Source organism: Streptomyces sp. NPDC052721 (genome assembly GCF_040678315.1).
GTDB lineage: Bacteria > Actinomycetota > Actinomycetes > Streptomycetales > Streptomycetaceae > Streptomyces.
The window spans coordinates 1-57,186 of record NZ_JBFATL010000027.1; the positions used below are offsets into that span (position 1 = coordinate 1).

Sequence of the window (57,186 nt, forward strand, 5' to 3'; positions counted from 1 at the left end):
TCGTACTGGATGTACTTGGGTCGGGGCCCGGTGCGGCGAGAGTGCGTGCATGGCGTCGCGCGGCAGACGGGAGTTTGACGACAGGGCCTAGGCCGGGTCAACGGGTTTCCCGGGGAGCTGGACCCCCACTGGCACCCGGCGGCCGGGCTCGTCGTCGGCCATGACGTGCTCGGCGGTGTCTTCTGCCTCAACGGCCACGACCCGGCGGGCAGCGGCCGGCCCGGGGCTCCGGGGCAGATGACCTACTTCGCGCCCGACACCCTGGAGTGGGAGGCGCTGGACATGGGCCACTCGGCGTGGATCGGCTGACTGCTGTCCGGTGGGCCGGAGCGGTTCTACGCGGGGCTGCGCTGGCCGGGCTGGCGGGAGGAGTCGGCGGCCCTGGAGCTGTCCCAGGGCATCAGTGTCGTCCCGTTCCTGTGGTCCGAGGAGGCGCACGAGGACCTCGCCGCCACCAGCAGACGGGCCGTGGCGCTGCGCGAAGTCGTGGGCGTGTCCGCCGACTTCGCCCGGCAACTGGGCCCCGCGGACCCGGGGTTCCTGGGCGAGCTGTGACCCACCGCAAGCCCTCGGGCCCGTAGGCAGGGCCAGGTCCACGCTGCCCGGGACGGCGGCCCCCGGGGCGATGCGGACATCCAGCGGGTGAGCCGTAGCGCGTTCAGCGTGTGGAGTCGTGTCGGTCCCGGCGGGCGCGGCGGGCCTCCGGCAGCAGCGGAAGCAGCGACAGGACGACGACCACGGCGACCAGCGGCAGCAGATAGTCGTCGATGTGCGGGACGGAGGCGCCCAGGGTGTACCCGGCGAGCACCAGGGTCTGCGACCACAGCACACCGCCCACCGTCTGCCAGAGGGTGAAGGTCCGCGCCGGCACGCCCAGGGCTCCGGCCACCGGATGCAGGACCGTCCGCAGCAGCGGCACGAACCGGCCGATCACCAGCGCCTTGCCGTAGCCGTAGCGCGCCAGCAGCCGCTCCGCCCGCGCCGCCGCGCCCTTCACCCGCCCGCTGCTCGTGCGCGCGAGCAGCGCCCGGCCGCCGTGCCGCCCGATCAGATACCCCACCTGGCCGCCCGCCACCGCCCCGATCGCCGCGCACAGCAGCACCTGCCACAGCGCCAGCCGCGGCGGCTGCTGGGCGCTGCCCGCGCACAGCACACCGGCCGGGAACAGCAGCGTGTCACCGGGCAGGAAGAAGCCGACGACCAGCAGACCCGACTCGGCGAAGATCACGGCCAGGACGCCCAGCGCGCCGAAGGCGGCCAGCACCGAGGCGCTGTCCATGGGGTTGACGGCGATCACCGGCCACGCCTCCTGGCCTCCTCGGGGACCTTGTCCGCTCCCCAGCATCGCCTGCCCGGCGCACGTGTGCGCGCCGGTCGCGGAGATGCGATATGTCGCCGAGCTGTCGTGCTGTGTGATTGAACAGATCGACAGAAATCGCGGAGCGCCATTAACGTCGGGCCAAATGCCGTACGCCCATGAAGGAAGGCACCTTGTCTGGACTTGAGAGCGTCGGTTCCGGAAAAGTCGCGCTGGTGACCGGAGCGGCCCGCGGAATCGGTCGGCAGATCGCCATCACCTTGGCCAAGCACGGATACAGCCTGGGCCTCGTGGACAAGCTGCCGGCCGAGCTTTCGGTCACCGCGGAACACATTGAACGAATGGGCGGCGAAGTCGTCACGGTCACCGGAGACGTCACGAATCCGGAGAACGTCGACCATTGCTGTGACGCCGTGGAAAAACGCTTCGACCGCATCGACGTCCTCGTCAACAACGCCGGTTACGCCGGAAAGTTCGGCTGCTTCGCGGAGACGGATCCGGACGACTGGTGGGAGGTCATGACCACCAACGTGCGGGGGCCCATGCTGTTCTGCCGCCGGGTCGTGCCGTCCATGCTCGGCCGGCGCCACGGATACGTGATCAACATCAACACCCGGGTGGCGGTCCGGGACGACGGGCCCGCCACCTTCAGCGCGCTGGCCGCGTCCAAGGCGGCGCTGGCGCGCTTCACCGGCGCCCTCGCCCACGAGACCGCCGGCCGTGGTGTCGTCGTGCTCGACATCAACCCCGGAATGGTGCGCACCGCGATGACCGAGCAGCGACCGGACTACGACCGGATACCGGACTCGGCGTTCCTGCCGGTGACGGTGTCCGCGAAGAAGATCGTCGCCCTGGTGTCCGGCCGGTACGACATGCTGCACGGCCGATTCATCCATGCCCGCGACGACCTGGACGCGCTGGCAGAGCAGGTGACCGGGAATCCACGGGCCCGCGTCCTGTGCATCGGCACCACCGGGCCCGACGACCCGGTCGGATGACGGCCGCGGCGGCCCCCCCCCGCGATTCCTTTCCCACGACCCTACTGGTTATCGTGCTGGAGACTAGATGGACGAAAAGCTGATCGGCCAGGCGATGCGTCAGCTCCAGATCTACGCCGCCATGGTCTATTTCGCGCCGGAATACGACGAGGAACTCGGCGCGGCGGGACTGGAACCCGGTGTGATGTGCTACTTCGGGGGCCGGGCGGCACCGATGGGGGCGGTGGGCGCCTCGGTGGTCCACGCGGCGTTCTACAACTTCAACCCGGAACGCGTCCGCGAGAACGTTCCGCGCACCTGGGAGCTTTCGAGCCCGGCGAAGTTGGTGGAGGCCCGGCTCGTGGCCGTGGACCGCGCGCTGAGGCGGATGCTGGGCGCCGACGTACTCGCTTCGCCCCGCGTCGCCGACGCCGCCGAGCTGGCGCGCCGCGCGGCGCTGAGCGCGGACTGCGAGGGGCGTCCGCTGGCCGCGGCCCACCAGGAGCAGGACTGGCCGGAAGAACCGCACCTGGTGCTGTGGCAGGGCCTGGCCATCCTGCGCGAACACCGTGGCGACGGCCACATCGCCGCCCTGGTCGACGCGGAACTGGGTGGGCTGCAGTCGATGGTCAGCCACTCCGCGACCCACGCCGGCTTCCTGCCGTCGTTCGCGCAGTCCCATCGCGGCTGGTCGCAGGAGCAGTGGAACGCCGCGGTCGAGGAACTGCGCCTGCGCGGCGTGGTGGACGCGGCCGGCGACATCACCGAGCAGGGAGCCGAGCTGCGGGCCCGCATCGAGGCGGACACCGATCGGCTGGCCGTCCCGCCGTGGCGGGCGCTGGGCGACGAGGGTGCGCAGCGGCTGACCGAGGTCGGCGGCGAGTTGTCCAAGGCCCTGGTGGCGGCGGGCTGTCTGCCGTCCGAAGGGGTGTTCTTCCGGCGCTGATCGCCCTGCCGTCCGGGGCGGGAGACGAGAGTCCGCCGTGGCGGGATCCGCGGCGCCACGGCGGACTCCGGCACGGAAGGTCAGTCGTCGGAGGCGAACCTGATCACCTCGAAGGGCGTGGCGATCCTGCAGCCGAAGAGGGTGCCCGCTCGTCGGCCCAGGGACTCCAGGAACTCCTCCGGGTCGAAGTCGGACCGGCCGAGGCCCTTGATGTAGGCCTCATGGGCCTGGAGCGAGGCCACGCCTCGCGGGAACGTCTCGGTGACGTCGACCCCGTGTGCGGCCAGCGGGGAGTGCGCGACCCAGACCTGCCGTACGCCGCCCCACGGCTGCAGACCCTCGTCGAGCAGATCGGTGAAGACCCACCGGTTGGCGGCGTCCCGGATCCCGTCGAGGATCGCCCGCCCGGTGGCGATGTGGTCGGAGTGATTGAGCGGGGCGTGCTCCCGGCCCAGCTCCTCGGCGTTCCAGGTGTCACGGAGATTGTTGGTGATCACGATTTCGGGACGCCGGAGGCGGATCTGCCGGGCGATGGCCCGCCGCAACGGCAACCCGTACTCCAGGACACCGTCCGGAAACCCCAGGAATTCCACCGTGTCGACCCCGACGATCGCAGCCGACGCGTGCTGCTCGGCCTCCCGGACCGCCCGCGCCTCCTCCGGGGGCATTCCGTCGATACCGGCCTCGCCACTGGTCACCAGACAGTAGGACAGCGTCTTTCCCTGCGCCGTCCAGCGGGCTATCGCGGAGGCGGATCCGTATTCGAGGTCGTCCGGATGCGCGACGATCGCCAGACCTGTCTCCCAGTTCTCGGTCAAGGGTGCGAGCCTGTTGGCGGGCTGCGTCACGATTCACGTCCTTTCGTCTCTGTTTCCGGCCAGGAGCCCCTGGACCGGTCGCGCAGGCTCTCGGAGAGGGCGTGCCACCCTTCCGCGTAGACCTCCGCGAGGTCGGCGATGCGTTCACGGCAGTGCGGCGGTGCCTGCCTGAGCAAGGCAGCGCACTGCTCAGGGCCCAGCAGGTGCGCGTGCAGCCGGCGCAGCAGCTCACGTCCCGCCTCGGACGATCTCAGGGCGGGATCCCTCCGCAGCGTCCGCAGCAGAGTCTGCGGATCGTGAGCCGGGTCCCGCCGGGCCGGTGCGCGGTGGCACGGCACGCCACTCGGACCCCCCGCGCGGGCCGGTCCGGCCGGCACCGGGTCCTCCCCGCGCGCGATCCGCCTGCGGACGTCCAGCACGGTCGCCGGCGAGATGCCCACCTCGCCGGCTATGTCCCGTAAGGACCGGTGGGGCTCCAGGGTGAGAAGCCGGGCCGCTAGCCTGCGCCGGTCCGCCCCGTCGACCGGCCGCCCGCGGCCGTCCACGCCGGTCCGCGTGTTCAACTGCGGATGTTCCGTACTCGCACGCCGGAGCCTGGCGACCGTCTTGTCGGACAGGCCGGCGGAAGCCGCGATGGACCGGTCCGAGTGATGCGGGAACATCCTGAGCAGCCTGGCGGCCGCCGCCTTGCGCTCGGAGAGGGACAGCGGCAGACCATGGGCCTGGTTGGCCTTGACCGACAGCAGGAACGCCTCCTCCGGGGTGCCGTCGAAGAACCGGGCCCTGATCGTCCTTTCGCCCCGGAGCAGCGCCGCCCGGCTTCGGTGGAGGCCGTCGACGACGGTCATGGAGGACCGGTGAACGATGATCGGCGGCAGTATCTCCGCGGCGATCTCCGCCAGCGCTCTGGTGTGTTCGACATCCTCCTCGCGAAAACGAGGCGACCCGCCGAATCTGATCTCCTGGAGGCCGACGTCCACGGCGCCGGCCGGACTGGAATTCCCTGATGCACTCTGCACGAGCTGCAAGCGCGCCCCCACGCTACGCATAGAGGTGCACCAGAAGGCGTTTGAGCACCTTGCCGCTGGGACCGGTGGGCAGGGACTCCGCGAATTCGACGCGCCGCGGATATTTGTAGCCCGCCAGGCGATCCCGGCACCAGGCGCCGATGTCGGCGGCCAGCGCCGGGCCCCGGGTGAATCCCGGCCGGGCCACGACGACCGCGCAGACCTCCTCGCCCAGGCGGTCGTCCGGGACACCGATCACGGCGGTCTGACCGACGGCGGGATGCCGCAACAGCACCTCCTCGACCTCGCGGGGATAGACGTTGTAGCCACCCCGGAGCACCACGTCCTTCTTCCGGTCGACCAGCCGCAGACAACCGTCCGGCTCCAGCACGCCCAGATCGCCCGAGCGGAACCAGCCGTCCACGAGGACGGCGGCCGTCTCCTCCGGCAGGCCGAGGTATCCGGACATCACGTTGTGGCCGCGGATCACGACTTCGCCCACGGTGCCCGCGGGCAGCAACTCGACGCGGCCCTCCAGGCCGGCGCGGGCGATGCCCACCTCCACACCGGCGATCGGCGTCCCGACCGTGCCCGGCCGCGTGACCGATCCCGGCTGGTTGTAGGCGACGCACGGGGAGGTCTCGGTCAGCCCGTACCCTTCGTACACCGGGCAGCCGAACACCTCCTCGACCCTGTTCAGGACCGGTACCGCCAGAGCCGAACCGCCGCTGTACGCCCGGTGCAGCCGCGGCGCGGGCGCACCGTCGCAGACCGCTTCCAGCAGCGCGTGATACATCGTCGGCACGCCCATGAACACCGTGCAGCCGTGCTCGGCCATCAGCGTCAGCGCCGTGGCCGCGGTGAACCTGGGCATCAGCACCACCGTCGCACCCGCGTGGAACGCCACGCCCATGACACAGGTCTGGCCGAAGGTGTGGGACAGCGGAAGACTGCACAGCAGTACGTCATCGGGCCGGACGGCGAAGGGGGACACGGCCGTCACCTCGATGTTGGTGACGATGCTGCGATGCGTCAGCATCGCCCCCTTGGGACGGCCCGTGGTGCCCGACGTGTAGAGGATCGCGGCGATGTCGTCGGGCGAGCCGTGGAAGCGGCCCGCGTCAGCAGGCGCCGGCACGCGGGGGTCCAGCCGTACCCCGTCCGGGTGTCCGATCCCGAGCGTGCACAGTGTGATGCCCGCCGCGGCCGCCGCTTTGGCGCCCTCGTCCACGGTCGTCCCGGCGCACACCAGCGCGCGTGCGCCGCTGTCGGCCAGGACGAACTGGATCTCGCCGGCCCGCAATTGGGTGTTCAGCGGGACCACGGTGGCCCCGGAAGCCAGCGTGCCGTAATACGCGACGGGGAACTGCGGAGTGTTCGGCAGCAGCAGTGCGACCCGGTCACCCGCCCCGATCCCGTGCCGACGCAGCTCGGCGGCACAGGTACGTGCCCGCTCCCACAGCACCCGGTAGGTGACGGTGGTGGATTCGAAGATCAGGGCCGGTTCGTCCGGCCGCCGTGCCGCGGTGTCGGCGAGCACGGCGGCCAGCGGTCGTGTCACACCACTGCCTTCGCGGTGGAAGCCGCCCCCTGCCGCATGGAGACGGTCGGGATGTTCAGGTCCAGCCAGATCCCGGCGAGGGCCGAGGCGAACTCCTTCACGTCCGTGGTGGTGTGGGTCGCCGACGGGGCGATCCGCAGCAGTTCGTCACCCGCGCGCACGCTGGGGGCGTTGATGGCCTGCACATAGATCCGGTGCCGGTCGAGCAGCAGCGCGGACGCCCGCTTGCACAGGGTGTCGTCTCCGACCATCGCCGAGACGATGTGCGAATCGGACGACTTGAACGGGATGCCGGCGTCATCGAGCAGACGATGCAGCAGCTGGGCGTTCTCGGCGAGCCGCTGCCGCTCCGCCTCGGACCCGCGCAGGTGCCGTACGGCGGCGAGCGCACCCGCCGCGGTGGCCGGCGGCATGGAGGTGGTGAAGACGAACGCGCGCGAGGCGGTCCTGACGTAATCGACAAGCGCCTTCGGTCCGGCGATGTAGCCGCCCACCGTCCCGAGTCCCTTGGCGAGCGTGCCCATGATGATGTCGAACCGGTCGGCGATGCCCTCGCGCGCCGCGATACCCGCGCCCTGCGGACCGTACATGCCGATCGCGTGCACCTCGTCCAGGAACGTGGTGGCACCGAACCGCTCCGCCAGATCGGCGACCTCGGCGAGCGGGGCGATGTCGCCCGACATCGAGTAGACCGACTCCAGCACAATCAGCTTGGGCGACTCCGGGTCGGTCGCGGCGAGCAACTCCTCCAGATGCCCGACGTCGTTGTGCCGGAATATCCGCTTGGTCGCGCCACTGTGCCGCAGCCCGTCGATGATCGAGGCGTGGTTCAGCTCGTCCGAGAACACGACGGTGTCGTCCGGGGTCCCCGCGAGCACCGTCAGCGCGCCGTCGTTGGCGGCGTACCCGGAGGAGAACAGCAGCGCCGCGTCCTTGCCGTGCCAGTCGGCGAGTTCCCGCTCCAGCTCGACATGACAGTGGTTCGTGCCGCCGATGTTGCGCGAACCTCCCGATCCCGCACCGTACTTGGCCACCGCGTTGTGCACCGCGGCCAGCACCGACGGATGCTGCCCCATGCCGAGGTAGTCATTGCTGCACCACACACTCACCTCGGTGCTCCCGTCGGGAACACGGGCTGTGGCACTCGGGAACCGCCCGGCACACCGGCCGATCTCCAGGAACTCGCGGGTGTGCGTCTGCGCCGGTGTGATGGTGGTCGTGAAATGTTCCAGATGTGCAGTCATGGTTCTCCACATCGTCTTGAAGGAGGGAAGTCCTGCCTGCGGTCAGGCGTGCGAGGCGTGCTCCAGTCGCAGGCGCGGTTTGTCGGGCTTTCCGGCGGCGTTCAGCGGGACCTCGTCGAGGACGAGGACCTGTTCGGGGACGTGCGCCGGCGAGAGGATGTTGCCGAGATGTCCGCGCACCGCGTCGACACCCACCGAGGCGCCCGGACGCAGGGTGATCGCCGCGTGCAGATGCTCCATGCCGTCCTTGCCCAGGAAGCCGTACACGACCGCCTGCGCGATTCCGGGGATCGTCAGCATCGCGCGCTCGACCACCGTGGGGTACACCTTGACCCCGTCGATCTTGACCATGTCGGCGACCCGGTCCAGCAGATGAAGATAGCCGCGCTCGTCGCGGTAACCGATGTCGCCGGTGTGGTACCAGCCGTCGCGGAGCACCCGCGCGGTCAGCACCTCGTCCAGATAGCCGTCCATGACGTGGGGGGAGCGCACCCGCACCTCACCGACCTGCCCGTCGTCGAGCGGGGCGCCCGATTCGAGGTCGCCGATACCGATCTCGACACCGGGGAACGGACGTCCCACCGTCCCCACCAGGTCCGGGTCGGTGTGGTCCGTCGGCGCGAGGAAGCTGATCCGGGCGCTCTCGGAGGTGCCGTACTGCTGGAACAGGCTCGGACCGAACAGTTTCACCGCCTCGGCCAGCCTCGCCGGCGCCGCAGGGCTTCCGGCGTAGTCGAGGCGGCGCAGACCGGTCAGCCCGGCGGCCTCCGGGTCGCGCAGCCCGCGTTCCTCCAGGCGGTCGAGGAGCCGGTACAGATGACCCGTGGCCATGAAGGTCCGGGTCACCGCGTGCTCCTGCACCGCGTCGATCCAGGGGTCCGGCGCGAACTCCTCCAACAGCACCAGCCGGCCCCTGTCGATCAGCGCGGCGTCGGCCAGCTGGCCGACCGTCTGGCTCAGCGGGGTGCCGATCAGCGCCGTGATCTGCTCGGCCTCCCGGCCCAGGGCGATCGTGCCGTACACCACGCTGTCCCAGGACCGTCGCGACTTCCTGATCCCCTTGGGCCGCCCGGTGCTTCCGCTGGTGAACGCGATGGCCGCCAGATCCTCCGGCGACCACGGTACGGGCGCGGCCGGACCCGGGTCGTCACCGGGCGTGACCTCCACCGCGCCGGGCACGCCCGGGCCGATCAGCGGGATGCCGGCCAGCCGCGCCAGCTCGGCCGCCCGGTCGGCACTGTCGCGATCGGCGTACAGCACCGCCGCCCCGGTGCTCCGGAGAATCTCCAGCTGGTCGTCGGTCGACAGCATCGCCGTACTGGAGCCGGGATTGGTCGACCGCAGATGCGCGACCGCCGCCCGGAGCAGATGGGCCGCGTGCCGCACGCCGAGGATCTCCGGGCTGTTCGACGCGGTCAGCACGCCGACGACCGTGCCGTGTCCCACTCCGCAGGAGTGCAGAGCCCGGTAGGTCCCGGTCACCGAGCCGAGGTGCGCACCGCCGCTGATCCACCGTCCGCGGTAGTGCAGTACCGGTCTCCCCGGTTCCTTCGCGAGTACGGAGAGCAGCTCGGCCACGTATCCGCCCGCCGCCGCCCACCATTCCCCACTGCCGGTCGCCATACTGATCTCTCCCTCCGACCCGGTTCTCTATCGCTGACAGGGTTCGCTGACAGGGAAGGCCTGCGAGCTTGAACAGCATCGGAACAGCCGACGCCGGCGCGCCGCGCGGGCAGGCCCGAGGTGGCCGGACGGACCAGGTTTCCCGTTCAGCCTGCTCTCAGCCGCCCACGCGCCCGCTGGCCGCTCAGCCCGCTCTCAGCCGCCCACGAACTCGGCGCGCACCAGCCAGCTGCGCGAGGGCCCCTTGCGGTCCCGGGGCTGGACCTGGAACGGCCAGTCCTCGTGCGCGGTGCTCGGCTCGCCGGGCTCCTTCACCTCGCGCGCCTTCCAGCCGATCGAGGCCAGGTACTCCTCGGGCTCGTCGGTGCCGAACAGCCACGGGGTGCCGTCCTCCTCCAGGTTCCGGCGGAACTCCCGGGAGAACGGGCTGCGCAGCAGCGCCTGGCTGACGAAGTCCACGCCCAGCCAACTGCCCGGCGCCGACGCCGAACCGAGGGTGCGCAGCAGGTTGGTCGCCTGCTCCGGGGTGAGGAAGAACATCAGCCCCTCGACGATCCACAGGGTGGGACGCTGGGGGTCGAACCCGGCCTGCTCCAGCTCGGGCAGCCACTCCCGGCGCAGGTCGGCGGCCACCTCACGGCGTGCCACCCGCGGCTGCGCCGCCAGCCTGCTCAGCCGGCGGCGCTTCTCCGCCAGCAGCGCCGGGAAATCGACCTCGTACACCGTGGCGTCGTCAGGCCACCCCAGCCGGAACGGGCGGGTGTCCATGCCGGCGGCGACGAACACGATCTGCCGGATGTCGTTCTCCGCGAGGATCTGCTCGATGCTCTCGTCCAGGTACCGGGTGCGTATCGCGATGAACGGGATCAGCCCGCTGCCGCGGTTCTTCTCCAACAGCTCGAATCCGCGCGGCGCGGCCAGCGAGCGGGCGAAGCGATCCTGGAAGATCGCCCGGTCGCCGCGCTCGGTCTCCAACGCTCGCGCCGCGGCCGTCCACTGGGCCGTGTACGAGACGGCTTCCATGAGTGCCTCCCTTCCGGTGCGTGTCAGGCCGCGACGAAGAACGCCTTCTCGATGGCGGCGAGGGTCTGGAAGTCCTGGATGTCGATGTTGTCGAAGTCGATCTCCACGCCGGTGGCGTTCTCGATCACGTAGACCAGCTCCACGAAGGTCAGCGAGTCGACCAGGCGGGTCTGGATCAGGTTCTCCTCGGCGTCGATGGTCTGCCGTTCCGGGTGCCGCTTGAGGATCCACGTGCGGACCTCGTCAATGCCCGTCGCTGCCATGTGCACTCCTGTCCTCAGGGTCACGGGTGTTGTCTGGGGTGCGGGCCGTGAACGCCACCGCCACGGCACAGGGTTCGTCGTGGGTGATGCTCACCGAGATGTCCTCGATGCCGGCGCGCCGGGCCAGTTCGGCGGCCCGGCCGGCCAGCCGCACCACCGGCCAGCCGCCGTCGGCGGTGAGGATCTCGATGCCGCGCCACGGCAGGGTCTGGTCGGGCGCGTGGAACAGCTTGAACACCGCCTCCTTGGCCGCCAGCCGGCCGGCGATGCCCGGGATGTCCGGTCCGGTGACGCCGCGGGACAGCCGGATCTCCTCGGCGGAGAGCATGCGGGCCAGCACGGTCTCGTCGCGCACCAGGTCCCGCACCCGGCCGAACGGGACCATGTCGATGCCGACCCGGCAGCCCGGCGTCACCGGACCGACGCGGCGGCGTCCCGTACCGCCGCCTGGGCCCGTGGGGCGGTGCCGTGCGCGTCCAGCAGCACGGCCAGCCAGCGCTCCAGTCCGAACGCCACGCAGCTGGTGTACGCGTAGCCGGGTTCGCCGGCGAGCCGGATGCGGCAGCGTTCGCCGAAGAAGTTGCGGTGCGTGTTGACCGAAGCGATCGCCAGGTCACCGGCCTGGAACTCGTACTTGACCGGGCTGAGCCGGGACATCAGCGCCCGCGCGCCGTCGTTCTCGAAGAACGGGTCGGCGGCGGCCACCCGGTCCAGGCCCAGCCCCAGCGCCGCGCCGAACGCGGTGATCCGCTCGGTGAACTCGGCCAGCACCTGCTGCGTGTGCGCGTAGGAACCCAGCGCCACGATCTCCCGCATCTGGAAGCTGGCCAGCCGGCGCAGCGGGACGTAGTGGTCCTCGTTGCGGAAACACCGGTTCACCAGGGTGATCAGCGTGTCCTGGTCCAGCTCGACGCCTTCGTGGAACAGGTAGGCGCCGAAGCAGGTGGCGTGCGGCAGACCGAGCCGCGCCTCTTGGAGGCCGGCCGGGGCGAACCGGCCGTCCACCGGTTCGCACGGCCCCGCCGCCAGTTCCAGCGGGGCGGCGACCAGCGCCAGATGCGGGAAATTCGTGTAGACATCGAATTTCTCCAGATCCGCGACGGGATACATCGGCGGCGGCAGGATCTCCCGGGCACCGGCGGCCCGGCCCCAGCCGGCGAACACGCCGTCCAGTTCGCGCAGCAGATCGGTCCGGTCCGGGTCCAGAATGGTCAGCGCGTCGGTGTGCGTGACCGGAGTGGCCTTCGCGGTCATGAGATGATCCCGATCTTCTCAAGGAATTTCGAGGTCTTGCGGAAGACGCTCTGCTCGAACTCCGCCCGCGCGGGCGACCGCAGCAGCTCCTGGCGTACGGCCAGGGGGTCGGCGATGCCGGCGTCCCGGTAGACATGCGGGTTGAACAGCGATTCGAAGCTGTACGACATGTACCTGCGCAGGTATTCGGCGATCTCGGCCAGCTCCCGCTCGGTCGAGTTCTGCCGCACCTGGGCGAACAGCGCGGTGACCAGCTCGCGGCCGAAGGCGATGTGCCGGGACTCGTCCTGGTGGTGAATGCGGTTGAGGGCCCGGATGGTGTCGTGCAGCCGGTCGTCCACGGCCATCCGGGAGTTGAAGTGGTCGACCAGTTCCTCGAAGATCAGGATGCGCGCGAAGACCAGCAGACTCTCCACGTCCGACTTGGGGATCGCCGCACTCACCCCGGCCGGCTGCCGGTAGATCCGTCCGCCGTAGCGCAGGCAGAACTCGGCGAAGAACCACATGTGCTCGTTCTCCTCACCGATGAAGTGGTGGAAGAACTTCGACGGCGTCTCGAATCCCTTGGTGTGGATGCGCCGGGTGACCTCGATGAGCAGTTCCCGGATGCCGTGCACGTTCAGGCTGTAGAAATTGACGCTCTCGTACTTCGAGAGCGCGTACAGCTGCTCCTCGGTCAGGCGGCCGGCGACGGCGGTGCCGTGGGTGGTGGTCAGTTCCGGGCTCATCCACCACATGGCGTCCGGCAGGCTGTCCGGCCACTCGAAGAGGCGGTACGGGTTGTAGTAGTCGTCGATCGACTTGGTGGTCAACCGGTCGAGGATCTCCAGGAATCGCTGGTCGGAATTGATCAGCTCGCTCACCATCGTGTGCCACTTCCTTCGCGGTCACTTATGCTCTGACGCCGCCGGCAGCCGGCTCGGTGGGGACCGGTGGCTGGTCGGAGATCGGCGCTTCGGTCCGGTCCCGGTCGGCGGCGACCAGTCGTGGGGGATACAGAACGCGCAGCAGTGGGCCGGCCATCAGCGTGGTCAGCACCGCCATGAGCACCATCAGCGAGTACAGCCGCTGATCCAGCAGGCCGAGTTGCAATCCGGTGGTGAGGATGATCAGCTCGGTGAGCCCCCTGGTGTTGAGGAGGGTGGCCAGCACCGCCGATCGTCGCCAGTCGAGTCCGGACCACCCCGCGCCGGCCGTCGCGCCGATGAACTTCCCGCCGACCGCGACCAGCATGATCGCGCCGAACTCGGCCAACCCGGACGCTCCCAGCCGGGACAGGTCCACCCGCGCGCCGGCGACCACGAAGTAGACCGGCAGCAACAGTTTCTCGGTCACCAGCCGCAGCCGGCGGCCGGCCGGCTCGCCCAGACCACCCGGCCCCGCGGGCATGACCAGCCCGAAGAGGAACGCGCCGAAGAGGAGATGCAGGCCCAGCCACTCGGTCGCCGCGCCGCAGCTCAGCAGCCCGGCCAGCGCCACCACGTACGGCTCCTGCGTCCGCCCCTGCCGCGCCCGCCACCGCGCCCACCGGTCCAGCAGCGGTCGTACCACCCCGAACACCACGCCCAGCAACGGAAGCACCAGGAGCAGCCGCCACTGGACACGGCCGGAGTCCAGCATGATCGTCACCGCCAGCATCGACCAGGCGATCAGGTCCCCGATCGCGGCGCTGGCGAGCGAGATTCCCGCCACCGGGGTCCCCAGCAGGTCCCGGTCGCGGACGATCCGGGCCAGCACCGGGAACGCGGTCACCGACATCGCGGTGCCAAGGAACAGCACGTGGCCCAGGGACTGCCCGCCGGACGGCTCGACGACCGTCGCGGCCAGCAGACAGGCCAGTCCGAAGGGCACCGCGATCGAGCCGAACGTGGTGCCCAGCACGGCCCTGGTCTGCCGGCGCGGTGGATGCCGGGTCAGTTCCTGGCCGATCAGGAACAGGAACAGCGCGATCCCGAGATTGCCCAGCGCGCTCAGCATCAGATGGATGTCCGCCGGGAACAGAGCGCGTTGCACCGTGTCGGGCAGCAGCGTCGGACCGAGCAGGATGCCGGCCAGGATCTCACCGATCACCGCCGGCTGGCCGAACCGTGCCAGCAGCGAGCCGAGCGTGCTGGCCACCACCAGCACCGCGGCCAGCACCAGCAGCAGCGTGACGCTCTGCGCCGAGGTCACTCTGCTTCGACGGCCGGCTCGACCAGCCGCCGGATCCGCAGCTTCGGCTCCAGTTCCAGGTACAGGCCGCCCACGGCCTTGTCCGGCGAGGCGGGCATCGCGTTCATCGCCTCGTTGTGGCCGGCGAGGATACCGCCCTCGGTGTCGATGTCGCCCTGGGAACGGATGCGTTGCGCCACCTTGTCCAGCGCGCCGGTGCCGTCGCGGCTGTCGTCCAGGTCCTCGACCCCGGTCACGATGTGCAGGAACGACTCGTACAGGTTGAGCATGTGCCGTTCCCGCCGGGTCAGCTTGTCCGCCTCGAAGAACTGCGACTCGCGGTTGTAGCTCTTGTAGAAGAAGGACACCACCACCAGCAACCGCTCGTACGCCTGCCGGTACGCCTTGGCGAAGAACGAGGTGGCCTCGTCCTCGGACAGCTCACCGTCCACGACGGCGGAGATGGCCGCGGCGGCCAGCAGGGCGCTGAACGTGGCCAGGTGCACGCCCGTGGACAGCAACGGGTCCAGGAAGCAGGCCGCGTCGCCGATCATCAGGTAGCCCGGGCCGGTGAAACGGTCCGCGCTGTACGAGTAGTCCTGCTCGACCTTGAACTCGGGCAGCCGCTCCGCGCCGTCCACCATCTCGGCGACGCGCGGGCACTGGGCGAGCGCGTCGAAGTAGACCGCCTCGATGCTGCCGAGCCGGTCCCGTTCCGCCGTGAACGCCGTCCGCTTGGCCACGAGGCCGATCGAATGGGTGCCGTCGTGCAGCGGGATCGCCCAGAACCAGCCGTAGGGCACCGAGCAGACAGCGATCGCGCCGGCCGGTCCGCGCTCCAGGGGCTTCACCCCGCGCCAGTACGACCACACCGCGATGTTCTTGAACGCCTCCTGGTAGTGACGGTTCTTCAGGTACTTGGTCGCCATCAGGCCGGCCCGGCCGGAGGCGTCCACCAGGAAGTCGAAGCTGATCTCACCGGTGAGCGAGCGGTCGCCGGTGGCGGCCCAGCGGGCCTTGACCGGCCGGCCCTCGTTGAATTCCAGCTCCGTGACCTTCACACCCTGCCGCACGTTCACGCCGAGTTCCGCGGCGTTGTTCAGCAGCATGTGGTCGAATTCGGACCGGATCACCTGGTAGCTGTATCCGCCGGAACCGGTGAGGTGGTCGAAGTTGAGGTCCCAGTTCTCCGGACCCCACTCGAAGTACGCGCCGTCCTTCCGCACGAAGCCGTGATTGTCGATCTTTTCCCTGAGGCCGAGCAGATCGAGTACCGGAAGGACCGACGGCAAGATGGACTCACCGATGTGGTAGCGCGGGAATGTGGCACTCTCCAGCAGCGTCACCTGGATTCCCTGTCGCGCCAGCAGTCCGGCGGCTGTGCTGCCCGCCGGTCCGCCGCCGATGACCAGTACCTGGGTATGTTCCCCCATCACCGATTCCTCGTCTCGGTAGGTGCGAACAATCGGACGCGGAAGACGCTAGGTTTCCGCGGTCCGCGACCGCAACGACCGGAAGAGGGTGGCCACATGCGGCCACCCCGGCAGAACGCCCGGCGACGGAGGCCGGCTCGCCCGCGACGCGGTGCTCGGCACCGACCGGCGCGGCAATGAGCGACCGGCCACTGTGGTGGCCGAAAGCGGCCAGCCGCTTCCGGCAATTGCGAGCGCCGACTTCGCCTCTTTAGTGTGTGGCCGGCGACGAGCCAGTGCCGGGAGAGCGTATCGGGAAAGGACCAGCATTGACCACGCAGGAGAGCGCGACGAAACCGGCTCTGGCGACCACCACGTCGGGTGTTGTCGCGGGCAGGGTCCACGAGGGCGTCATATCGTTCAAGGGAATTCCGTACGCGGCAGATCCCTTCGGTGACCGTCGATTCCGGCCGCCGGAACCTCCGCAGCCGTGGGACGGAGTGCGCGAGGCATTCGCATACGGCCCGGCCGCACCGCAGCCCACCACCTATTCACTGGTGGACGCCACACCGCTCTATCCGTGGGGAACCGACTGCCTGAGCATCAATGTCTACACCCCCGACCTGGGGGAGGGGGCCCGGCTGCCGGTCATGGTCTGGGTGCACGCCGGCGGTTACAACACCGGCAGCGCCTCCACCTCCCGTGCGGACGGATCGGTCTTCGCCCGCGAGGGCGTCGTCGTGGTCGCGATGAACTACCGCCTCGGCGTGGACGGATTCCTGTCCGTGCCGGGCGGCACCCCGAACACCGGCATGCACGACGTCGTCGCCGCACTGCGCTGGGTGCGTGACAACATCGCGGCATTCGGCGGCGACCCGGACGCCGTCACCGTCTTCGGCAACTCCTCCGGCAGCGCCATCATCGCGGCCATCGCCAAGAAGGTCGCCGGCGAAGGACTCATCCACCGGGCCATCCTGCAGAGCCCGTGCCCCACGCTGGTCGTCGACGCCGAGGAGGGGCGCGCGGTCGCCAAACGCGTCCTCGGCGACCTGAAGGCCGAGACCGGCCTGCGCGACATCCCGCTCCGGGAACTGCTGGGCCGACGCCAGCGCGCCCTGGACGTCCGCTTCCGCGACGCCGGCCTCTGGAACCCGTACACCTACTGGTTCAGTCCCTTCATGCCGGTCGTGGACGACACCCTGTTCACCGACCCCGCGCTGAGCGAACGCATCCCGGCCTCCGTGGACCTCCTCATCGGCACCAACCGGGATGAGTCCCGCTACTTCTTCATGCGCAACGGACAGTTCCACTCGGCCACCGAGCAGGACCTGCGCGACGCCCAGAACGCCTACGACGTGCCCGACGCGTGCCGCACCGCCGCCGAGTCCCTCTACGGACACCTTCCCCTCGGGGAACAACTCGCCGAGACAGTGACCAACTGGATCTGGCGTGGTCCCACCATCGAACTGACCCGCCTGCACGCCGAGTCCGGCGGCAACACCTTCGCCTACGAATTCGCCTGGCGGCAGTCGCCGGCATTCGACGGCCGCTACGGCGCGGCGCACTTCCTGGAGGTGCCCTTCCTCTTCGACCAGCTCGACGATCCCGCCTTCGCGCCCCAAGTGGGCCCGGAAGCCCCCGCCGACCTCGGACTCTCCCTGCGCCGCGGCTGGATCCAGTTCGCCAGGACAGGCGATCCCGGCTGGCCCCGCTACGACGAGCAGCGCTCGGTCATGGTCTTCGACACCACGTGCCGCGTCGAACCCGACCCCCGAGAGCGCCACCGTGCCGCCTGGGACGCTCACATCGCCGGACCCACCCCTGGGTGACCATGCCGAGGCCGCTCGCCGACGCGCCCTGTCTGGAGTATCCCGATGCGTAGCCTGATCATCGACAACTACGACTCGTACACGTTCAATCTTTTCCAGCTGATCGCCGAGGTGAACGGGTGCGAGCCGGTCGTTCTCAGGAACGACGATCCACAGCTGGCGACGCTGGACCTGACGGCCTTCGACAACGTCGTGATCTCGCCCGGCCCCGGAAACCCGCAGACCGCGCGCGATCTGGGGTACGTGGGGGACGTCCTCGCCCGGGCTCAGCTGCCGGTGCTCGGCGTCTGCCTCGGTCATCAGGCGATCGCCCACGCCGCCGGGGCGAGGGTCGACCGCGCACCACGACCGCGGCACGGCCATCTCACCAGGGTCCGGCACCAGGGCACCGAACTGTTCAGCAGCGTCCCGCAGGACTTCACCGCCGTCCGCTACCACTCGCTGTGCGCGGACGAACCGCTGCCCGAGGCGATCGAGGCCACGGCCTGGGCCGAGGACGGTGTCGTCATGGCGATCCGGCACCGCACCCGCCCCCAGTGGGGAGTGCAGTTCCACCCCGAATCCATCGCCTCCGAGTACGGCCGCGAGATCATGGCCAACTTCAAGGAGATCACCGCCGTCCGCACCGGGAAGACCGCCGGCGGGGCGCGCGAGCGAGCACGGGACCTGCCGGCGCCCGCCGGCCCCAGGGGCCCGGCCCGTCCGGCAGGCGATGCCTACCAGCTCCTCGAAGTCACCGTCCCGGGCGCCGTGAACACCGAAGCGGTGTACGCGGAGCTGTTCGGGACGTCGGAGTACGCCTTCTGGCTCGACAGCAGCCGTGTCGAACCGGGACTGTCCCGGTTCTCGTTCCTCGGCGACGCCGCGGGGCCGCTCAGCGAGGTACTGACCTACCGGCTCGCCGACCATGCCGTGCTGGTGCGGAGCGCCGCCGGCGTGCACGCGGAGGACGGCAGCATCTTCGACGTCCTGGACCGCCGTCTCGCCGAACGCCGACTGAGCGACCCGGGGCTGCCGTTCGACTTCACCAGCGGCTATGTCGGCTACTTCGGCTACGAGTTGAAGGGGGACCTCGGCTCCAGGAACCGGCACGGCGCCGAGACACCGGACGCGGCATGGATATTCGCCGATCGCCTCATCGCCGTGGACCACGAGCGCGAACTCACCTACGTCGTCGCGCTGCACCGCGGTGACACGGAGACCAGGGCATCCGCACAGAAGTGGCTCGACGGCACCGCAGCCACCCTGGTCGCCCTGCTGAACCCGCTCGACGCCGCGGCGCGGACCGACGAAGCCGCGCTCGCCGAGGCGGCCGACGACACCGTCGATCCCCGGCCGTGGCTGGCCCGGGACACCGAGGGCTATGTCCGGGACATCGAAGAGTGCCAGAACCAACTCGTCGCCGGCGAGAGCTACGAGATCTGCCTGACGAACAAGGCCAGGATCCCCTTCCACGAAGACGACCTGGCCTACTACCGCAGGCTGCGCGCGTCCAACCCGGCGCCGTACGCGGCACTGCTCCGGTTCGGCGAGGTCACGGTCTTCAGCTCCTCTCCCGAGCGCTTCCTCAAGATCGACGGCGATCGCGTGGTGGAGACCAAGCCCATCAAGGGAACCGCACCCCGCGGCGCCGATCCCGCCCGGGACGCCGCCTTGGCCGCCGAACTGGCGAGCAGCACCAAGACACGGGCCGAGAACCTCATGATCGTCGATCTGCTGCGCAACGACCTGGGCCGCGTCTGCGAGGTCGGAAGTGTCGGCGTCCCGCGCTTCATGGCCGTGGAGTCCTACGCCACCGTCCACCAACTGGTCTCCACCGTACGGGGAGTCCTGCGCCCGGAGATCAGCGCCGTGGACTGCGTACGCCACTGCTTCCCGGGCGGATCGATGACCGGCGCGCCGAAGCTGCGCACCATGGAGATCATCGACGGACTGGAAACGGAGGCCCGGGGCATCTACTCGGGCGCGCTCGGCTACCTCGGGCTGACCGGCACCGCCGATCTCAACATCGTGATCCGCACCGCTGTGCGGTACCGGGACGAACTGAGCATCGGCGCCGGCGGTGCCATCGTTCTGGACTCCAGCCCGGCGGGCGAGCTGGACGAGATGCTGCTCAAAGCCAGTGCCTCGTTGCGGGCGCTGCCGTCGCGGCCCTCCCAGACCCTCGGGCGTCCGCTGTGACCGCCGCGGTGGCGGGCGGTCAGCGCTGGCTCTGGTCCGAGGCGGACGGCGGCTTATCCGCCGTACCGCCGGGCGGACCGGTCGGCGTCATCGACTCCTGGCTGGTGGCCGACGGCAAGGTCGTGGCGCTCGACGCGCACAGGGACCGTTTCACCACCGCCTGCGCCGCGCTGCTCTCCGTACCGCGTGCGCTCACAACCACCTTTCTCGACGCGGCAGTTGACCGCATGCCGGATCGTGGTCGCTGGTTCCCCCGGATGGAGTGCGCCCTCCTCGACGGTGAGCCGAGCTTTCACCTGTGGCTCCGGCCGGCGCCGCCTCGCGCCGCGGCCGTCCGGGTGTGGATCCACGACGGCGCCGACGAGCGACGCCATCCGTCGGTCAAGGGGCCGGACCTGGACTGGCTGGCCGACGTGCGGGCGGCGGCCCGGCGTCATGGGGCCGACGAAGCGGTCATCCTCTCCAAGGACGGCCGGCTGATCGAAGGCACGACGACCAGCCTGCTCTGGTGGCAGGGCGACACCCTGTACGCACCCGACGCCGAACGCCTGGACCTGCTGCCGAGCGTCACCCGGCAGACCCTCCTGAAGATCGCGGCCGCCTCCGGGACCCGCGTCGCCTACGCATGCCCCCGCCCGCAGGATCTGGCCGGGCTCGAAACGTGGGCCGTCAACGCACTGCACGGTATTCGGCCGATCCGGAAATGGGCGGGATTCACGATCGAGGCCGGACCGGCGCCGCGCGCACAGCTCTGGCAGGCACGTTTGGACGCGTTGGCATCGGAGCAGTGTCAGGAATCGGCCACTTCGTGAGAGCACGACGTGTGCCCCGCAATATGGCCGATAACTGTGCGACAGCCCAGGACTATCGCACTGCCGTGCCCTCGGCTATGTAACCTTTGCCCTGGCCTGCACTCGAAGTCGCTGACACGCGCTTCGCCGCCCGTGCCACCGAAGGCTTTGAAAAGTTTTGGGTTACCGGAATCTGAGCTGACCGGTCAGTGGCGTATGCTACGTGAGGCTGGCGTGGCCAGGGACGGTCATGGACGGCGAATATCGGCGGACCAGGTCGTGTGCCGACGAGCCGTTGCAGGACCCACTGTCGCAGTGGCAAGGCTGCGCGTTTCCTATTCTGTAGGGCTTGACGGGGGTTTGCCGATGGACCTTGTCGAATTTTCGGCCGTCTACAAGCGCGACCATCAGCCGGACTGGCCAGTCCGATCAGAGGTGCGCCGCGCTCGCGTCGCACTGGCCCGGGCGGCACCTTTGGTGTCGGCTTCCGACATCCGGCGATTACGGGCCCGGCTGGCGGAACCGGCATTCCTGCTGCACGCCGGAGACTGCGCCGAGACCTTCGAGGACAACACTCGGCTGTCGGTGGCGAATCGCGTCTCGCTGTTGCGGAGCATCGCCGACGTGATCGAAGCGGAGTGCGAGCGCTCGGTGGTGACCGTCGGGCGGATCGCCGGCCAGTACGCGAAGCCCCGCTCGGCACCGGTGGAGCGCCGAGCGGGGTTTGTGCTGCCGTCCTATTTCGGCGACGCGGTGAACGGCGCGGACTTCTCCGCGGGCGGACGCACGCCCGACCCCTGGAACATGGTTCGCGCCCGCGAACAGTCCCACAAGACCCTCTCCTACCTGGAGAGGACGGGCGTGTTCACGTCGCACGAAGCCCTGTTGCTCGACTACGAGCAGCCGCAGACCCGCCGCAGCACGGACGACGGCCGGGCCTACGCCCACTCGGCACACCTGCTGTGGATCGGCGAGCGTACGCGATCGCCAACCGGCCCCCACATCGCCTTCGCGGCCGAGATAGCCAATCCGATCGCCGTGAAGATCGGGCCGAGCGCCACCCCGGCGGACCTGATGGCCCTGCATGCCGTGCTCAATCCGGACAACATCCCCGGCCGGCTGGCCTTCATTTTCCGGATGGGACGCGGACGGGCGTACGACCTCGTCTACGCCATGCTGAGCCGTATGGTCGCGGAGGGCTGGGTGGACCGGGTCCTGTGCGATCCCATGCACGGCAATACGGTGGTCAGCCCGGCGGGCGTGAAAACACGCGTGGTCGCCGAGATCGAGGACGAGTTGCGGGCGTTCTTCAGTGCCTGCAATGATACGGGCGTCACACCGGGTGGAATTCACCTGGAGGTGAGCGGTGACGATGTCAGTGAATGCGTCGGCACGCAGGTCGAGGACACCTACCTTGCCGCGAATTACCGCAGCGTCTGCGATCCCCGGCTGAATCCCGAACAAGCCCTGTACCTTGCCCGGGTCGTGGCCGAATTACTGGCGTCGCACCGGGAATTCGACTCATGGATGGAATTGACATTGACGCATCAGTAATGCTGGACGTCATCTCTCGCGCATCGCGGGACTCATCGGGATCGGTAGTGTTAGAAGAGGTCGTCTTGTGTCCGTAGAAGCTCGATCGAATCGGGCAGTAGTGCTCGCCATGGCCTGTGTAGGGCAGTTCATGGTCTTGCTCGACAACACCATTGTAGGTGTGGCGCTGCCCGATATGAAGCAGCATTTGCACACCGGGTTATCCGGTCTGCAATGGATTGTCGACTCGTACGTGTTGCTGGTCGCCATGCTGTTGCTGACCGGTGGCGTCTTCGCCGACCGCTTCGGCCGTAAGCGGGTGTACCTGTCCGGCGCGGTGGTGTTCACCCTCGCGTCCCTGCTGTGCGCCGTCGCACCGTCGCTGGGCTGGCTGATCGCCGGCCGGGTGATCCAGGGCGTCGGGGCCGCAGCGCTGAGCCCCGGCTCGCTGGCCTTGCTCGCCGCCGCCTATCCCGTTCCGCAGGAACGAGTCAAGGCGATCGGACTGTGGGCCGGTATCAGCGGTATCGGCCAGGCGGCGGGGCCGCTGGCCGGCGGCATTCTGGTGGACGCCTTCGACTGGCGTGCCATCTTCCTGGTCAATGTGCCCATCGGTGTGTTCCTGGTGCTGGCCGCCCTGCCCACCGTCAACGAGTCGCGCAACCCGCACGCACCGGCCATCGACGTCCCGGGAACCATCCTGTCCATCCTGGGCGTCGGGGCGCTGACCTACGGGCTGATCGAAGGCGGTTCCAGGGGCTGGACCTCACCGCTCATTCTGGGCAGCTTCGCCGCCGCGGCAGTGATCATCGCCGTGTTCATCAGCGTGGAAGCACGCAATCCGACGCCGATGCTGGCGCTGCGACTCTTCCGGAACCGATTGTTCACGGTGTCCAACACCGCCATGGTCATGGTCGGTTTCGCGTTCATGGGTTCGGTCTTCTTCTTCTCGCAGTTCTTCGTCGCCGTGCAGCACAGTTCGGTACTGGCCGCCGGTCTGGAGACCCTGCCCATCGCGCTCGCCATGGCGGTCTGCAGCCCGTTCGCGGGCCGGCTGGCCGCGAAGTACGGCTTCCGGATCGTGGTCACCAGCGGCCTGGCCGTGGCCGGGCTGGGCCTGCTCACCCTGGGCTTCGTGCACGCCGACACGTCCTTCTGGAACATGTGGTGGCGGTTGGCGATCGCCGGTGTCGGTTTCGCCCTGGCCATGTCGCCGCTGACCGGCGCCGCCATCCAGGCGGTCAGCCCGCAGGAAGGCGGTCTCGCCTCGGGCATCAGCAGTACCGCCCGGCAGATCGGCGCCGTGCTCGGCGTGGCCGTCCTCGGCGCCATCGTTGTCACCCGGCAGTCCGGTGGCGCGTCCTTCGAGGCCGGTCTCGACAGCGCCTTCATCACCGCCGGCATCGCCACCTGGGTCACCGCGTTGTTCACCGGCCTGTGGCTGGTGAAGACACAGCCCGCGCAAACACCGGTCCCGGAGGCACAGCCGCAGGCGCAGACGACCGATTGACCCTGGTCAGGACGCGGTCCTGACACTGTTGGCTCGGCAGCCGGAACCGGCGGCTGGGCGGTGGCCTCTCGCTGGAGGGCCACCGCCCGAAGGCCGCCACCGCTTCCGGCTGCCGCCCCCAGGCAGCCGCTCGACAGCCGCCGCCTCTACGCCATCCCTCGACGGGACTTCGAGGGGGTGCTGCCCGGAACACCGTCGGACACTCACGGATTCACCCGCAATCACCGGAGCCGCCGACGCTGCCGGTCCGGCCCGGCACGGGAACGCCGGCCGAACTGCCGTCGACCGGTAGGGGACTCAGACGCTGCGGCTCCTCGACGAGGGCCGGACCCACAGGTCGGTCGCTCGCCCCCCGAGTATCTCCGAGAAGGGCGTCACACATCTGATGGGTAATGTCATGGCGAATCCAGGCACCTTCCACCGCACAGAGGCCGCGCCACGCGCACGGGAGACAGAGCCGGCCGAGAGGGGACTGCGCGAGGCCTACGCTCCGGGACGGTGTCGGGGATGAAGGAAGCTTCCGCTGCCGGCGGCATAACGGTCGCGGCCGAACAAGTCCGAGCGCAGCACGTCGCTCCGGACCTCGACGACCAACTGATCGTGCGCGTCTACGAGTACACCCTGGCACACGAGCCCGCCACCGTGTCCGAGGTGGCGACCGCACTGCGATTACCGCTGGCCGATGTCAAGCGAGCCATGAGCCTGCTGTGTGACCTGCGGCTGATGCGGCTCTCCGAGGGATTCAACAGCTTCCGGGCCATCTGTCCGGAGGTCGCGCAGAACGAACTGGTCATCCCCCTGCAGCGGGCGGTCAACGACAAGCGGCGTGAACTCGCCAGCATCCACGAGCGGCTGCACACCCTCTCGGGTATCTTCAGCAGCCTGCGCCGCTCGCACCAGCACAACGACAAGGTCGTATCCCTGCTCGATCCGCAGCAGGCGTCCCTCCATCTGGCGGACTCCCTGCGCTCGTGCACCTCAGAGGTCCTGGTCATGCAGCTCTTCGACCGCGGTCCGAGCCAGAGCTTTCCACCGGTCGAGCTGCCGATACCGCCGAGCGGGGTGCCGATCCGGCTGGTCAGCCCGCACTCGGCCCGGGCCAGGACAACCACCAGGGCCCGCCTGCGCCAGATGATCGACTCGGGCGCTCAGGTCCGCACCACCAACCACATCTTCGACAACATGGTCCTGGTCGGCGACGAAGCGGCGTTCGTGACCCAGCAGGTGCCGGCCGAGGAGATGCCGAGCGTGATCGCCGTCTACGAGCCGGTGATGATCTCGCTGCTGCACCGCGTGTACGACTTCGCCTGGCAGGCCGGCACGGACTTCGACGCCGAGGCCGTCTCCTACGGGGAGACGCTGACCGATCTCAACGCCGGCATCCTCAATCTGATGGCCCGGGGGCTGAAGGACGAGGCGGTCGCCCGCCGCATCGGCGTGGGCTCACGGACCTTCCGCCGCCATGTCTCCAACATCATGGAAAGACTGGGTGCCACCACCCGATTCCAAGCAGGGGTCTTCGCGGCGCGGGCCGGGCTCATCGACGGCTAGGTCGTGTCTCTTTGATGGGTGGGGCCGGTTGATCTGATCTGTCCGTCCGATTAGTAATCACCGATGCGATGTGGGACCGGATCGAGCCGCTGATGCCGGCGGATCCGGTCCGCGGGCGGCGATGGCCGACCACCGCCGCACTCTTGAGGCCGTCGCCTGGAAGTACCGCACCAACTCGCCCTGGGGGGACCTCCCCCACGAACTCGGCTCAATCCAGACCGCTCACAAGCGGCTGATCAGATGGGCCGTCGACGGCACCTGGGAGATGATCCTCGCCGCCCTCCTGACGGCGGCGGACGCCGACGACGACCCGGAGACCGGGAACCCCATTGCGGGGCCACGAAAACGGTAACGGGGGGCGGTCCATTCCGGCGAGCCAGCCGATCATGCGCTCGGACGCTCTCGCGGCGGGCTGAGCACCAAGGTCCACCTGGCCGCAGACGGCCGCGCACGGCCTCTCGCCTTTACCGTCACCGCAGGCCAGGCAGGTGACGCGCCCGCCTTCGAGACGGTGACGTCCCGCATCCGCGTGCCCCGCAGGGCCCGGGCAGGCCCGGGACTCGGCCCCTGGCCGTTCTCGCCGACCGCGCGTATTCCTCACGCGCCATCCGAATCCATCTGCGGCGCCGGGGCATCCCGTGCGGTCATCCCGCAGCCATCTGACCAAGTCGGCCACCGTCTGCGGCGAGGTCGATTCGGTGGCCGTCCGCCCGGCTTCGACACCGAGGTCCAGCTCGCGATCGCCTACCAGGCCGCACTCCACCCGAGAGGCAGAACCTACGTGCCGCCTCTTTGGCTTGGGGTGAGTGCGCGGATGACGTGGTCGATCAAGGTGTCGAGATACTCGGGCTCTGGCAGGCCGAGGTGGAAGACCAGGCGGTGGTACAGCGGGCCGTAGAACAGATCGAGGGCGACGTCCAGATTCGCGTCCGGGTGGAGCTGGCCCTGTTCTTGAGCACGCCGCATACGCTGCTCAAACTCCTCGATACGCGGCCGGATCAGGCGCTCGCGCACATCGCCTGCCAGGTCGGGGTCCCGGAGAGCGTCAGCGATCAACCCTGCGAGGGGGGCGTGCGACGGTGGGGAGAGGAAGCCGATGACGGCGACTAGCTGTGTGCGCATGTCGGTGGCGAGGTCGCCGGTGTCGGGGTGGGGGGCCGCGATGTCGGCTGCCTCGTGGAGGGCTTCGAGGACGACGGCGCCTTTGGACGGCCACCACCGATAGATCGTCTTCTTGCTGACGCCGGCGCGGGCAGCGATGCCTTCGATCGTCACTCGGCCGTACCCCTCTTCGCTGCACAGATCGAGCGCCGCGGCGAGGATCGCGTCATGGCTCTTCTGGCTGCGCCGCTGCGGGTTGGGGGGCTTGGTCACGGCACAACCGTAACAGGACACGACACGTGGCGTGTTGACAGATGCACGACCGCGCGGGCAGTCTCAACGCACAGGCGACACGCTACGTGTCGTGTCCCAATGGGGTGCGGGGCTTTGCGTCCTGTGCGCTGCATGAAGGTGAGTGGGGTTTCCTATGGACAAGGTGTTCTCGGCCGACGGCACGGTCATCGCCTACGAACAGCAGGGGTCGGGCCCTGCCGTGGTGCTCGTCGGCGGTGCGTTCATGACCCGCGGCGATTCCGCCGAGCTGGCAGGCCGGCTGGCCGAACGCTTCACAGTGATCACGTACGACCGCCGTGGGCGCGGTGACAGCGGGGACGCTCCGACCTACGACGTGCAGCGCGAGGTCGAGGACCTGGACGCGCTGATCGGGCACGCGGGCGGCAAGGCCATGGTCTTCGGTATGTCCTCCGGCGCCGTGCTGGCACTGGAGGCCACCGCCCGGGGCAGCGCCGTGACACGGCTGGCCCTGTACGAACCGCCCTTCATCACCGATGGCAGCCGTCCGCCGCTGCCCACCGACTATGTCGCTCACCTCAAGGAACTCGTGACGCAGGGGGCGTACGGCGATGCCGTGGCCTACTTCATGACGGCCGCGGTGGGCATGCCGCCCGAGGCCGTCGCCGGCATGCGCCAGGCCCCGTTCTGGGCCACCATGGAGGCCACCGCCCGGACCCTGCCCTACGACGGCCAGGTCATGGGCGACACCATGTCCGGCCGCCCCCTGCCCGCCGACCGCTGGCACTCCGTGACGATCCCCGTCCTCGTCGGCAGCGGAGACGCCGGCGCACCGCACATGTTGACCGGTGCCCAAGAACTCGCCGCCCTGGCGGACAATTTCTCCCTGCACACCTTCCCCGGCCAAGAGCACGACATCGACCCCAAGCTCCTCGCTCCCGTTCTGACCGACTTCTTCACCGCCGAGGCGAAGGCATGAGTAAGGTCTTCGCTGCCCTGGGCATGTCCATCGACGGCTTCGTCGCCGGCCCCAACGCCCGTCCCGACAACCCGCTCGGCGACGGCGGAACCCGGATCCACGAATGGATCTACGGCGTCGAGACCTGGCGAGCCCGCCAGAACATCGACGGCGGGCAGACCAACCAGGACGACGACATCGTCCAGGAGAATTTCGCCCGCGCAGGCGCCTACATCATGGGACGACACATGTTCGCCGAAGGGGAGGTCGGCTGGCCCGACCCGCCACCCTTCCGTGCGCCCGTCTTCGTCCTGACCCACACCCCGCGGGACCCCTGGGACAGACAGGGCGGCACCACCTTCACCTTCGTCACCGAAGGCATCCACAGCGCGCTGGACCAGGCCCGCAAAGCAGCCGGGAACAAGGACGTGCAGATCTCCGGCGGCGCCGACACCGTACGGCAGTTCCTCGCCGACGGCCTCCTGGACGAACTCCAGATCCACCTCGCGCCCCTCGTGCTCGGCGCGGGCGTCCGGCTCTTCGACGGCGTCTCGCCGGAACTCGGCCTCATGCCCACGCGGGTGATCGGCTCTCCGCAGGTCACCCACCTGACGTACCAGATCGGGGAGCGAGGGGCGTAGGCAGGCGGCAAGCAAGGGCGGCCGTGACCTGACAGCGGCGGGCACGTGTTCGCAACGGAGGCCAAGACCTTGCTGCGCTTGCGCCTCAAGAGAGACAGATCCTATAGGTCGTCTTGCGGCGGGCGGCCAGGGCCTCATGGTCGCGGGCCAGGCGGCGGTGGAGCATCAGCCATCCCTAGGTCCGCTCCACCGTCCAGCGCTTGGGCAGCGGGGTGAAGCCTGTTGTTCCGGGCGTGAGTTGGGCGATTTCCATGTCGATGCCGGGGGTGGCAGCGTGCTCGACGAGGTGCTGGCGGTAGTCGCCGTCCACCCAGACCTTGCGGGATGGCGGGATGGGCGGCGGCCACCTGGTCGATCAGGTCGGTGCCGGCGACCGGGTCGTGCCGCTCGCGCGGTGACCAGCACCGCCGGCAGCAGTCCGAGGGTGACGGTGACGACGCTCCGCTTGCGGCCCACGATCTTCTTCGCCGCGTCCGTGCCCTGGCCGGCGGCCGGCACGCTGGTGGAGGTCTTCACCAGCACCGCACATTTCGTGCGAAGGCCGGAGGCCCGAGCCGGGGTGCCGTCAACTGGTGGCCGAGCAGGTGTTTCTGTGAGGACGTCCGCCCAGTCGGGCCCGGCGGGCATGTCCTGGACCACCAGCCACGTCACCCGAACGGAATCGGAGCCTTCAAGCGCTGTTCACCAGCTGATCCTGGCGGCCACCGGCAGGTGGTCGCTGCCGGTGGCCGGCAGCACCCAGGAACTGTCCGGCTGCACGCCGCGGACCAGGATCTGGTCGATCCGCGCCACCGGGAACGTCGCCGGCCAGGTGAAGCCGAAGCCGTTCCCGGCCTCGCCCTGGGCGGAGCGCATCTGTGAGGTGATGCCGGCGAGCGCGCGGTCGTCCACGGTGCCGTTCAGGTCGCCGAGCAGCACCACCCGCTCGTTCCGCTCGGCGGTGACGGCTTCGGCGAGCGCCTTCGCGCCGCGGTCCCTGCTGTCCGTCCAGAAGCCCTTCCTGGGAAACACGCGTACGGACCCCAGGTGGGCCACATACACCCCCAGCGGTCCCTGGTCCGTGGCCACTGTGGTGCGCAGCGCCCGGGTGTAGGTCATCTTGACGTCGGCCGGCTTGGTGTCCGCCAGCGGCCCGTAGTCCATCTTGATGTCGACCGGCCGGGTGTCCGACAGCGGCAGTCTGCTCCACAGCCCGACCGTGCCCTGCACCGTGTGGTACGGGTACGCCTCCGCCAGTTCCTTCTCGTACGTGCCCCGGGCCTGCTCGGTCAGCTCCACGAGGGCCAGCACGTCCGCCCCGGAGGCGGCCAGGTCGCGGGCGGTGCCGGCCGGGTCGGGATTGGCGTCGCCGACGTTGTGCTCGGCCACGGTGAGGTCGCCGCCCGGGCGGGACTTGTCGCCGAGCAGGGCGCCGAAGAGGTTCAGCCACATCACGGCCGGCAGCAGCAGCGCGACCACCGCGGAGGCGGAGCGACGCCACAGCGCGCCGGTGAGCAGTACGGGGATGAACAGGCCGAACCATGGCAGGAAGGTCTCCACCAGGCTGCCGAGGCCTCCGCGGTCCGTGATCCGCGCGTGCAGCAGCAGGATCAGGCCCAGCAGCACCGCAAGGCCGGCGAGCACCGGGCCGCGCTTCCAGGGCCCCGGCCGGGAGGCGGCACGTACCGCCCGGCGGACGCGCGCACGCCAGGTCCCGGCGCCGGTGTCCGGGCGACGGGCGCCGCCCTGCCCGGTCTCCGCCGTGTCCACCTGCGTCATGGGCTGTCCTCGCTCACTGCCGGTGCCTGGCGGAGTGCGGGCGCGGCGAAGGACGGGCGGGCCGAGGGCTTCGGCCCCTGGGCGACGCAGGCTGTGCTGATCGCGTCCACGACGGCCGTCAGGCCGACGGCGCGGAGCCGGCGAATCCGGTGTTTCGTTGTTCGTGGTGATGGTGCGGTTCGGCGCATACCGCCAGTCAAGGCAACGCGGTGTTGCCGGCACGTATGCGTTTTCCGATACGCGGCCGATATACGCCGACTTGTAGCATCACGTGCATGCGTGTGTTGATCGTCGAGGACGAACCCTATATGGCGGAAGCCATCCGGGATGGCCTACGCCTGGAAGCCATCGCGGCCGACATCGCGGGTGACGGCGACACCGCGCTGGAAATGCTGAGCACCAACGCCTACGACATCGCCGTACTCGACCGTGACATTCCCGGTCCGTCCGGTGACGAGATCGCCACACGCATCGTCGCCTCCGGCAGCGGCATGCCGATCCTGATGCTCACCGCGGCCGACCGTCTCGACGACAAGGCCTCCGGGTTCGGACTCGGCGCCGACGACTACCTCACCAAACCTTTCGACCTCCGAGAACTCGTACTCAGGCTCAGAGCACTCGACCGCAGGCGTGCCCACAACAGGCCGCCCGTGCGAGAGATCGCAGGGCTGCGGCTGGACCCGTTCCGCCGCGAGGTCCACCGGGACGGCCGCTACGTCGCGCTGACCCGGAAGCAGTTCGCAGTGCTCGAAGTCCTCGTCGCCGCCGAAGGCGGTGTCGTCAGCGCCGAGGAACTCCTGGAACGCGCGTGGGACGAGAACGCCGATCCGTTCACCAACGCCGTGCGCATCACCGTTTCGGCACTGCGCAAGCGTCTCGGCGAACCGTGGATCATCACCACCGTGCCAGGCGCCGGCTACCGCATCGACACGCAACCGGAGGCCGGACACGAGGGACGAGACCGTGGATAGAGCGCCCGGGGTGAGCGTTCGCCTCAAACTCGCCCTCAGCTATGCGGGATTCCTGATGATCGCAGGTGCCTTGCTGCTCGCCGCCGTGTGGGTGTTCCTGCTGCGTTATGTCCCTGAGCGTGCGCTCATCGTCAACGCTGAAACCCCCACTCATGGTGTTTTTCCCGTCCGGTCCAACCTCCTGCGCGCTTTCGCCCCGTCGGCAGCCGCAGTACTGGTGTTCCTGCTGATATTCGGTCTCCTGGGAGGATGGCTCCTCGCCGGCCGCATGCTCGCCCCCCTGACCCGGATCACCGACGCCACCCGCATGGCCACGAACGGATCACTCTCCCACCGAATCCGGCTGACGGACCGCAAGGACGAGTTCCGCGAACTCGCCGACGCCTTTGACACGATGCTCGCGCAGATCGAAACACACGTCGCCGAACAGCAGAGATTCGCAGCCAACGCCTCTCACGAGCTGCGCACCCCGCTGGCCATCTCGAAGGCACTTCTCGACGTGGCCCGTACCGATCCGGACCGCGACACCGGGGAACTCGTCGCCCGCCTCCACGCCGTCAACACCCGTGCGATCGCCCTTACCGACGCACTGCTCCTGCTCAGCCGCGCCGAGCAGCGGTCCTTCACCCGGGAACCCGTCGACCTGTCCCTGATGGCGGAAGAAGCGACCGAAACACTCCTCCCCCTCGCGGAAAAGCACGGCGTCACCGTCGAGACCGGCGGCGACATCGCCCGCACGAGCGGGTCGCAGGCGCTCCTGCTGCAGCTGACCACGAACCTGGTGCACAACGCGATCGTCCACAATCTGCCGGAACAGGGCACCGTGTGGGTCAGCACCGGCGTGCGCCCCCGGACTGTGGTGCTCACCGTCGAGAACACGGGCGAGAAGCTCACCCCGCAGCTGGTCTCGACACTCACCGAACCGTTCCAGCGTGGCACCGAACGTGTTCGCACCGACCACGCAGGCGTCGGCCTCGGCCTGGCGATCGTCAAAACCATCACGCGCGCACACGACGGAACACTCACCCTCACCCCGCGTGCCGCCGGCGGTCTCCGCATCACTGTGGAGCTGCCCGCGGGGGCGGAGGCCGACGGCGTCAGCGGCCAGGCACAGCCAGATCACCCTGGACGTACTGGGCGCGACCGAAGCCGAAGGGCCAGTCCTGAGGGCCGTTCTCCATGATGCTGACGAAGATGTCCTCGCCGGCGATGCCGAGGGCTTCCAGATGCTTGGCGATGGTCCGGTAGAGACGTTGCTCGACCTCGGTCGAGTGCCCCGACTGGGTGAAGATCTGGATCATCACCAGGCCATCGGTCCGCTCGAAGCCGAGGCCGCGTCGAGGGCGATGACGTGGTCGGCGTCGTGCTCGGTGATGGTCTGGAACCTGTCCCGCTCGGGGATGTCCAGCACACCTTTTGCGTGGTGCTGTCGTGCAGCGGCGAGGGGGGGTCAGTGGGTGAGCGGCACCCACGTGCCGTGGGGTGCGACCCGCAGCAGGGAGGAGAGACCGGCCTCGTGGAAGGCCAGTTCGATCTCGGGCAGTCCTTCCGAGAAGTGGGCCCAGCCGTCGTAATGGGCCGGTACGACGATCTCCGCGCCCAGGACGGCCGCCGCGGCGGCGGCCCGGCGACTGTCCAGGGACAGAGGCCGCCCGTCGAACTTCGCCGGCACGCGTGCCGCTCCCGCGTGCAGGACGGCCGCGTCGATGCCGGGCACCCGGCGGGAGATCTCCGCGACCGTACGGATCGAGGCGTTGTCGCCGCTGACGTACACGGTGGGAAGCCCCTGCCCGGACAGCACGAACCCGATGACCTCGCAGTTGACGTTGCCGTCCGCGTCGCGTTCGCCGTCCTCGGGACCGTGGACGGCCGGAACGGCCAGCACGGTCAGATCGCCGCCGCCGTCCGGGCGGGGCAGGGAGTGGCCGGTCCACGGGGAGAGGCCGACGGCGGGTGAGCCCAGCCGCTGCGCTGCGAGCGGCCCGGTGAGCACCAGCGGGGCGGTCTTCGCGAACGCGCGGCCTCGCCCGTCGAGGTTGTCGGGGTGGGCTTCATGGCTGACCAGGACGAGGTCGACCGGTCCCACCGCGTCCTCGCCTGCGGCAGGCCCGGCTGTCTTGGTGAGGTACCCCTGGGGACCCGCCTCGTCGAAGGTCGGATCGCTGACGATCCGCAGGCCACCGATGTCGATGACGGCCGTCGGGCCGCCCAGCACGGTGACCGCGCATTCCTGCCGGGACAGCTCTGTGCTCATCGCGGCCCTCGCAGAGTGCTCCTGATGGTTCGGTTCACACCGCCAACGCTAACGATGTTCCGGCAGCCCGTGAAACGCCTGTGGTGACGCGTCCATGCGTCGCGGACACGGACGCCGGATCACCTGGTCACGGCGGGTGTCACTGCGATGCCGTCTGAAGGGAGGCGTCCAGGAACCGGCGGACCAGTGTCCGCTGGGAGTCGGGGAAGTCCGAGGCATGCCGGGCGCCCGCGTCCGGCGTCGACGCGCTGATCGTGCAGGCTCCGGCAGCCGGCGGGCACTCGGCCACCTTCACCACGGACCGGCCCCTCGCGGCGGTGCGGCTGCCCGACCTGGTCGCCTCCGTCCGCGGCGCCGTCGCCCTGCCCGTCATCGCCACGGGTGGCATCGCCACCGCCGCCGACGTGACGGCCGCCCTGAGCGCGGGGGCTCAGGGCGCCATGATGGGCACGGTGCTGCTGCGTACCTACGAGAGCGGAGCCTGCGCACCGCACAAGGCGGCCCTGGCCGACCGGCCTTCGCCACCACGACCGTCACCCGCGCCTTCACGGGACGGCCCGCCCGCGCCCTCCGCAACCGCTTCACCGACCGTTTCGACCGCCCGGCCCCGGCCGGCTACCCGGCCCCGCACCACCTCACCGCCCCCTCCGCAAAGCCGCCACCGCGGCCGGCGACACCCGCCTGATCCACCTGTGGGCCCGGACCGGTCACCGCGAGGCCTGGGCGGAGTCCGTCGCGGCGGCCTTCGAACGAAGCCGCGCCGAAAGCGAGGACGTCAGGCCGTGGCGGCGTGCGGGTCGTGGGCGCGGACCGCGGCGGCGATCGCCGCGTCGTGGGACCGGTCGCGGGCTTCGAGGCCGGCGATGACTCCCCTGACGTTCTCCCGCGGCTGGTTCTGACTGAGCTTGAACTTGGCTTCGACGCGGCTGATGACCAGCTCGACGCCGACGACGGCGCGCAGCTGCCGCTCGATGAACTCCGCCGGGGCCTGGTCGACGGACCAGGGCTCGTCCTGGCCGGCCTCGTGCCGGTCGGTCAGACGGCGGATCTGTGCCTCGATCCAGGCCGGGTCGTCGTGCACGACCAACTGCCCGTAGACGTGCGCGGTCATGTAGTTCCAGGTCGGCACCACACGATGGTGTTCGCGCTTGGTGGCGTACCAGGTCGGCGTGATGTACGCCTCGGGCCCGCGGACGATCACCATGGCCTCGCCCCGCACCGGCCGGCGCCACTGGTCGTTGGCGCGGGCCATGTGGCCGATCAGGGCGCCGTGTTCACCGGCGTCCGGGTCGTACGCGAACGGCAGCGGGGTGGCCACGAGCCCCTGTGGTGTCATGGTGATGAGATCGGACGCTCCGCTGTGGGTCAGCAGGTCGCGGACGGCGTTCTCGTCGGGCACGAAGTGTCGGGGGACGTACACGGGCATCCTCACAGGGGGTTCTCGCGCAGCCAGGCCAGCACCTGCTGCGCGTGGGCGTCCGGGGGGAAGACCGGGTAGAAGGCGTGCTCGATCACGCCGTCGCGGACGACGAGCGTGAGGCGCTTGAACAGTCGCATTCCGCCGGCCTCGAAGGTGGGCAGGCCGAGGGCACCGGCGAGGCCGAGTGCCGGGTCGGAGAGCACGTCGAAGGGCAGGCCGAGCCGTTCCACGACCTCCTTCTGGTAGCCGGTGTCCTGGCTGGACAGCCCGTACACGCGGCCGGCACCCGCCTCCAGGAGATCCTGGAAGTGATCGCGGAAGCCACACGACTCAGGCGTGCAGCCGCGGGCGCCCGGGATGGAGTTCCAGCCCTCCGGCAGGTCGGTGCCGGGGCGGCCGGTGAGGGGATAGACGTAGATCACCGTCCGGCGCGGGCCGAGCCCGTCCAGGCGGATCGGCCGGCCCGCCGTGTCGAGGAGCGTGAGCGGCGGAACCGCCGTGCCGGGGAGGTGGGCGGCGGCGCCGTCGTCCTCCGGGACGGGCAGGTCCACGGGCAGGGTCAGGTAGTCCGCATCCGCTGGTCCGGCCTCCTGGAGCGGTACGACCCTGCTGCCCCGGTGGGCCGCCACCCGCAAGTTGGTGATCAAGGCCGTACGGCGGGCGTTCAGGGCCTCGATGCGCTCGGTGAGCTCGTCGATGGCCTCCCGGTAGGTGGCCAGCGAGGAGGGGCAGTCGTCGGCGTGCACGCTCCCGGCGGCCAGGCACTCCAGGAAGGGGCGGGTGCGCTCGACGGGGATGCCCAGCCGGTGGAGGGCTCTGATCTCCCGGACGAGGCGTATGTCGTCCTCGGTGTAGGTGCGGTAGCCGTTGGCGAGTCGCTCGGGTGTGAGCAGGCCCAGCGATTCGTAGTACCGCACTGCTTTCGTCGTCGCGCCGGCCCGACGGGCAAGCTCACTGATCTTCATGCCGTTCACCTCGCTGCTCACGCTAAACCCTGCCCTGAGGGGCAAGGTCAAGCGCCGCGGTGAGCGGCGTCATGGATTCCGGAACGGGCGCCGACCAGGCGTTGGCCCGGTCGGCGCCCTTGTCCGGCGTCCAGGTGACTAGAAGAAGCCCAGCTTCTTCGGCGAATACGACACGAGCAGGTTCTTCGTCTGCTGGTAGTGCTCCAGCATCATCTTGTGTGTCTCACGGCCGATCCCCGACTGCTTGTAGCCGCCGAACGCCGCGTGCGCGGGATAGGCGTGGTAGCAGTTGGTCCACACACGGCCCGCCTGGATCGCGCGGCCGGCGCGGTAGGCGGTGTTGATGTCCCGGGTCCACACGCCCGCGCCCAGGCCGTACAGCGTGTCGTTGGCGATTTTGATCGCGTCGTCGAAGTCGTCGAAGGAGGCCACCGAGACGACCGGGCCGAAGATCTCCTCCTGGAAGATCCGCATACGGTTGTCGCCCTCGAAGATGGTCGGCTGGACGTAGTACCCGCCCTTCAACTCGCCCTCGTGCTCGACGCGTTCACCACCCGTGAGGATCTTCGCGCCCTCCTGGCGGCCGATGTCCAGGTAGGAGAGGATCTTCTCCAGCTGGTCGTTGGAGGCCTGCGCGCCGATCATGGTGTCGGTGTCCAGCGGGTGGCCCGGCTTGATGCGCCGGGTGCGTTCGACGGCCGCCTCCAGGAACTCCGCGTAGTGACCGCGCTGGATCAGCGCCCGGGACGGGCACGTGCAGACCTCGCCCTGGTTGAGCGCGAACATCGTGAAGCCTTCGAGCGCCTTGTCACGGAAGTCGTCGTCGTGCGCCCACACGTCGTCGAAGAAGATGTTCGGCGACTTCCCGCCGAGTTCCAGGGTGACCGGCTTGATGTTCTCCGAGGCGTACTGCATGATCAGCCGCCCGGTCGTGGTCTCCCCGGTGAACGCGACCTTCGCCACCCGCGGGCTCGACGCCAGCGGCTTGCCCGCCTCCACACCGAAGCCGTTGACGATGTTCAGCACACCCGGCGGCAGCAGGTCCGCGACCAGGCTCAGCCAGTAGTGGATGGAGGCCGGGGTCTGCTCGGCCGGCTTGAGGACGACCGCGTTGCCCGCGGCGAGCGCCGGCGCGAGCTTCCAGGCCGCCATCAGGATCGGGAAGTTCCACGGGATGATCTGCGCGACGACCCCGAGCGGCTCGTGGAAGTGGTACGCCACCGTGTCGTCGTCCAGCTCGCCCAGCGAACCCTCCTGCGACCGGATCGCCCCCGCGAAGTAGCGGAAGTGGTCGATCGCCAGGGGGATGTCGGCGGCCAGCGTCTCCCGGACCGGCTTGCCGTTCTCCCAGCTCTCGGCCACCGCCAGCGGCTCCAGGTGGGCCTCCATCCGGTCAGCGATCTTCAACAGGACGTCGGAGCGCTCCGCGACCGGGGTTCGACCCCAGCCGGGCGCGGCCTCGTGCGCCGCGTCCAGCGCCCGCTCGACGTCCTCCGCGGTACCGCGCGCGATCTCCGTGAACGGCTGACCGTTGACCGGTGACGGGTTCTCGAAGTACTGCCCGCGCGCCGGCGGCACATAGGCGCCGCCGATGTAGTGGTCGTAGCGCGCCTGGAAGGAGACGATCGCGCCTTCGGTGCCCGGCGCCGCGTAACGAGTCATCCTGGTTGCCTCCCGGTGCGGCGCTGCCCGCCGTTGGGCAGCTCTCGGCGCGAGGCTAGACACGCGGACGTTGCACGTACGTTGCGCCGCGGGTCCGCGCCCGTGACCAGCCGGCCGGCGCCACCAGTTCGGCCTCCAGCGCGGCGAGCCGGGCCCGGACCGGTGCCGTCGGGCGTACGGCGGCGAGCGCCCGCCACACCTCCAGGTCGTCCTCGCCCCACGGCGCGCGCGCCCAGTCCGCCAGCAGGTCGGGGTCGCCGTGCGCGATCAGCGCCGTGCGCAGCCCGCCGGCGAGCCGCTCCCGCAGCCGGACGATCGCCGGGGCCTGGGAACCGGGCAGCAGCGGGCCGGTGTACCCCTCCGCCGCCGCGGTCAGCGCACCTGTCTCCAGCCGCCGCTCGACCACGGTGGCGTCCGACTCGACCGCCGCCGTCAGCCGGTACGGCCGCGAGGCGAGCAGCCCCGGACCCAGCAGCCTGCGCAGGCGCGCCAGCTCGGCCCGCAGCGTCACCGGGGTCACCGACTCGTCCGCGTACAGTGCGCACAGCAACTCGTCGCCGCTCAGGCCCTCGGGATGCCGGGACAGCAGCACCAGGATCTCGCTGTGCCGACGGCTGAGCCTGATCCGCCGCCCGTGCAGGGTGAGTTCGGCCTCGTCCCGGCCGAGCGCGCTCAGCAGGGCCCCCTCCTCGGCGGCGCGCGGCGGGGCGAGCAGGGCGAGCTGTGCCTCGGCGGCCCGCGCCACCGCCTGCACGAAGCCGAGGCTGTGCGGATGGGCGAGCCCGTCCCCGCCGGTGATGTCCACGGCCCCCAGGACCCGTCCGGTGCGTGGATCGTGCACCGGAGCGGCGGCGCAGGTCCACGGCTGCACCTGCCGTATGAAGTGCTCGGCGGCGAACACCTGCACGGGCCGGTCCACGGCGACCGCCGTGCCCGGCGCGTTGGTGCCGACCGCGCTCTCCGACCACCGGGCCCCGGGCACGAAGTTCATCCGGTCCGCGCGGCGCCGGGTCGCCGCGTGCCCTTCCACCCACAGCAGGCTGCCGTGCGCGTCGCACACCGCCAGCAGATGCTCGCCATCGGCCGCGAACGTGCCCATCAACTCCCGGAACAGGGGCATCACCCGGGCCAGCGGATGTTCCGCACGGTAGGCGCCGAGTTCACCGTCGGTCAGCTCCACGCTGGCGGCGCCGTCCGGCCCGACACCGGCCCGCGCGCTGCGCCGCCACGACTCCGCCACCACCGACCGCACCGGACGGGGCACCGTGCCCACGGTGGTGAACGTCTCGTGCGCCCGGCGCAGCAACCGGACGCGCTCGGCAGGGTCGGCCCCCGGCTCCAGGGCAACCCACGGATCGGTCAACTCGGCCTCCCCGGACAGTGGAACGGTGTTGATGCGGTGCGGGTACGGGATGGTGATACGGGGTACGGCGGCTCCGGGCGGTGATGAGGCGGGCTCGGCGGTCGCACAGCGGCTGCCACGGCGGCTGGGAACCATCGTCACCCCGGGTGTTCGCGCGGACAACCGGGGCGACGGTGGCTCCGCCTCCGGCTAGGCGAAGTTGACCATTCTGATGTACCGCACCCAGTCCCAGTTCGGCCCCGGGTCGGTGTGGTCGGTGCCGGGCACCTGGTAGTGGCCGATGATGTGCTCCCTGTCCCGGGGGATGCCGTACTTGGCGCAGATCGCCGCCGTGAGCTTCGCCGACTCCTCGTAGAGGGCGTCGGTGAAGTAGGCGGGCCGGTCGATCCAGCCCTCGTGCTCGATGCCGATGCTGCGCGTGTTGTAGCTCCAGTTCCCCGCGTGCCAGGCGATGTCGGCCTCGTGCACGCACTGGGCGACGTGCCCGTCCGCCGAGCGGACCACATAGTGCGCGGAGACCTTCTTCTGCGGGTTGCTGAAGATCGCCAGCGTGTCGGTGTACGTCTCCTGCGTGACGTGGATGATCACTCGGTCGATGGCGTAGTCGTCGGGGCGGTCGGACGCCGTGTAGTTGGAGCTGCTGGCCGCCTGCCACTCGGCGGGCGGATAGTCGACGGCCGTGGTCTGCGCACCGGCCCGCGGGTCGGGAAGCAGGGCGTAGGGAACGGCGGTGAGTGCCGCGCCCTTGAGCAGCCGGCGCCGGCTGAGCCGGGGTCTGGCTCGGTCCATGTCCATGGCGGGACGCCTTTCGGGATGCCTCGGGGAATGCCGTTCGGCAGGCTTTCGGAAGTCGGGGGTACGACGGAGACGTCAGCGGCGCAGGGCTCGCGCGGTCTCCCGTAGCCGTGCGTGCACGCCGCGGTACGTCTCCCGCGCGGGCAGCCACTCCTTGCGGAGCTTGGCCACGCACGTGTAGTTCGTGTCGCACACGTTGGCCAACGGTGATTCGACCGCCTGGGTTGCGAATTGGTACGCGTCCAGCTCACTGAACCCGTAGTCGCGCACCAGCCACTGCACCAGGTCGAGCTGGGATATCCGGAACGCGTCCTCCAGCGGCCGGGCCGAGCCGGTCGAGATGATGTGCGTGTCCGACTCCAGCCGGGGCCAGGGTGTGGCGACGTCCTTGAGGAGGTCGACGACCACCACCGTGTTCATCGCGCACTCCACGGCCACGCCACAGGTCTCGCCCTCGCCCTGCCGGGCGTGCCCGTCGCCGAGGCTGAGCAGGGCACCCTCGACGTTGACGCCCAGGTAGCAGGTGACGCCGGCCCGCATCTCGGGCGTGTCCATGTTGCCGCCGTGGGCGTCCGGCACCAGGGCCGAGCGCACCTCCAGGCCGGCCGGTGCCACGCCCACCGTGCCGTGCATCGGGTCCATGGGCAGCTCCACCTGGAGGTCGCTGTCCCGCGCCTGGAACAGGGCCGTCCTGCGGGCCCGGTCCAGCTGCCAGATCCACACCCGCTCCGGCAGCGGCGGCTGCAGGGTGGCCGTCGTGTGCGTGGACGTCAGCGCGCCGAAGAGGGGGACCGTCGTGGACGCCGCCCAGTCGCGGGCCGGTTCGATCGACACGAAGTGCACGGCCACGGTGTCACCGGGCTCGGCGCCCTCGATGTGGAACGGGCCGGTCTGCGGATTGAGGTAGGGGAACTCGCACACCTCGGACACCAGGTCCTTCTCGGAGCGGACCCGGCCGGCGAAGCAGTCCTCCGTGTAGAGGTCGAGAACCGTGCCGGGCGCGATCCGCGCCGCGGGCGCCGCTCCGCCGAAGGTCCAGGCGTACTGGTCCGGTTCAGGGCGCACGGTGAGGATCCGGGGGTCGGTCATCGTGGCGTGACTCCCTTGTGAAGGCGATCCCCGGGGCGGGGGATGCGGGCGGGCGTGGCTGTCGCGCCACGTGAGGCTGGTCAGCTCGGCACGGATCCGTCCATGCAGCCGGCGCCGGGGTCGTGCGCGTCGAGGTGCACCCGCGCGGTCTCGGCTATGCGCTCGGGGTGCCGTCGTATGAGCACGAGCAGCACGACCACACCCGCCGCCATCCACGCGCCGACGACCGCACCGGCGTAGGACACCGGTGCCGTCAGTTCCGTCACGAAGTCGAACACCGGGAGGCCGGCGGCCGTCAGCAGGGCGGGGACGAAAGCGGTGATGCCCAGCACCGGGACCAGCAGGTGCCGTACCGGTTCGAAGGCAGCGCGGCGGGAGCGCAGGAAATGACCGGCGCAGGAGAGGTTCACGACGATGTAGACGCCGACGACGACCGTGACGATCACCGTGGCGAGCAGCAGGAACGCGGTCACCGGGTCGTAGGCGAAGCCGAGCCCGAGCACCGCTCCGACCGCCACGACGGTCTGCAGGGCGATGCCGGCCACGGGGGAGCGGTGCCGGGGGTGGAGCGTGGCGAGCAGGCCAGGCAGGACGCGGACGCGGGCCAGGGCGAAGGCCGTGCGGGTCGAGACGTTCGCGCTCGCGTTGGCGTTCGCGATCGTGGAGTTGACCACCGCGAGGAACACCAGCACCCAGAACAGACCGAACGAGGCCCGGGCGACGCCCTCCCAGGACGCCTCGCCGGAGGCGCCGAACTCCGCGAAGCGGTCGGGGCCGAAGTAGACGGTCATCGCGTACGTCGAGAGGACGTAGAACAGGCCGATGCCCAGGGCCGCTCCGAGGACGGCGCGGTGCATGGTCCGCCGCGGGTCGCGGGTCTCCTCGGCGAGCGGCGCCGCCGCCTCGAACCCGGCGAAGGCCAGCACCGTGTACACGGACCCGGCGAACACCCCGGCGGCTCCCGTGTACCCGTCGGCGGTGTGGGACGTACCGAACACCGACAGGGTGTTGGCGCTGCCCGCCTTGCCGATGAGCAGCACGGCGAACACGAGGAGAACGAGGATCTCGAAGACGCCGAGGACGGTGCCGAAGCGGGCGGAGGCGCGGACGCCCAGGTAGCCGGAGACGGCGATCACCCCGGCGCCCGCCAGCGCCCACGGCCACCACAGGTCCGCGGGATACGCCGGCCACTCCGCGTGCAGCGTGCCCGCCGCCGTGAAGCCCAGCTGGAGGAGCAGCAGGGGTGGCACCAGCATCTCCACGAAGACGTAGGCCCACCCGACGAGGAAGCCGACGGCCGGGTGCAGGCCCCTTGCCGCGTACGTCGCCACCGAGCCCGCCGCGGGCAGCTCCCGCGCCAGTTCGGCCACGCAGGAGGCGGTGAACAGACAGGCCACCAGGGCCACGAGCACCGCGAGCGGGAGGCTGCCGCCCGCGAAAGCGGCGCCTGACGGAATCGACGCCGCCACCGCGGCGGCCGGCGCCATCGCCGTGATGCTCTGGAACAGGACCTCGCGCAACCCGATGGCGTCGCGCCGCAGCGTCCCCGTCGTCTCCCCGTGCATGTGTCCCCCGATACGTGTCAGTCCGCTGCCACCGTCGCCTGTGCGCTCCTCACGTCCCTGACGCACGCCGTCCGGTGACGGTCCGTCGGCTGCGCCTCGCGTGAATCACGGTACGACTCGGGCGGGTTGGGCAGAAGGGCCTGCCACGGTTCCGTGGACGAGTCGCGGCTTGTGGACAACTTGCTCACTCGATCGGGTGACGCCTGGTCGTCTGCTGTGGGGCCGGCGCCTGGGCGTCAGCGCCGGTGACGGGCGCGCTCGACGCCTGGACGGTGCCGGAGGCCCGACGCCTCGCGGTCGGCCGACGCGGAGTCCGGCGCCCCGGCGGACCACGGCCCGTCGTGCGGCGACGGCTACCTCCACGCCCGGCGCGCCACAGACCGCCGTACAGCCACAGCCACCTGCCCACGCCCTGCCGGTCACGGCAGGCCGTAGCCACAGCGACCCCGCCCGTCGGCCACGACCCACCCGCGTCGTCAGCGGCGACCGCCAGCCCGCCCCCTCACAGCGGCACACCCTCCCGCAGATACACCACACCCCCGCCGCGCACCACCCCGTGCAGCGCCGTCAGCGTGGACCGCCGGGCGGCGAGTGGCAACCCGTGCAGTTCGTCGAGCGAGACCATCCCGTGCCGATCATGCTCCGCGCTCAGCCGCACCGGGGTGTCGGCGGCCATCGTGCCGCCAGGGAAGAAGCAGTCGGGAACCGGCCCGCTCCCGAGCACATCCGTCCGGCGGTCGACACCGAGCAGCGCGGGCCCCGGGGCGATGTCGATCCCGGTCTGCCCGCGCATCTCCCTGCGCGCCGCGACCGGGGATCCTCACCGTGGTCCAGCATCCCGCCGGGCAGCCACCACTGCGCGGCGTCGGGCCGCCCCGGAGCGTGGCGCAGCAGCGGCATGTGCCCCTGCCCGTCCAGCATCAGCACACACGAGGCGAGCAGCGCCCGCGGCCGGGACTTGATCCATTCCTCGCGGGGCGTCGACTCCGTCACCCGGCCCCCCGCGGTCGTGGTCCCGGCACGTTCCGAGCCGCGTCAGGACCGTTCCGCGACTATCGCCGGATCGTCCAGTACCGCTCGGACGACCGAGTGCGCGGCGCCCAGCAGCGGGCCCTGCGGGCCCAGCGGGGAGACCGTCACCGGGCAGGCAGGGCCGGTCGTACGGCCGGTCAGCTCCGTGTCCAGTGACGGCAGCAGCCAGGGGGACAGCTCGGCCAGGGCGCCGCCCAGGACCACCGTCTCGGGGTCGAGCAGGTTCACCGCTCCGGTCAGGGCGATGCCGAGGGCCGTACCGGCGTCCCGCAGCGCGGCCCGTACCCTCTCGTCGCCCGCCTGGGCGCGCTCGGCGAGCAGGCCCACCCGATCGTCCCGCGGCTCCAGCCCGGCCGCGCGCAGGACCGCTTCCTCGCCGGCGTACTGCTCCAGACATCCCCGGCTGCCGCACGGGCAGGGGGGACCGTCCGGCCGTACGGGCACGTGGCCCAGCTCGCCCGCGAAGCCCCGGGTGCCGCGCAGCAGCCGGCCGTCCACGACGACCGCCGCGCCGATGCCGATCTCGGCCGACACGTGCAGGAAGTCGCCCGGCGTGCCGGCACCGAGCCACAGCTCGGCCAGAGCGCCGAAGTTGGCCTCGTTGTCCACGGTCAGCGGCCGGTGGCCAGGCAGCAGGGGGCCGAGGTCGATGTCGTGCCAGCCGAGGTTCGGGGCCCGTACGACCGTGCGTCCGTCCCTGGCGACCAGGCCGGGCACGGCGACCGCGAGCCCGGCGGGCCAGAGTTCCGCGCGTTCCGCCTCCGCGACGACCTGGTGGATCAGCGCCGTCAGTTCCTCGATCACCGGTTCCGGCGCCCGGCCCCGGTTGGCACCGCGCCGGACCGCCCGCGCGCGGACCTCACCGCGCAGGTCGACCGCGCACACCGCGAGGTGGTCGACGCCGATCTCGGCCCCGATCCCGGCCGGCCCCCGGCCGCTCACCGCGAGCGCCGACCCGGGCCGGCCCACCCGCCCCGGCCGCTCGGGGCCCAGTTCCTCCAGCAGACCCCAGCGGATCAGCTCGTCCACCAGGGTCGACACCGCGGCCCGCGTCAGTCCGATCCGGGAGGCGACCGCCGCCCGGGACAGCGAGCCCTCGGCGCTCACGGCGTGCAGCACCCGGGCGAGGTTGCGCCGGCGCATGCCCTGCTGGGTGTCCGGCAGGGCGCGCCCGGCGCCCGGCGGGCGCGCCTCGTGCAGCGGTGCGGTCATGCCTCCGTCAATCCTCGGTGTCCGCCGCCCGGCTGGTCGCGGGCGGCTCGGTCACTCGGTGTCCGTCCCCCGCTCCAGCAGCGGGGCCGCGTCGGAGAGTACCCCGGTGATCCGGTCCAGCGTCGCCCGGTCCCGTTCCACGGCCTCCAGCACGGGGCCCGCGGCCGTGTTCCAGCGGCGAGCGACCGCCGCGGGATCCTCGCCGGTCAGCAGTCCGGCAGCCTGTGCCGCCGCGCCCAGGGCGACCAGTTCCCTGGCCTCCGGGACCTGGACGGGCCGTCCCGAGAGCCGGCGCACGGTCTGCTGCCAGGCCGTCCCGCGGGCCCCGCCGCCGATCAGGAGCAGCGGGGTGTCGCGGTCCGCGTCCTCGTCGAGGACCAGGTCGAGGGCTCCGAGCAGCGCGTGCACCGCGCCGTCGTACGCGGCCTGCAACAGCTGGCCCGCGGTGGTGTCGTGCCGCAGACCGTGCAGCACTCCGGAGGCGTGCGGCAGGTTCGGGGTGCGCTCGCCGTCCAGGTAGGGCAGCAGGGTCACGGATCCGCCGGATTCCACCGCCTCGCGGTCCAGGCCCAGCAGGGCCGCGACGCGGTCCACCGCGAGGGTGCAGTTCAGGGTGCAGGCCAGGGGGAGCCAGTCCCCCCGCGCGTCGGCGAAGCCCGCCACCGTGCCGGTGGGATCGGTGGGGCGGCGCCGGGAGACGGCGTAGACCGTGCCGGACGTGCCGAGGCTCAGTACCGGCGTGCCGGGCCGCAGGCCGAGGCCCAGGGCTGCTGCCGCGTTGTCGCCGGTGCCCGGAGCCACCAGCGTGCCCTTCGAGAACGGCAGATCGTGGCTGTCGCGCACGGTGCCGGCCACCTCGCCGGGCCGTACCACCCGGGGCAGCAGCGCCGGGTCCAGGCCGATGTGCGCGAGGGTCTCCGCGTCGTACGCCTCCGTTCCGGAGGCCCACCAGCCGGTGCCGGAGGCGTCGCCGCGGTCGGTCGTGCCCTGCCCGGTCAGGCGCTCGGTGAGGTAGTCGTGGGGGAGCCGTACCGCTCGGGTCGCGCGGACCGCCTCCGGCTCGTGCTCGGCGAGCCACGCCCACTTGGTGACCGTGAAGGACGCCCCGGGCACGCTGCCGGTGCGCTCCGCCCAGGCCTTCGGCCCGCCCAGTTCCTCCACCAGACGGCCGGCCTGCGGCGCCGAGCGGACGTCGTTCCACAGCAGCGCCGGACGCACCGGCTCGCCGTGCTCGTCCAGGGTGACCAGGCCGTGCTGCTGGCCGCCGATGGACACCGCCGCCGCCTCGTGCGCCGCGTCACCGCACTGGCGCAGCGCCTCGCACAGCGCGTCCCACCACTGGCGCGGATCGCTCTCCCGGCCGGCGCCGGTAGACACCGTGTGCGGTGCCTGGCCGCTCGCCACCACCTGACCGGTGGCCGCGTCGACGACCAGTGCCTTCGTGGACTGGGTGGACGTGTCCACTCCGACGACGAGCGGACCCTCGGCTGCTGACATCGGGCTCTCCCTCTTCCGCGGCTCCGCGGGATGTGCGGTGGGCTGTTTTCGAAGACACCTTGCTGTCGAAGACATCTTGTCTCTTCACAGCGGTGCGTCGGCATACTAATTTGTAAACCGCCATGACGAAATAGTCGCAACGCAGCAAGGAGCCGCGGCATGAGCTACCAGCCCACCCCCGAGGACAGGTTCACGTTCGGACTCTGGACCGTCGGCTGGCAGGGAAGGGACCCGTTCGGCGACGCCACCCGCCGCGCCCTCGACCCGGTCGAGACGGTGCAGCGCCTGGCGGAACTCGGTGCCTACGGAGTGACCTTCCACGACGACGACCTGATCCCCTTCGGTTCGTCGGACACCGAGCGCGAGTCGCACATCAAGCGGTTCCGCCAGGCCCTGGACGCCACCGGCATGACCGTCCCGATGGCCACCACGAACCTCTTCACGCACCCCGTCTTCAAGGACGGCGCGTTCACCGCCAACGACCGCGACGTGCGCCGCTACGCCCTCCGCAAGACGATCCGCAACATCGACCTGGCGGTCGAGCTGGGCGCGAAGACGTACGTCGCCTGGGGCGGCCGCGAGGGCGCCGAGTCCGGCGCCGCCAAGGACGTACGTTCCGCCCTGGACCGCATGAAGGAGGCCTTCGACCTCCTCGGCGAGTACGTCACCTCGCAGGGCTACGACCTCCGCTTCGCCATCGAGCCCAAGCCGAACGAGCCCCGCGGCGACATCCTGCTGCCCACCGTCGGGCACGCGCTGGCCTTCATCGAGCGCCTGGAGCGGCCCGAGCTCTACGGCGTCAACCCCGAGGTCGGCCACGAGCAGATGGCCGGCCTGAACTTCCCGCACGGCATCGCGCAGGCCCTGTGGGCCGGGAAGCTCTTCCACATCGACCTCAACGGCCAGTCCGGCATCAAGTACGACCAGGACCTGCGGTTCGGCGCGGGCGACCTGCGGTCCGCCTTCTGGCTGGTCGACCTCCTGGAGAGCGCCGGTTACGAAGGACCCCGCCACTTCGACTTCAAGCCGCCGCGGACCGAGGATCTCGACGGCGTGTGGGCGTCGGCGGCGGGCTGCATGCGCAACTACCTCATCCTGAAGGAGCGTGCCGCCGCCTTCCGCGCCGACCCGGAGGTGCAGGAGGCGCTGCGCGCCTCGCGCCTGGACCAGCTGGCCCAGGCGACCGCGGCCGACGGCCTGCAGGCCCTGCTCGCCGACCGCGCGGCCTTCGAGGACTTCGACGTGGAGGCGGCCGCCGCGCGCGGCATGGCGTTCGAACGCCTCGACCAGCTGGCGATGGACCACCTGCTGGGAGCGCGGGGCTGAACGGAGGAGGGCCGGGGCGAGCGGCAGCGGCTCACCCCGGCCCTCCCGGCCGAGAGGCCCGTGTCACCGACTCCTGGGCAGCCGGACGTACGTCACGGTCGTCTTGATCCCGCTGTCGACCCGGCGGCCCTGGGCGTCGAACGCGCCCGTCCCGTCGGTCATCCCGAAGTCGTCACCCTTGCGGCCCGCCGGGTAGATGTCGCTGCCGATGCCGCCCAGCTCGATCCCGTGGTCGTCGGCCACGCCGCCGGGCAGCAGCGCGTTGCTGAACGCGCCGAGCGGGATCTCACCGAGGGTCGCCGTGCGGATCACGCGGGCGTCCCCGGACGGCGCCGCGGTGGCCGTCCCCGCCGCGACGAGGACGGCGGCCAGGGCCAGCGGCAGACCCGTGGAGACGGAACGGTGGACGCGGCGCCGGCCGGCGGCGTGCGGGGACATCTGGCCTCCTGCGGCAAGGTCATTGGCTGCCGACACCATGGGGCCCCCGGAGGAACGCCGCACGACCGCCGGGTGAACGGCCGGCCTCCGCCGCTCATCGGATCGCGCCGATCTCACGGTGACTGCCTGTCAGAGCGCCTCCGGAGCACGCGACTCCGCGTCCAGCCGCGCGGATGCCAGTGCCGTCGCGGGATCGGGATCGGCCCCGCCCGCCGGAACCCAGCGTCCTCCCTCGTCACGATACGGCCACCAGTGGCCCTCGCCTCCGAACCGCAGCTGAACGCCTTCCTCCTGGACGGTCCACCGGTTGCCGCTCCTGTGGAACACCGGCCGCTCGTCCGCCTCCCAGGCCGCTTCCAGAGCCGCACGCGCGCGTGCCAGCGCCACACCCTCCACCTCCCGGTCCTCGTCGAGCACCGCCAGCGCCGCCGGGCCACCGGTCCGCCAGGCGCGGACGGCTGTCATGAGCCCGTCGCGTCCACGCCCCGACCCCGTGGCGAGCCGCTCGGCGACGGCGGCGGGGGCCGGCCCACACGCCAGGCGTACGGCGTCCTGAGCGGCCGTCAGGTCCTCGCCGGCCCGCGTGTCGCCACGCAGCGCCGCCGCCAGCAGCCGGTACGCCTCCACAGCCGTGCGGCCGGCCAGGTGTTCCAGCGCCGCGGGATCCACCTCCGGTGCGGCCGGCGAGCCGGTGACGAAGGACGGCGGCGCGCCGGGTGCCGGCGGGAGTCCGGGCAACTCGGGCAGCGGCGGCAGGATCTCGGCAGCCGCCCATGCCTCTGCCGCGTCCACCCCCGTGGCCGGGGGCGTCACTCCGGACGGCTCCGCGGTGCTGCGGACATGCAGCTCCGCCAGAAAGGCCTCCTTGTCCCGCCCGCGCATCAGCAGGAGCAGAAACGGATCCTCGTCCAGCAGCCGCGCCACCTGGTGACACAGGGCGGCGGTGTGCCCGCAGTGGTCCCAGGCACCGCAGTCGCACTCGGGATCAAGATCGCCCAGGCCCGGCAGGAGTTCGATCCCCGCCACCGCCGCGTCCTCGATCAGATGCGGCGGAAGCTCCCGGTCGAGCAGCGCGGCCATGTGGCCGGCCTGCTCCACGGCGAGATCCCCGAACCGTGCCCACTCCTCGTCGGACAGCCGCGGCAGCAGGACGTCGGCCCGGTGGGCCGCACCTCCGGGGTCACGTACGACGGCGGTGACCCGGCCCGGCCGTACGGTCACCGCACCCACACCGCCCGCCCGCGCGAGCCGGCGCCCGGCCTTGACCGCAGCGGCTTCCAGGGCGGCGTCCTCCAGGGCCCCCACCCAGGCACGCCCCCACCAGCTCCGGACGAAGGCCCGCCCGCGCGCGGGCGGCAGCGCGGCGAACGTGCGTCCTGCGTCACGGCCTTGCTCGTCGTCGTAACGGCTCATCGCGCCTCCCCGCGCAGTTCCACCAGTGCGGCCAGTTCCTCGTCCGACAGTTTCGTCAGGGCCGCCTCACCCGAACCGAGCACGGCGTCGGCCAGCTCCCGCTTACGGCTCAGCATCTCCGCGATGCGGTCCTCCAGGGTCCCCTCGGCGATCAGCCGGTGCACCTGCACCGGGCGGGTCTGCCCGATGCGGTACGCGCGGTCGGTGGCCTGTGCCTCCACCGCCGGATTCCACCAGCGGTCGTAGTGCACGACATGCTCGGCCCGGGTGAGGTTCAGCCCCGTCCCGGCGGCCTTGAGGGACAGCAGGAACACCGGGGCCTCGCCCGCCTGGAAGCGCCGTACCAGATCCTCACGCGCGGCGACCGGGGTTCCGCCGTGCAGAAGCAGCGAGGACACCCCGCGGGCCGCCAGATGCCGTTCGAGCAGCCGGGCCATGCGCACGTACTGCGTGAAGACGAGCACGCCCGAGTCGGCCGCGAGGATGGTGCCGAGCAGTTCGTCCAGCAGTTCCAGCTTCCCCGAGCGTCCCGTGAGCCGTGGATCGTCCTCCTTGAGGAACTGCGCCGGATGATTGCAGATCTGCTTCAGGCCGGTCAGCAGCCGCATGATCAGACCCCGGCGGGTCATGTCGTCGACGGTCGTGATGCGGTCCAGGGTCTCGCGCACCAACGCCTCGTACAGTCCCGCCTGTTCAGCCGTGAGCGCCACCGGGTGATCCGTCTCGGTCTTCGGCGGAAGCTCGGGGGCGATGCCCGGATCGGATTTGCGCCGCCGCAGCAGGAACGGTCCGACGAGCCGGGCGAGCCGTTGCGCGGCGGCGGGGTCCCGGCCGCCCTCGACGGGCTGTGCGTATCGCGCGCGGAAGCTGCCGAGGCTGCCGAGCAGGCCGGGGGTCGTCCAGTCGAGGATCGCCCACAGTTCCGTGAGGTTGTTCTCCACCGGAGTGCCGGTGAGCGCCACGCGCGCGCGTGCGCCGACCGTACGCAGCGCCCGCGCGGTGGCGGAGTAAGGGTTCTTCACATGCTGCGCCTCATCGGTTACGACCATCCCCCACGGGACCCCGGCGAGCCGGACGGCGTCCAGGCGCAGCGTGCCGTACGTGGTCAGGACGAACTCACCGTCCGCCAAAGACGCCAGATCGCGCCCGGACCCGTGGAACCGGCGCACCGGAATGCCGGGAGCGAACCGCTCGATCTCGCGCTGCCAGTTGCCCAGCAGCGAGGCCGGGCAGACCACGAGCGTGGGACCGGCCGCCGCCGGATCCGACTGCCGGTGCAGGTGCAGCGCGATCAGCGTGACCGTCTTGCCGAGTCCCATGTCGTCGGCCAGGCAGCAGCCCAGTCCGAGCGATGTCGTACGGGCCAGCCAGTCGAGGCCGCGCAGCTGGTAGTCCCGCAGGGTCGCGTCCAGGCCCGGCGGCTGCCCGACGGTGAGGGCCGGATCCTGGACCGTCGGCCGCTCACGCAGCCCCTCCAGCCACCCCGTGGGCCGTACGTCGACCCGGCGGCCGTCGACCTCCGTCGAGCCCGTCAGAGCCGCGGCCAGCGCCTCGACGGGAGTGACGGAACGGTCCCGCTCGGTCCGGGCCCGCTCCGCCTCCGGCGGATCGACCAGCACCCAGCCGTCGCGCAGCCGCACCAGGGGACGCTTGGCCTCCGCCAGCCGATCCAGCTCCTCCCGTGACAACTCCCGCCCGCCCAGGTCGAACCACCAGCTGAACGTGACCCTCTCGTCCGCTGAGAGCAACGACGGAACGGTGGCGGTCCGGGACGATGCGGTGTCGTCGTCCGGTGGTCCGATGGCCGCGTGCGCGGTGAGGCCGCGTGCCAGGTGCCGGGGCCAGTGCACGTCGACCCCTACGGCGGCCAGCGCCCGCGCCCCCTCGCCCAGCAGTTCGGCGATCTCGTCGTCGGCGAGGTCCACGGCGTCCGGCACGGCGGCGGAGAGCAGCGGCGTCAGCGGCGGCCAGGCGCCGGCCGCGCGGCGAAGCGCCAGCAGCACGTCCGCACGCGCGCGTGGAGCGAACGCCGCGCGGCCGGTGTCCGCACCGGTCCACAGTCCGGCGGCATCCATGACGTCCACCGGTCCGCTCTGACCGTGCACCTGGAGAACCGCACGGAAGCGGACCGGAGCGTCATCCTCGGAGACGGTGTCATGGAGACCGGGCGCCTCCACGCGCAGCGACAGCCGCACCCCCGCGTCATGGCCGGCGGCGACGTCGTCGGCCCACGCCCGCAGCGCGGGCAGATGCTGCGGCTCCGGTGCCGTGTACGCGGGGCCGCCGGTCACCAGTGGGGCGGCGGGGGAGCGCGGCAGTACGTCGGCGATGGCGTCGAGGAAGGCGCGCAGCAGCCGCTCCGGGTCGGGCAACAGCGGTGGCCCGTCCGCCGTGAGCGGCACGGCATGCGCCTCCGGGGGCATGGCAGCGGCGAGTTCGCGGACCAGTTCCGCATCGCGCGCGGACAGTGGTCCCACGCGCCAGGCGTCGTGATCGCCGGCGGACAGGCCCGGCAGGAGCAGACCGCGCGCCAGGAAACCGAGGGCCAGTTCGTACGCGGTCCGCCAGAAGGCTGCGGCCCGGTGCTCCCGCGGCAACGCACGCGCGCGTGCGAGCACCGGAAGGGCGGTGCGGACGGGCAGCAGGAGGACGGGCAGCGGGACGCGTTCGACGCTGCCGTCGGCTGAGGGCAGCATGAAATCCAGATCTGCCAGTGAGCCCTCCACGTGTGCGGGCGGAGCCCCACCGTCCGGCCGCCAGAAGCCGATGCGGCCCGCGCGCGGGGGATCGGACGGAAGGAACACGACGCAGCACTGGGTCAGTTCGGCCAGGTCGGAGGGTGGTGCCGTGGGGATGGTCTGCACAGCTCGCCGTACTCCTCAAATTTGACTACTCGACCGGAGTCGCCGAGAGTACAGGACGTGCAGGACGTTCCCCTCCTGTGGATGCCATGACGTGGGTCACTCCACAACGTGTTCGAAGGGGTCGCGCTCGTTGAGGGAGAGCCTGACGGACTCAGGGCCTCCGGCGATCCCCGGGCGAGGAGGGGCATGGGGGCCGGGTGGAAGAGACCGCATGCCGTCGCACCTGCGCGATGACCATGCGGCCCTGGAACTGCGCCGTGCCGAACAGGGACACCGGAAACCCGCCGGGGTCGTGCCGCGGATCCATCGGCGCGGCGGATTCGAGGTCGGCGCCTCGGTCCCGAGCCGACAGCGGTGCTGGGACATGCTGGAACCGAGCGTGCGGGAGAAGCCGGCGCACAAGGCCGGTGGCGTCCCGGAGCGGGGGGCGCGGCTGGACCACGAGGGCCGCCCCAGGGCGTTCGTGTTCGGCCCCCGCGGACCGTGTCAGGTCGGTCGCGTGGTCCGCGACGGCCGGTCGGTCTTCCAGGGCGAGCGTCTGGGAGTGGAGCCCGCATCGGTGCGGCGGCGGTCGTTCGCCGTGACCGGTCCCGGGAAGAAGCCCTCGGCGGCAACCGGCGCCTCGGGCCGGGCTCCGGCCACCCGTGCCCCGCAGCCGCCGTCCGCGGCCGTGCGCCCGCTGAACCCGCCCCCGCGCTGTCGGCGTTCTCGTGAACTTTCCCGCCGAGGTGCAGGAGTTCGGCCACCGACCTTTCCGGCACCCGCACCCTGCCGGGGGGAAGCGCCGCATCAGGCGCGCCGGGACGTCGAGTGCTGTGAGGCTCCGATCCGGCGGGCGTGAGGCGGGGTGGCTGGGTGGGTGGCACGTAGTGAGGCCGTTGGCGGCGGGCTTGATCGGCTTCCGCGCGGGGGATGCGGGGCCACAGGGTTCACGCGTCGCTCGGTCGCATGCCGCAGGGAACCACGCACCGCTGCGGCCGCGTGCCGTGTGGAGCCTTGCGCCGGCGAGCCCGCGTGCCGTCCGTGCCGTGCCGAGGACCACTAGGGGGTGCGGCTCAGGGATGTCTCAGGGTCGGGGTCGGAACCGCGGGGAGCGGGGGGCCGTTCTCAGATCAGAGCGCGGCGGTGGCCGCGAAGGAGGCGACGCTCATGTCCATGAACGCGAAGATCGCCGCAGGGGGCGTGGCGGTCGGGCTGATCCTGCTCATATGGCTGCCCTGGTGGGTGGCGTTCCTGGTCGTCGTGGGGGTTCCGGCGGCCGCGTACCTCGCCCTGGACCCCTCACAGCGGCGCAGGCTGCGCAGGGTCGCCCGCAAGGAGCTCGGCCGCTGAGGCGCCGCGCACGGTGAGGCATCACTCGCCGAGTTGCCCGGACGGGCCGGCCGAGCCGCCGGGAGCCGCGTCGGCCAGGCGCGGCGCGGCTGCCGGGGAGCGCGGGAGGTCTCGTCCGGCCGGCCCGGCTCACAGGGGCCGTACGGCCATCTTGTCGAGTGCCTCCAGCAGACCGGGCAGCTCGGGTCCCCGGCCCACCGGCAGTACCTCGCCGGGCTCCTCGTCGAGCAGGACGAACGCGATGTCGTCGGTGCGGGCCACGATCGACCAGCCGGGGCCGTCGGCGCGCAGCGTACGGGCCTCGCCGGGAGCGAACGACGAGCGCACGCGGCCGAGCGGCGGCGGGGAGTCGACGTAGGCGCGTGCTTCCGCGAGCACCCGGCGGACACCGGCGTGGCCGCCGGCCCTGGCGCCCCCGCCCTCCTGCGCTGACTCCACGGCCCGTGTCTGCTCACCGGGCACGGGGAAGTCGGCGTCGTTGATCTGCTCCCGCCAGGCGGCCCACTGCAGCGCTATCTCGTCGGCACCCAGCCGGCGCTGGGCGGGCCCCCAGGAGCCGGTGTCCGGCGGCCTGAGCGCCGGTCGTCCCGCCTCCTCGGCGGGCGGGTCGTGGGGAGCGGGCACGCCGGGCGCCGCGACGGCGACGGCCAGGGGCCATCCCGGCAGGGCGGTCACGACCGCGCGTTCGTCCGGCGACAGCTCGTACTCCATGCCGCAGTCCCAGGAGGCGATCGCCACGGCGACCAGCGAGACGTCGTCGATGACGACCGTCCAGCGAGCGCCGCCCCCGTCCTGGCCCAGCACCAGGCCGTACCCGTCGGCGCGCGGCGCCAGGTCCAGCGCCGCACACGCCTCCGGGTAGTCGTCGCCCAGCACGCTCGGAAACTGTGCCGGCGTCAGCAGCACCGCCGTCAGCACGTACAGCGCATCGTCCGCGGCGGCGACGGGCTCATCGTCCGTCCCGGCCATCCCTGCCTCCCCAGTGGTTCGTCCATCGGCGCGCACCCTAGTGCTAGCGGAAGCCGCTTGTCACGACTCCGCGCACCACGCGGAGCTGCAGGTTTCCACCTGGACGGGGGCGAAACGACCACATGTGGAGAAGGAAGTTCCGTTCAGGCCGCAGGGAGCCCGAGGAGGTCGCGGGCCACCGCGGCGGGCGACTCGTCGCGCTCCCGGGCCAGCGCGACGACCGCCCGGCAGGCCAGCTCGCTCACCCCGAAGGACAGGGCCTCCGGGGACACCCACGCCGCCGCTTCCTCGATCCGGTCCTGGTCGTCCTCCGCCCGGGCCGCGACATAGACGGCCGCTGCTTCGAACAAGTTGTGTGTACGCCTCTCCCGGGCACCCTCCGGCCGCCCCTGCGTGGAGGTGCCGAGCCGGCCGGCGTACCTGCGGATCCTGTCGAACACGCGGACCACCTTTCCCTGAACGGAGTCAGTACCGATCGCCCATCTGCTGCTCCACAACGTAGAGTTGGAGATTCGGCGGCAGAAGGGGGACGACGCTGTGAAGCGGTTCGAGCGGCTCGCGGAGATCCGCCGGCTGGACCCGGTGGCGGACGCGCTGGAGATCTACCGGATCAGCGTCGCGTACGAGTTCCCCTGGGACTACACCCGCGCCCTCGAACTGGCTCTGTACCGCACCTACGCGGTGCCCGGCATCGGGCGGCTGCTCGCGCGGACGGCGGAGCTGACCGAGCGCACGCAGAAGCGGTACGACGACACCGTGCTGCTCCTGGACACCATCGTGGAACACGGCTTCACGGCGGAGGAGGGCCGCACCGCGATCCGCCGCATCAACCAGATGCACCGCAGCTACGACATCAGCGACGACGACATGCGGTACGTGCTGAGCACATTCGTGGTGATGCCCCGCCGCTGGATCGACGCCTACGGCTGGCGGCGGCTGTCCCGGCACGAGATCGTCGCCACCACCGAGTACTACCGCACCCTCGGCCGGCACATGGGCATCCCGGACATCCCCCGGACCTACGAGGAGTTCGAGGCCCTTCTCGACTCCTACGAAGAGGCCCACTTCGGCTGGGACGAGGAGGCCCGCCGGGTCTCCGACGCCACCCTCGGCCTGATGGCGTCCTGGTATCCCCGCCCCCTGGCACCACTGCTGCGCACGGCCACGCTCGCGCTGCTCGACGAGCCCCTGCTGCGCGCGTTCCGGTACCGGCGACCCGGCGCGGCCACCTCCGCGCTGGTGCGCCGCGCCGTACGGACGCGCGGCCGGTTGGTCCGGCTGCTGCCGCCGCGCCGCAGCCCGCACTTCGCGCGCCAGAACTGGGAGGTCAAGGGCTACCCGAACGGCTATCGCGTCGCCGACCTGGGCACGCGCCCGGTCCCCGGTCTGCGCGGTTGCCCGGTACGGCACCAGGACGGCTCAGCGGCCGGCCCCGTCGAGTGACGCCAGGATGTCACGCAGCCAGGCCAGTTCGGCCCGGCTCGTGGCGCGCGCGATGGTGAGAAGGCCGCGCCGGAACGGGTCGTCCAGTTCCTCGGCGCGCAGCGGCCGGTCGCCGTCGTAGAAGAAGCTCGCCGGCTCCTCCAGGAAGGCCAGCCGGCGCCGCAGCACGGCCGCTTGCGCGGCGGGGTCCTCCAAGTGCCGCAGGAACGCGAGCAGCGTGAACCAGTGGTTCTCGTCGGTGATCTCACGCTGGGCGGGCTCCGCGAGCCGGCGCTTCAACTCGCGCCCGCCCTCCTCGGTCAGTCTCAGCACATGGCGCGGCGCGGCCACGGCGCCGGGCTCGGTGGCCCGCACCAGTAGACCGGCCTTCTCCAGGCGCTTGATCGCCGGGTACAGCGTGCTCTCGGCGACGGGCCGCACGTGGCCGGTGAGAGCCGCGATGTGGCGGCGCAGGACGTAACCGTGCAGGGGGGCGCCGTACAGGAATCCGAGGATGGCGAGTTCGAGCATGGCCGCATTCTTCCGCAGAGATACATCGCCGAGCCAATACCGCCTTGACGGGATACATCGCCACCGAGGTATTGTCCTGGCGCCGTCGCGGAACACAGGGAGGGGCACGGTGCAGCAGGCCACGTTCGACAGCAGGGGAAGCCGTATCCGGTGGACCGAGGTGCCCGGGGCGGAGCCCGCCCGGGTGTACCTGCACGGACTCGGAGCGATGTCCGCCGCGTACCACGCGCACATCGCGGCGCGGCCCGAACTGGCAGGCCGCCGCAGCCTGTTCGTGGACCTGCCCGGACACGGCACGAGCGACCGTCCCCAGGACTTCGGATACACGCTGGAGGACCACGCCGACGCGGTGGCCGTCGCGCTGGACGCGGCCGGGACCGCCGGCGCCGAACTGATCGCGCACAGCATGGGCGGTGCCGTGGCCATCGTGCTCGCCCACCGGCGGCCCGACCTGGTCTCCAGGCTGGTATTGACGGAGGCCAACCTGGACGCCTTTCCGCCGCCGACCGCCGGCAGCAGCGGAATCGCCGCCTACGCGGAGGACGAGTTCGTCGAAGCGGGGCACGCGCGCGTGCTGGAGGCGGTCGGCCCGCTGTGGGCGGCGACCATGCGGCTGGCCGACCCGCGCGCGTTGCACCGCAGTGCCGTCGGCCTGCGCAAGGGGTCGGACCCCGTGATGCGGACACTCCTGGAAGGGCTGCCCGTCGACCGCGTCTTCCTCCAGGGTGAGCACAGCGGCGAACTCGCGGGCCGGGAGAGCCTGGAAGCCGCCGGCGTGCGCGTGGTGACGGTGCCGGGCGCCGGGCACAACGTCATGTTCGACAACCCCGACGCCTTCGTGGCAGCCGTCGCCGGAACGGGCTGACCCGACCCGCCCCTCAGCCCTCGCGCACCGCGAGCGCCAGGAAACGGGCGTCCTCGTCGGCGTACGACGTCATCCGCCAGCCCGCACGGGCGAGGAGCGGCCGGAGGTTGGTCTCGGCCCGCAGGTCGTCGGGGGTGATCCGACGCCCCTGACGTGCCGCCAGCGCGGCGCGGCCGATGGGATGGAAGAGCGCGAGCGTGCCGCCCGGCCGTACCCCACGGGCCAGTTCCCGCAGGTTGTCCACCGGATGCGGCAGATGGGCGATCAGGCCGGCGGCGAACACGGCGTCCAGGCAACCCGAGCGCAGCGGAAGCGCGGCGACGTCGGCGAGCACCAGCCGCCCGGCGCGGTGCCTGCCCGCCCGTACGGCGGCCTGGAGCATCGCCGGGGTCAGATCCGCGCCCAGCACCACCCCGGAGGGGCCCACGGCGGCTCGCAGGGGCGGCAGGGCCCGCCCGGTGCCGCAGCCCGCGTCCAGCACGCGGTCACCCTCCCGCAG

The 57,186-nt window shown here is 71.0% G+C and carries 50 protein-coding genes and 6 pseudogenes (1 of these 56 only partly in view); 19 read left to right on the plus strand and 37 right to left on the minus strand.

Annotated features, from left to right (window positions below):
- Positions 1 to 117 precede the first annotated feature (117 nt).
- Positions 118 to 555, plus strand: a pseudogene (locus tag AB0L21_RS24270) (DUF2625 family protein).
- 103 nt (positions 556 to 658) lie between these two features.
- On the opposite strand, the gene AB0L21_RS24275 reads toward AB0L21_RS24270, so the two are convergent.
- Positions 659 to 1,297, minus strand: coding sequence for a DedA family protein (locus AB0L21_RS24275; protein ID WP_365700857.1), 639 nt, complete (start codon positions 1,295 to 1,297; stop codon positions 659 to 661).
- 194 nt (positions 1,298 to 1,491) lie between these two features.
- Here AB0L21_RS24275 and AB0L21_RS24280 point away from each other — a divergent pair, with 194 nt between their 5' ends.
- The gene (locus tag AB0L21_RS24280) at positions 1,492 to 2,316 is read left to right on the plus strand and encodes an SDR family oxidoreductase (RefSeq protein WP_365786325.1); all 825 of its coding nucleotides are present in this window, start codon (positions 1,492 to 1,494) and stop codon (positions 2,314 to 2,316) included.
- 67 nt (positions 2,317 to 2,383) lie between these two features.
- Entirely contained in the window at positions 2,384 to 3,241 is an 858-nt protein-coding gene (locus tag AB0L21_RS24285) for a hypothetical protein (protein ID WP_365786327.1), read from the plus strand.
- 80 nt (positions 3,242 to 3,321) lie between these two features.
- Here the strand turns inward: AB0L21_RS24285 and AB0L21_RS24290 are convergent, their stop codons facing one another.
- The 12 genes from AB0L21_RS24290 to AB0L21_RS24345 form a co-directional block, all read right to left on the minus strand.
- Complete coding sequence (locus AB0L21_RS24290; protein WP_365700851.1) at positions 3,322 to 4,089, minus strand: PIG-L deacetylase family protein; 768 nt, start codon at positions 4,087 to 4,089, stop codon at positions 3,322 to 3,324.
- Entirely contained in the window at positions 4,086 to 5,108 is a 1,023-nt protein-coding gene (locus tag AB0L21_RS24295) for a ParB N-terminal domain-containing protein (RefSeq protein WP_365786329.1), read from the minus strand. The genes AB0L21_RS24290 and AB0L21_RS24295 overlap by 4 nt, the downstream gene beginning before the upstream one ends.
- Positions 5,101 to 6,627 (minus strand): long-chain fatty acid--CoA ligase, encoded by a 1,527-nt coding sequence (locus tag AB0L21_RS24300; RefSeq protein ID WP_365786331.1) that lies wholly within the window; start codon positions 6,625 to 6,627, stop codon positions 5,101 to 5,103. The genes AB0L21_RS24295 and AB0L21_RS24300 overlap by 8 nt, the downstream gene beginning before the upstream one ends.
- Positions 6,624 to 7,871, minus strand: a complete 1,248-nt coding sequence (gene hemA / locus AB0L21_RS24305) for a 5-aminolevulinate synthase (protein WP_365700845.1) — start codon at positions 7,869 to 7,871, stop codon at positions 6,624 to 6,626. Before hemA ends, AB0L21_RS24300 begins: the two co-directional genes overlap by 4 nt.
- Before the next feature lie 42 nt (positions 7,872 to 7,913).
- Complete coding sequence (locus tag AB0L21_RS24310; RefSeq protein WP_365786333.1) at positions 7,914 to 9,494, minus strand: fatty acid--CoA ligase family protein; 1,581 nt, start codon at positions 9,492 to 9,494, stop codon at positions 7,914 to 7,916.
- Positions 9,495 to 9,689: 195 nt separating this feature from the next.
- Positions 9,690 to 10,517, minus strand: coding sequence for an SAM-dependent methyltransferase (locus AB0L21_RS24315; protein ID WP_365700841.1), 828 nt, complete (start codon positions 10,515 to 10,517; stop codon positions 9,690 to 9,692).
- A 23-nt stretch (positions 10,518 to 10,540) separates the two neighbouring features.
- Positions 10,541 to 10,780, minus strand: a complete 240-nt coding sequence (locus AB0L21_RS24320; protein WP_365700839.1) for a phosphopantetheine-binding protein — start codon at positions 10,778 to 10,780, stop codon at positions 10,541 to 10,543.
- Positions 10,761 to 11,195, minus strand: coding sequence for a 4'-phosphopantetheinyl transferase superfamily protein (locus AB0L21_RS24325; RefSeq protein ID WP_365786335.1), 435 nt, complete (start codon positions 11,193 to 11,195; stop codon positions 10,761 to 10,763). The genes AB0L21_RS24320 and AB0L21_RS24325 overlap by 20 nt, the downstream gene beginning before the upstream one ends.
- Complete coding sequence (locus AB0L21_RS24330) at positions 11,192 to 12,034, minus strand: hypothetical protein (RefSeq protein WP_365700835.1); 843 nt, start codon at positions 12,032 to 12,034, stop codon at positions 11,192 to 11,194. The genes AB0L21_RS24325 and AB0L21_RS24330 overlap by 4 nt, the downstream gene beginning before the upstream one ends.
- A complete protein-coding gene (locus AB0L21_RS24335; RefSeq protein ID WP_365786337.1) occupies positions 12,031 to 12,900 on the minus strand; it encodes a diiron oxygenase in 870 nt (289 codons plus the stop codon). The genes AB0L21_RS24330 and AB0L21_RS24335 overlap by 4 nt, the downstream gene beginning before the upstream one ends.
- 25 nt (positions 12,901 to 12,925) lie before the next feature.
- Entirely contained in the window at positions 12,926 to 14,206 is a 1,281-nt protein-coding gene (locus AB0L21_RS24340; protein WP_365786339.1) for a cation:proton antiporter, read from the minus strand.
- The gene (locus AB0L21_RS24345; RefSeq protein ID WP_365786341.1) at positions 14,203 to 15,618 is read right to left on the minus strand and encodes an NAD(P)/FAD-dependent oxidoreductase; all 1,416 of its coding nucleotides are present in this window, start codon (positions 15,616 to 15,618) and stop codon (positions 14,203 to 14,205) included. The genes AB0L21_RS24340 and AB0L21_RS24345 overlap by 4 nt, the downstream gene beginning before the upstream one ends.
- Positions 15,619 to 15,893: 275 nt before the next feature.
- Here AB0L21_RS24345 and AB0L21_RS24350 point away from each other — a divergent pair, with 275 nt between their 5' ends.
- From AB0L21_RS24350 to AB0L21_RS24380, 7 genes and pseudogenes are all read left to right on the plus strand, one after another.
- Positions 15,894 to 17,426, plus strand: coding sequence for a carboxylesterase family protein (locus tag AB0L21_RS24350; protein WP_365786343.1), 1,533 nt, complete (start codon positions 15,894 to 15,896; stop codon positions 17,424 to 17,426).
- Positions 17,427 to 17,471: 45 nt separating this feature from the next.
- On the plus strand, positions 17,472 to 19,607 hold the full coding sequence (gene pabB / locus AB0L21_RS24355) for an aminodeoxychorismate synthase component I (protein ID WP_365786345.1): 2,136 nt from the start codon (positions 17,472 to 17,474) through the stop codon (positions 19,605 to 19,607).
- Positions 19,604 to 20,419, plus strand: coding sequence for an aminotransferase class IV (locus tag AB0L21_RS24360; RefSeq protein ID WP_365786347.1), 816 nt, complete (start codon positions 19,604 to 19,606; stop codon positions 20,417 to 20,419). The genes pabB and AB0L21_RS24360 overlap by 4 nt, the downstream gene beginning before the upstream one ends.
- 345 nt (positions 20,420 to 20,764) lie before the next feature.
- Positions 20,765 to 21,952 (plus strand): 3-deoxy-7-phosphoheptulonate synthase, encoded by a 1,188-nt coding sequence (locus AB0L21_RS24365; RefSeq protein ID WP_365700822.1) that lies wholly within the window; start codon positions 20,765 to 20,767, stop codon positions 21,950 to 21,952.
- A gap of 109 nt (positions 21,953 to 22,061) precedes the next feature.
- Positions 22,062 to 23,441, plus strand: coding sequence for an MFS transporter (locus AB0L21_RS24370; protein WP_365701057.1), 1,380 nt, complete (start codon positions 22,062 to 22,064; stop codon positions 23,439 to 23,441).
- Between the two features lie 507 nt (positions 23,442 to 23,948).
- A complete protein-coding gene (locus AB0L21_RS24375; protein WP_365700820.1) occupies positions 23,949 to 24,992 on the plus strand; it encodes a LuxR C-terminal-related transcriptional regulator in 1,044 nt (347 codons plus the stop codon).
- 38 nt (positions 24,993 to 25,030) lie between these two features.
- Positions 25,031 to 25,701 (plus strand): annotated as a pseudogene (locus tag AB0L21_RS24380) (IS5 family transposase); the annotation flags it as partial.
- A 68-nt stretch (positions 25,702 to 25,769) separates the two neighbouring features.
- On the opposite strand, the gene AB0L21_RS24385 reads toward AB0L21_RS24380, so the two are convergent.
- Positions 25,770 to 26,366 carry a TetR/AcrR family transcriptional regulator gene (locus AB0L21_RS24385; protein ID WP_365700818.1) on the minus strand — a complete coding sequence of 199 codons (597 nt, stop codon included), beginning with the start codon at positions 26,364 to 26,366 and terminating at the stop codon, positions 25,770 to 25,772.
- Between the two features lie 154 nt (positions 26,367 to 26,520).
- Here AB0L21_RS24385 and AB0L21_RS24390 point away from each other — a divergent pair, with 154 nt between their 5' ends.
- Entirely contained in the window at positions 26,521 to 27,324 is an 804-nt protein-coding gene (locus tag AB0L21_RS24390; protein ID WP_365700816.1) for an alpha/beta hydrolase, read from the plus strand.
- The gene (locus AB0L21_RS24395; protein ID WP_365786349.1) at positions 27,321 to 27,944 is read left to right on the plus strand and encodes a dihydrofolate reductase family protein; all 624 of its coding nucleotides are present in this window, start codon (positions 27,321 to 27,323) and stop codon (positions 27,942 to 27,944) included. The genes AB0L21_RS24390 and AB0L21_RS24395 overlap by 4 nt, the downstream gene beginning before the upstream one ends.
- A 178-nt stretch (positions 27,945 to 28,122) precedes the next feature.
- Here the strand turns inward: AB0L21_RS24395 and AB0L21_RS24400 are convergent.
- A pseudogene (locus AB0L21_RS24400) lies at positions 28,123 to 28,460 on the minus strand (IS5/IS1182 family transposase); the annotation flags it as partial.
- Between the two features lie 165 nt (positions 28,461 to 28,625).
- Complete coding sequence (locus AB0L21_RS24405) at positions 28,626 to 29,702, minus strand: endonuclease/exonuclease/phosphatase family protein (protein ID WP_365786351.1); 1,077 nt, start codon at positions 29,700 to 29,702, stop codon at positions 28,626 to 28,628.
- A 275-nt stretch (positions 29,703 to 29,977) separates the two neighbouring features.
- On the opposite strand from AB0L21_RS24405, the gene AB0L21_RS24410 reads away from it, so the two are divergent.
- Positions 29,978 to 30,673, plus strand: coding sequence for a response regulator transcription factor (locus tag AB0L21_RS24410; protein ID WP_365786353.1), 696 nt, complete (start codon positions 29,978 to 29,980; stop codon positions 30,671 to 30,673).
- Positions 30,666 to 31,856 carry a HAMP domain-containing sensor histidine kinase gene (locus AB0L21_RS24415; protein WP_365786355.1) on the plus strand — a complete coding sequence of 397 codons (1,191 nt, stop codon included), beginning with the start codon at positions 30,666 to 30,668 and terminating at the stop codon, positions 31,854 to 31,856. Before AB0L21_RS24410 ends, AB0L21_RS24415 begins: the two co-directional genes overlap by 8 nt.
- Here AB0L21_RS24415 and AB0L21_RS24420 read toward each other — a convergent pair.
- The 3 genes from AB0L21_RS24420 to AB0L21_RS24430 all read right to left on the minus strand — a co-directional run bounded on the left by AB0L21_RS24420 (position 31,771) and on the right by AB0L21_RS24430 (position 33,225).
- A complete protein-coding gene (locus tag AB0L21_RS24420) occupies positions 31,771 to 31,974 on the minus strand; it encodes a tautomerase family protein (RefSeq protein WP_365786357.1) in 204 nt (67 codons plus the stop codon). The two genes, AB0L21_RS24415 and AB0L21_RS24420, sit on opposite strands and share 86 nt — an antisense overlap.
- Before the next feature lie 149 nt (positions 31,975 to 32,123).
- On the minus strand, positions 32,124 to 32,927 hold the full coding sequence (locus tag AB0L21_RS24425; RefSeq protein WP_365786359.1) for an MBL fold metallo-hydrolase: 804 nt from the start codon (positions 32,925 to 32,927) through the stop codon (positions 32,124 to 32,126).
- A 139-nt stretch (positions 32,928 to 33,066) separates the two neighbouring features.
- Positions 33,067 to 33,225: a hypothetical protein gene (locus AB0L21_RS24430; RefSeq protein ID WP_365786447.1), complete on the minus strand. Its 159-nt coding sequence runs from the start codon at positions 33,223 to 33,225 to the stop codon at positions 33,067 to 33,069.
- Here AB0L21_RS24430 and AB0L21_RS24435 point away from each other — a divergent pair.
- A pseudogene (locus AB0L21_RS24435) lies at positions 33,182 to 33,376 on the plus strand (nitronate monooxygenase); the annotation flags it as partial. The gene AB0L21_RS24430 and the pseudogene AB0L21_RS24435 overlap by 44 nt on opposite strands.
- A gap of 326 nt (positions 33,377 to 33,702) precedes the next feature.
- On the opposite strand, the gene AB0L21_RS24440 reads toward AB0L21_RS24435, so the two are convergent.
- The 11 genes and pseudogenes from AB0L21_RS24440 to xylB form a co-directional block, all read right to left on the minus strand.
- Positions 33,703 to 34,347: an FMN-binding negative transcriptional regulator gene (locus AB0L21_RS24440; RefSeq protein WP_365786361.1), complete on the minus strand. Its 645-nt coding sequence runs from the start codon at positions 34,345 to 34,347 to the stop codon at positions 33,703 to 33,705.
- Between the two features lie 8 nt (positions 34,348 to 34,355).
- Positions 34,356 to 35,333 (minus strand): MerR family transcriptional regulator, encoded by a 978-nt coding sequence (locus tag AB0L21_RS24445; RefSeq protein ID WP_365786363.1) that lies wholly within the window; start codon positions 35,331 to 35,333, stop codon positions 34,356 to 34,358.
- Positions 35,334 to 35,450: 117 nt separating this feature from the next.
- Positions 35,451 to 36,974, minus strand: a complete 1,524-nt coding sequence (locus AB0L21_RS24450) for an aldehyde dehydrogenase family protein (RefSeq protein WP_365786365.1) — start codon at positions 36,972 to 36,974, stop codon at positions 35,451 to 35,453.
- A 55-nt stretch (positions 36,975 to 37,029) separates the two neighbouring features.
- Complete coding sequence (locus AB0L21_RS24455) at positions 37,030 to 38,337, minus strand: GAF domain-containing protein (RefSeq protein ID WP_365786367.1); 1,308 nt, start codon at positions 38,335 to 38,337, stop codon at positions 37,030 to 37,032.
- A gap of 189 nt (positions 38,338 to 38,526) precedes the next feature.
- Positions 38,527 to 39,126: an N-acetylmuramoyl-L-alanine amidase gene (locus AB0L21_RS24460; RefSeq protein ID WP_365786445.1), complete on the minus strand. Its 600-nt coding sequence runs from the start codon at positions 39,124 to 39,126 to the stop codon at positions 38,527 to 38,529.
- An 81-nt stretch (positions 39,127 to 39,207) separates the two neighbouring features.
- A complete protein-coding gene (locus tag AB0L21_RS24465) occupies positions 39,208 to 40,221 on the minus strand; it encodes an acetamidase/formamidase family protein (protein WP_365786369.1) in 1,014 nt (337 codons plus the stop codon).
- Between the two features lie 80 nt (positions 40,222 to 40,301).
- Entirely contained in the window at positions 40,302 to 41,786 is a 1,485-nt protein-coding gene (locus AB0L21_RS24470; RefSeq protein ID WP_365786372.1) for an APC family permease, read from the minus strand.
- A gap of 502 nt (positions 41,787 to 42,288) precedes the next feature.
- On the minus strand, positions 42,289 to 42,579 hold the full coding sequence (locus AB0L21_RS24475; protein WP_365786449.1) for a hypothetical protein: 291 nt from the start codon (positions 42,577 to 42,579) through the stop codon (positions 42,289 to 42,291).
- Between the two features lie 77 nt (positions 42,580 to 42,656).
- Positions 42,657 to 42,707, minus strand: a pseudogene (locus AB0L21_RS24480) (hypothetical protein); the annotation flags it as partial.
- Positions 42,708 to 42,821: 114 nt separating this feature from the next.
- Complete coding sequence (locus AB0L21_RS24485; RefSeq protein WP_365786374.1) at positions 42,822 to 44,030, minus strand: ROK family transcriptional regulator; 1,209 nt, start codon at positions 44,028 to 44,030, stop codon at positions 42,822 to 42,824.
- Positions 44,031 to 44,081: 51 nt separating this feature from the next.
- Positions 44,082 to 45,527, minus strand: coding sequence for a xylulokinase (xylB, locus tag AB0L21_RS24490; RefSeq protein ID WP_365786376.1), 1,446 nt, complete (start codon positions 45,525 to 45,527; stop codon positions 44,082 to 44,084).
- A 159-nt stretch (positions 45,528 to 45,686) separates the two neighbouring features.
- Between xylB and xylA the strand changes: the two genes are divergently transcribed.
- Complete coding sequence (xylA, locus tag AB0L21_RS24495) at positions 45,687 to 46,853, plus strand: xylose isomerase (RefSeq protein WP_365700785.1); 1,167 nt, start codon at positions 45,687 to 45,689, stop codon at positions 46,851 to 46,853.
- A 153-nt stretch (positions 46,854 to 47,006) separates the two neighbouring features.
- Here xylA and AB0L21_RS24500 read toward each other — a convergent pair.
- The 3 genes and pseudogenes from AB0L21_RS24500 to AB0L21_RS24510 form a co-directional block, all read right to left on the minus strand.
- A pseudogene (locus AB0L21_RS24500) lies at positions 47,007 to 47,291 on the minus strand (esterase-like activity of phytase family protein); the annotation flags it as partial.
- Positions 47,292 to 47,420: 129 nt separating this feature from the next.
- On the minus strand, positions 47,421 to 48,704 hold the full coding sequence (locus tag AB0L21_RS24505) for an SWF or SNF family helicase (protein ID WP_365786378.1): 1,284 nt from the start codon (positions 48,702 to 48,704) through the stop codon (positions 47,421 to 47,423).
- Positions 48,701 to 51,568 (minus strand): DEAD/DEAH box helicase, encoded by a 2,868-nt coding sequence (locus tag AB0L21_RS24510; RefSeq protein WP_365786380.1) that lies wholly within the window; start codon positions 51,566 to 51,568, stop codon positions 48,701 to 48,703. The genes AB0L21_RS24505 and AB0L21_RS24510 overlap by 4 nt, the downstream gene beginning before the upstream one ends.
- Positions 51,569 to 52,717: 1,149 nt before the next feature.
- Between AB0L21_RS24510 and AB0L21_RS24515 the strand changes: the two genes are divergently transcribed.
- The gene (locus tag AB0L21_RS24515) at positions 52,718 to 52,900 is read left to right on the plus strand and encodes a hypothetical protein (RefSeq protein ID WP_365700778.1); all 183 of its coding nucleotides are present in this window, start codon (positions 52,718 to 52,720) and stop codon (positions 52,898 to 52,900) included.
- 129 nt (positions 52,901 to 53,029) lie between these two features.
- Here the strand turns inward: AB0L21_RS24515 and AB0L21_RS24520 are convergent, their stop codons facing one another.
- Positions 53,030 to 53,869, minus strand: coding sequence for a hypothetical protein (locus tag AB0L21_RS24520; protein WP_365786383.1), 840 nt, complete (start codon positions 53,867 to 53,869; stop codon positions 53,030 to 53,032).
- Between the two features lie 143 nt (positions 53,870 to 54,012).
- Complete coding sequence (locus AB0L21_RS24525) at positions 54,013 to 54,309, minus strand: hypothetical protein (RefSeq protein WP_030986416.1); 297 nt, start codon at positions 54,307 to 54,309, stop codon at positions 54,013 to 54,015.
- A 97-nt stretch (positions 54,310 to 54,406) separates the two neighbouring features.
- Here AB0L21_RS24525 and AB0L21_RS24530 point away from each other — a divergent pair, with 97 nt between their 5' ends.
- Entirely contained in the window at positions 54,407 to 55,312 is a 906-nt protein-coding gene (locus tag AB0L21_RS24530; RefSeq protein ID WP_365700774.1) for an oxygenase MpaB family protein, read from the plus strand.
- On the opposite strand, the gene AB0L21_RS24535 is transcribed toward AB0L21_RS24530, so the two are convergent.
- Positions 55,289 to 55,822 (minus strand): PadR family transcriptional regulator, encoded by a 534-nt coding sequence (locus tag AB0L21_RS24535; protein ID WP_365786385.1) that lies wholly within the window; start codon positions 55,820 to 55,822, stop codon positions 55,289 to 55,291. The genes AB0L21_RS24530 and AB0L21_RS24535 overlap by 24 nt on opposite strands.
- 109 nt (positions 55,823 to 55,931) lie before the next feature.
- Here AB0L21_RS24535 and AB0L21_RS24540 point away from each other — a divergent pair, with 109 nt between their 5' ends.
- Positions 55,932 to 56,687, plus strand: coding sequence for an alpha/beta hydrolase (locus tag AB0L21_RS24540; protein WP_365786387.1), 756 nt, complete (start codon positions 55,932 to 55,934; stop codon positions 56,685 to 56,687).
- 13 nt (positions 56,688 to 56,700) lie between these two features.
- Here AB0L21_RS24540 and AB0L21_RS24545 read toward each other — a convergent pair whose 3' ends face one another.
- On the minus strand, positions 56,701 to 57,186 hold the 3' portion of the coding sequence (locus AB0L21_RS24545; RefSeq protein ID WP_365700768.1) for a class I SAM-dependent methyltransferase. It continues 114 nt past the right edge of the window; 486 of the gene's 600 nt are visible here — the last part of the coding sequence; its start codon lies off the right edge, out of view — the gene reads right to left on this strand; it ends in the stop codon at positions 56,701 to 56,703.

Coding starts and splice junctions, on each gene's coding strand:
- AB0L21_RS24315 (WP_365700841.1), bottom strand. CDS start 10,517: ATGGAAGCCGTCTCGTACACGGCCCAGTGGACGGCCGCGGCGCGAGCG.
- AB0L21_RS24335 (WP_365786337.1), bottom strand. CDS start 12,900: ATGGTGAGCGAGCTGATCAATTCCGACCAGCGATTCCTGGAGATCCTC.
- pabB (WP_365786345.1), top strand. CDS start 17,472: ATGCGTAGCCTGATCATCGACAACTACGACTCGTACACGTTCAATCTT.
- xylA (WP_365700785.1), top strand. CDS start 45,687: ATGAGCTACCAGCCCACCCCCGAGGACAGGTTCACGTTCGGACTCTGG.
- AB0L21_RS24470 (WP_365786372.1), bottom strand. CDS start 41,786: ATGCACGGGGAGACGACGGGGACGCTGCGGCGCGACGCCATCGGGTTG.
- AB0L21_RS24365 (WP_365700822.1), top strand. CDS start 20,765: ATGGACCTTGTCGAATTTTCGGCCGTCTACAAGCGCGACCATCAGCCG.
- AB0L21_RS24520 (WP_365786383.1), bottom strand. CDS start 53,869: ATGGCCGGGACGGACGATGAGCCCGTCGCCGCCGCGGACGATGCGCTG.
- AB0L21_RS24475 (WP_365786449.1), bottom strand. CDS start 42,579: ATGCGCGGGCAGACCGGGATCGACATCGCCCCGGGGCCCGCGCTGCTC.
- AB0L21_RS24515 (WP_365700778.1), top strand. CDS start 52,718: ATGTCCATGAACGCGAAGATCGCCGCAGGGGGCGTGGCGGTCGGGCTG.
- AB0L21_RS24320 (WP_365700839.1), bottom strand. CDS start 10,780: ATGGCAGCGACGGGCATTGACGAGGTCCGCACGTGGATCCTCAAGCGG.
- AB0L21_RS24465 (WP_365786369.1), bottom strand. CDS start 40,221: ATGACCGACCCCCGGATCCTCACCGTGCGCCCTGAACCGGACCAGTAC.
- AB0L21_RS24345 (WP_365786341.1), bottom strand. CDS start 15,618: ATGGGGGAACATACCCAGGTACTGGTCATCGGCGGCGGACCGGCGGGC.
- AB0L21_RS24420 (WP_365786357.1), bottom strand. CDS start 31,974: ATGATCCAGATCTTCACCCAGTCGGGGCACTCGACCGAGGTCGAGCAA.
- AB0L21_RS24460 (WP_365786445.1), bottom strand. CDS start 39,126: ATGGACCGAGCCAGACCCCGGCTCAGCCGGCGCCGGCTGCTCAAGGGC.
- AB0L21_RS24505 (WP_365786378.1), bottom strand. CDS start 48,704: ATGAGCCGTTACGACGACGAGCAAGGCCGTGACGCAGGACGCACGTTC.
- AB0L21_RS24535 (WP_365786385.1), bottom strand. CDS start 55,822: ATGCTCGAACTCGCCATCCTCGGATTCCTGTACGGCGCCCCCCTGCAC.
- AB0L21_RS24450 (WP_365786365.1), bottom strand. CDS start 36,974: ATGACTCGTTACGCGGCGCCGGGCACCGAAGGCGCGATCGTCTCCTTC.
- AB0L21_RS24295 (WP_365786329.1), bottom strand. CDS start 5,108: ATGCGTAGCGTGGGGGCGCGCTTGCAGCTCGTGCAGAGTGCATCAGGG.
- AB0L21_RS24425 (WP_365786359.1), bottom strand. CDS start 32,927: ATGAGCACAGAGCTGTCCCGGCAGGAATGCGCGGTCACCGTGCTGGGC.
- AB0L21_RS24285 (WP_365786327.1), top strand. CDS start 2,384: ATGGACGAAAAGCTGATCGGCCAGGCGATGCGTCAGCTCCAGATCTAC.
- hemA (WP_365700845.1), bottom strand. CDS start 7,871: ATGACTGCACATCTGGAACATTTCACGACCACCATCACACCGGCGCAG.
- xylB (WP_365786376.1), bottom strand. CDS start 45,527: ATGTCAGCAGCCGAGGGTCCGCTCGTCGTCGGAGTGGACACGTCCACC.
- AB0L21_RS24375 (WP_365700820.1), top strand. CDS start 23,949: ATGAAGGAAGCTTCCGCTGCCGGCGGCATAACGGTCGCGGCCGAACAA.
- AB0L21_RS24370 (WP_365701057.1), top strand. CDS start 22,062: ATGGCCTGTGTAGGGCAGTTCATGGTCTTGCTCGACAACACCATTGTA.
- AB0L21_RS24405 (WP_365786351.1), bottom strand. CDS start 29,702: ATGACGCAGGTGGACACGGCGGAGACCGGGCAGGGCGGCGCCCGTCGC.
- AB0L21_RS24310 (WP_365786333.1), bottom strand. CDS start 9,494: ATGGCGACCGGCAGTGGGGAATGGTGGGCGGCGGCGGGCGGATACGTG.
- AB0L21_RS24330 (WP_365700835.1), bottom strand. CDS start 12,034: ATGACCGCGAAGGCCACTCCGGTCACGCACACCGACGCGCTGACCATT.
- AB0L21_RS24395 (WP_365786349.1), top strand. CDS start 27,321: ATGAGTAAGGTCTTCGCTGCCCTGGGCATGTCCATCGACGGCTTCGTC.
- AB0L21_RS24390 (WP_365700816.1), top strand. CDS start 26,521: ATGGACAAGGTGTTCTCGGCCGACGGCACGGTCATCGCCTACGAACAG.
- AB0L21_RS24485 (WP_365786374.1), bottom strand. CDS start 44,030: ATGACCGCACCGCTGCACGAGGCGCGCCCGCCGGGCGCCGGGCGCGCC.
- AB0L21_RS24410 (WP_365786353.1), top strand. CDS start 29,978: ATGCGTGTGTTGATCGTCGAGGACGAACCCTATATGGCGGAAGCCATC.